General features: G+C 47.6%; 48 protein-coding genes, 1 tRNA gene and 1 rRNA gene (1 of these 50 running past the window's edge). 33 read left to right on the forward strand and 17 right to left on the reverse strand.

Annotation, left to right across the window (positions count from 1 at the left end; translation table 11 throughout):
- From rrf to leuB, 8 genes are all read left to right on the forward strand, one after another.
- A 5S ribosomal RNA gene (gene rrf, locus H6A28_RS11465) occupies positions 1-108 on the forward strand; the annotation flags it as partial.
- A 246-nt stretch (positions 109-354) separates the two neighbouring features.
- A complete protein-coding gene (locus H6A28_RS11470; RefSeq protein WP_239465347.1) occupies positions 355-1623 on the forward strand; it encodes an alpha-L-fucosidase in 1269 nt (422 codons plus the stop codon).
- 32 nt (positions 1624-1655) lie between these two features.
- Positions 1656-2828 (forward strand): nicotinate phosphoribosyltransferase, encoded by a 1173-nt coding sequence (gene pncB, locus H6A28_RS11475; protein WP_204476429.1) that lies wholly within the window; start codon positions 1656-1658, stop codon positions 2826-2828.
- Positions 2829-3140: 312 nt separating this feature from the next.
- The gene (locus tag H6A28_RS11480) at positions 3141-4637 is read left to right on the forward strand and encodes a 2-isopropylmalate synthase (RefSeq protein ID WP_204480405.1); all 1497 of its coding nucleotides are present in this window, start codon (positions 3141-3143) and stop codon (positions 4635-4637) included.
- 15 nt (positions 4638-4652) lie between these two features.
- The gene (leuC, locus tag H6A28_RS11485; RefSeq protein WP_204480407.1) at positions 4653-6050 is read left to right on the forward strand and encodes a 3-isopropylmalate dehydratase large subunit; all 1398 of its coding nucleotides are present in this window, start codon (positions 4653-4655) and stop codon (positions 6048-6050) included.
- A 12-nt stretch (positions 6051-6062) separates the two neighbouring features.
- The gene (gene leuD / locus H6A28_RS11490) at positions 6063-6659 is read left to right on the forward strand and encodes a 3-isopropylmalate dehydratase small subunit (RefSeq protein ID WP_204476426.1); all 597 of its coding nucleotides are present in this window, start codon (positions 6063-6065) and stop codon (positions 6657-6659) included.
- Positions 6660-6677: 18 nt separating this feature from the next.
- Positions 6678-8210, forward strand: a complete 1533-nt coding sequence (locus H6A28_RS11495) for an alpha-isopropylmalate synthase regulatory domain-containing protein (protein WP_204476425.1) — start codon at positions 6678-6680, stop codon at positions 8208-8210.
- Positions 8211-8222: 12 nt separating this feature from the next.
- A complete protein-coding gene (gene leuB / locus H6A28_RS11500; RefSeq protein ID WP_204476424.1) occupies positions 8223-9284 on the forward strand; it encodes a 3-isopropylmalate dehydrogenase in 1062 nt (353 codons plus the stop codon).
- A 62-nt stretch (positions 9285-9346) separates the two neighbouring features.
- Here the strand turns inward: leuB and msrA are convergent, their stop codons facing one another.
- The gene (gene msrA / locus H6A28_RS11505; protein WP_204480409.1) at positions 9347-9832 is read right to left on the reverse strand and encodes a peptide-methionine (S)-S-oxide reductase MsrA; all 486 of its coding nucleotides are present in this window, start codon (positions 9830-9832) and stop codon (positions 9347-9349) included.
- Between the two features lie 110 nt (positions 9833-9942).
- On the opposite strand from msrA, the gene H6A28_RS11510 reads away from it, so the two are divergent.
- Both H6A28_RS11510 and H6A28_RS11515 read left to right on the forward strand, forming a co-directional pair.
- The gene (locus tag H6A28_RS11510) at positions 9943-10767 is read left to right on the forward strand and encodes a tetratricopeptide repeat protein (protein ID WP_204480411.1); all 825 of its coding nucleotides are present in this window, start codon (positions 9943-9945) and stop codon (positions 10765-10767) included.
- Between the two features lie 75 nt (positions 10768-10842).
- Positions 10843-11979 carry a hypothetical protein gene (locus H6A28_RS11515; RefSeq protein WP_204476421.1) on the forward strand — a complete coding sequence of 379 codons (1137 nt, stop codon included), beginning with the start codon at positions 10843-10845 and terminating at the stop codon, positions 11977-11979.
- Between the two features lie 8 nt (positions 11980-11987).
- Here H6A28_RS11515 and H6A28_RS11520 read toward each other — a convergent pair whose 3' ends face one another.
- Entirely contained in the window at positions 11988-13187 is a 1200-nt protein-coding gene (locus H6A28_RS11520) for an MFS transporter (RefSeq protein ID WP_204480413.1), read from the reverse strand.
- 123 nt (positions 13188-13310) lie between these two features.
- Positions 13311-14330: a phenylalanine--tRNA ligase subunit alpha gene (gene pheS / locus H6A28_RS11525; protein WP_204476419.1), complete on the reverse strand. Its 1020-nt coding sequence runs from the start codon at positions 14328-14330 to the stop codon at positions 13311-13313.
- Positions 14331-14476: 146 nt separating this feature from the next.
- Between pheS and H6A28_RS11530 the strand changes: the two genes are divergently transcribed.
- From H6A28_RS11530 to H6A28_RS11550, 5 genes are all read left to right on the forward strand, one after another.
- On the forward strand, positions 14477-15334 hold the full coding sequence (locus H6A28_RS11530; RefSeq protein ID WP_204480414.1) for a DUF4348 domain-containing protein: 858 nt from the start codon (positions 14477-14479) through the stop codon (positions 15332-15334).
- 5 nt (positions 15335-15339) lie between these two features.
- Entirely contained in the window at positions 15340-16365 is a 1026-nt protein-coding gene (gene murB, locus H6A28_RS11535) for a UDP-N-acetylmuramate dehydrogenase (RefSeq protein WP_204480420.1), read from the forward strand.
- Positions 16362-17159: an MBL fold metallo-hydrolase gene (locus tag H6A28_RS11540; RefSeq protein ID WP_204476416.1), complete on the forward strand. Its 798-nt coding sequence runs from the start codon at positions 16362-16364 to the stop codon at positions 17157-17159. Before murB ends, H6A28_RS11540 begins: the two co-directional genes overlap by 4 nt.
- Positions 17160-17267: 108 nt before the next feature.
- Positions 17268-18806, forward strand: a complete 1539-nt coding sequence (locus tag H6A28_RS11545) for a glycine--tRNA ligase (protein ID WP_204480422.1) — start codon at positions 17268-17270, stop codon at positions 18804-18806.
- A gap of 18 nt (positions 18807-18824) precedes the next feature.
- Positions 18825-19502: an FKBP-type peptidyl-prolyl cis-trans isomerase gene (locus tag H6A28_RS11550; RefSeq protein WP_204480424.1), complete on the forward strand. Its 678-nt coding sequence runs from the start codon at positions 18825-18827 to the stop codon at positions 19500-19502.
- Positions 19503-19574: 72 nt separating this feature from the next.
- Here H6A28_RS11550 and H6A28_RS11555 read toward each other — a convergent pair whose 3' ends face one another.
- Positions 19575-20348, reverse strand: a complete 774-nt coding sequence (locus tag H6A28_RS11555) for a lytic transglycosylase domain-containing protein (protein WP_204480426.1) — start codon at positions 20346-20348, stop codon at positions 19575-19577.
- A gap of 177 nt (positions 20349-20525) precedes the next feature.
- Here H6A28_RS11555 and H6A28_RS11560 point away from each other — a divergent pair, with 177 nt between their 5' ends.
- From H6A28_RS11560 to H6A28_RS11575, 4 genes are all read left to right on the forward strand, one after another.
- Positions 20526-20939 (forward strand): DUF6769 family protein, encoded by a 414-nt coding sequence (locus H6A28_RS11560; protein WP_204476412.1) that lies wholly within the window; start codon positions 20526-20528, stop codon positions 20937-20939.
- Positions 20940-21042: 103 nt separating this feature from the next.
- Entirely contained in the window at positions 21043-22197 is a 1155-nt protein-coding gene (locus tag H6A28_RS11565) for an efflux RND transporter periplasmic adaptor subunit (RefSeq protein WP_204480428.1), read from the forward strand.
- A 12-nt stretch (positions 22198-22209) separates the two neighbouring features.
- A complete protein-coding gene (locus H6A28_RS11570; protein ID WP_204480429.1) occupies positions 22210-25320 on the forward strand; it encodes an efflux RND transporter permease subunit in 3111 nt (1036 codons plus the stop codon).
- On the forward strand, positions 25317-26492 hold the full coding sequence (locus H6A28_RS11575; protein WP_204480431.1) for a TolC family protein: 1176 nt from the start codon (positions 25317-25319) through the stop codon (positions 26490-26492). Before H6A28_RS11570 ends, H6A28_RS11575 begins: the two co-directional genes overlap by 4 nt.
- A 214-nt stretch (positions 26493-26706) precedes the next feature.
- On the opposite strand, the gene H6A28_RS11580 is transcribed toward H6A28_RS11575, so the two are convergent.
- Both H6A28_RS11580 and H6A28_RS11585 read right to left on the reverse strand, forming a co-directional pair.
- Positions 26707-28161: a catalase gene (locus H6A28_RS11580; protein ID WP_204480433.1), complete on the reverse strand. Its 1455-nt coding sequence runs from the start codon at positions 28159-28161 to the stop codon at positions 26707-26709.
- A gap of 150 nt (positions 28162-28311) precedes the next feature.
- A complete protein-coding gene (locus H6A28_RS11585; protein ID WP_204480434.1) occupies positions 28312-29505 on the reverse strand; it encodes a Vgb family protein in 1194 nt (397 codons plus the stop codon).
- A 103-nt stretch (positions 29506-29608) separates the two neighbouring features.
- On the opposite strand from H6A28_RS11585, the gene H6A28_RS11590 reads away from it, so the two are divergent.
- The 8 genes from H6A28_RS11590 (at position 29609) to H6A28_RS11625 (ending at position 38252) form a co-directional block, all read left to right on the forward strand.
- Positions 29609-30499: a LysR substrate-binding domain-containing protein gene (locus H6A28_RS11590; RefSeq protein ID WP_204480436.1), complete on the forward strand. Its 891-nt coding sequence runs from the start codon at positions 29609-29611 to the stop codon at positions 30497-30499.
- Positions 30500-30625: 126 nt separating this feature from the next.
- Complete coding sequence (metA, locus tag H6A28_RS11595) at positions 30626-31549, forward strand: homoserine O-acetyltransferase MetA (protein WP_204476405.1); 924 nt, start codon at positions 30626-30628, stop codon at positions 31547-31549.
- A 2-nt stretch (positions 31550-31551) separates the two neighbouring features.
- Positions 31552-33393, forward strand: coding sequence for a peptidase U32 family protein (locus H6A28_RS11600; RefSeq protein WP_204480438.1), 1842 nt, complete (start codon positions 31552-31554; stop codon positions 33391-33393).
- Positions 33390-34346 (forward strand): hypothetical protein, encoded by a 957-nt coding sequence (locus tag H6A28_RS11605; RefSeq protein WP_204480440.1) that lies wholly within the window; start codon positions 33390-33392, stop codon positions 34344-34346. The genes H6A28_RS11600 and H6A28_RS11605 overlap by 4 nt, the downstream gene beginning before the upstream one ends.
- A 56-nt stretch (positions 34347-34402) precedes the next feature.
- Positions 34403-36046: an ABC-F family ATP-binding cassette domain-containing protein gene (locus H6A28_RS11610; protein ID WP_204480442.1), complete on the forward strand. Its 1644-nt coding sequence runs from the start codon at positions 34403-34405 to the stop codon at positions 36044-36046.
- Between the two features lie 123 nt (positions 36047-36169).
- Positions 36170-36242: transfer RNA gene (locus H6A28_RS11615), tRNA-Lys, on the forward strand.
- 243 nt (positions 36243-36485) lie between these two features.
- Complete coding sequence (locus H6A28_RS11620) at positions 36486-37700, forward strand: site-specific integrase (RefSeq protein WP_204480444.1); 1215 nt, start codon at positions 36486-36488, stop codon at positions 37698-37700.
- Positions 37701-37925: 225 nt separating this feature from the next.
- The gene (locus H6A28_RS11625; RefSeq protein ID WP_239465342.1) at positions 37926-38252 is read left to right on the forward strand and encodes a hypothetical protein; all 327 of its coding nucleotides are present in this window, start codon (positions 37926-37928) and stop codon (positions 38250-38252) included.
- Positions 38253-38325: 73 nt separating this feature from the next.
- Here the strand turns inward: H6A28_RS11625 and H6A28_RS11630 are convergent, their stop codons facing one another.
- The 6 genes from H6A28_RS11630 to H6A28_RS11655 all read right to left on the reverse strand — a co-directional run bounded on the left by H6A28_RS11630 (position 38326) and on the right by H6A28_RS11655 (position 47252).
- Positions 38326-39003, reverse strand: coding sequence for a lipocalin family protein (locus H6A28_RS11630; protein WP_204476555.1), 678 nt, complete (start codon positions 39001-39003; stop codon positions 38326-38328).
- A 978-nt stretch (positions 39004-39981) separates the two neighbouring features.
- The gene (locus H6A28_RS11635; protein ID WP_204476559.1) at positions 39982-40191 is read right to left on the reverse strand and encodes a hypothetical protein; all 210 of its coding nucleotides are present in this window, start codon (positions 40189-40191) and stop codon (positions 39982-39984) included.
- Complete coding sequence (locus H6A28_RS11640) at positions 40188-40856, reverse strand: copper resistance protein NlpE N-terminal domain-containing protein (RefSeq protein WP_204480452.1); 669 nt, start codon at positions 40854-40856, stop codon at positions 40188-40190. Before H6A28_RS11640 ends, H6A28_RS11635 begins: the two co-directional genes overlap by 4 nt.
- A gap of 375 nt (positions 40857-41231) precedes the next feature.
- On the reverse strand, positions 41232-41855 hold the full coding sequence (locus tag H6A28_RS11645; RefSeq protein ID WP_204476562.1) for a TetR/AcrR family transcriptional regulator: 624 nt from the start codon (positions 41853-41855) through the stop codon (positions 41232-41234).
- A 5-nt stretch (positions 41856-41860) separates the two neighbouring features.
- Positions 41861-46057: an acyl-CoA dehydratase activase gene (locus tag H6A28_RS11650; protein WP_204480459.1), complete on the reverse strand. Its 4197-nt coding sequence runs from the start codon at positions 46055-46057 to the stop codon at positions 41861-41863.
- A 331-nt stretch (positions 46058-46388) separates the two neighbouring features.
- Positions 46389-47252, reverse strand: coding sequence for an AraC family transcriptional regulator (locus H6A28_RS11655; RefSeq protein WP_204480462.1), 864 nt, complete (start codon positions 47250-47252; stop codon positions 46389-46391).
- Between the two features lie 117 nt (positions 47253-47369).
- On the opposite strand from H6A28_RS11655, the gene H6A28_RS11660 reads away from it, so the two are divergent.
- Positions 47370-48185: an SDR family oxidoreductase gene (locus H6A28_RS11660; protein ID WP_204476566.1), complete on the forward strand. Its 816-nt coding sequence runs from the start codon at positions 47370-47372 to the stop codon at positions 48183-48185.
- Positions 48186-48206: 21 nt separating this feature from the next.
- Positions 48207-49388: a mannonate dehydratase gene (gene uxuA / locus H6A28_RS11665; RefSeq protein WP_204480468.1), complete on the forward strand. Its 1182-nt coding sequence runs from the start codon at positions 48207-48209 to the stop codon at positions 49386-49388.
- A gap of 2 nt (positions 49389-49390) precedes the next feature.
- Here uxuA and H6A28_RS11670 read toward each other — a convergent pair whose 3' ends face one another.
- Positions 49391-50227 (reverse strand): helix-turn-helix domain-containing protein, encoded by an 837-nt coding sequence (locus tag H6A28_RS11670; protein WP_204476568.1) that lies wholly within the window; start codon positions 50225-50227, stop codon positions 49391-49393.
- A gap of 143 nt (positions 50228-50370) precedes the next feature.
- Here H6A28_RS11670 and H6A28_RS11675 point away from each other — a divergent pair, with 143 nt between their 5' ends.
- The gene (locus tag H6A28_RS11675; RefSeq protein ID WP_204480481.1) at positions 50371-51564 is read left to right on the forward strand and encodes a multidrug effflux MFS transporter; all 1194 of its coding nucleotides are present in this window, start codon (positions 50371-50373) and stop codon (positions 51562-51564) included.
- Between the two features lie 23 nt (positions 51565-51587).
- On the opposite strand, the gene H6A28_RS11680 is transcribed toward H6A28_RS11675, so the two are convergent.
- Both H6A28_RS11680 and H6A28_RS15190 read right to left on the reverse strand, forming a co-directional pair.
- A complete protein-coding gene (locus tag H6A28_RS11680; protein ID WP_204480470.1) occupies positions 51588-52457 on the reverse strand; it encodes a Fic family protein in 870 nt (289 codons plus the stop codon).
- An 8-nt stretch (positions 52458-52465) separates the two neighbouring features.
- On the reverse strand, positions 52466-52723 hold the full coding sequence (locus H6A28_RS15190) for a hypothetical protein (protein WP_239465344.1): 258 nt from the start codon (positions 52721-52723) through the stop codon (positions 52466-52468).
- Positions 52724-52860: 137 nt separating this feature from the next.
- On the opposite strand from H6A28_RS15190, the gene H6A28_RS15195 reads away from it, so the two are divergent.
- Complete coding sequence (locus tag H6A28_RS15195) at positions 52861-53142, forward strand: hypothetical protein (RefSeq protein WP_239465345.1); 282 nt, start codon at positions 52861-52863, stop codon at positions 53140-53142.
- A 16-nt stretch (positions 53143-53158) separates the two neighbouring features.
- Here the strand turns inward: H6A28_RS15195 and H6A28_RS11690 are convergent, their stop codons facing one another.
- Both H6A28_RS11690 and H6A28_RS11695 read right to left on the reverse strand, forming a co-directional pair.
- The gene (locus tag H6A28_RS11690) at positions 53159-54061 is read right to left on the reverse strand and encodes an NAD-dependent protein deacetylase (protein WP_204480472.1); all 903 of its coding nucleotides are present in this window, start codon (positions 54059-54061) and stop codon (positions 53159-53161) included.
- 104 nt (positions 54062-54165) lie between these two features.
- On the reverse strand, positions 54166-55077 hold the full coding sequence (locus H6A28_RS11695) for a helix-turn-helix domain-containing protein (RefSeq protein WP_204476571.1): 912 nt from the start codon (positions 55075-55077) through the stop codon (positions 54166-54168).
- 144 nt (positions 55078-55221) lie between these two features.
- On the opposite strand from H6A28_RS11695, the gene H6A28_RS11700 reads away from it, so the two are divergent.
- On the forward strand, positions 55222-55791 hold the full coding sequence (locus H6A28_RS11700; RefSeq protein ID WP_239465346.1) for a helix-turn-helix domain-containing protein: 570 nt from the start codon (positions 55222-55224) through the stop codon (positions 55789-55791).
- Between the two features lie 80 nt (positions 55792-55871).
- A protein-coding gene (locus tag H6A28_RS11705; protein WP_204480479.1) for a TonB-dependent receptor crosses the window boundary here: on the forward strand, positions 55872-57671 show its 5' portion. Its footprint extends 420 nt past the window's final position; the window shows 1800 of its 2220 coding nt (coding positions 1-1800); the start codon lies at positions 55872-55874; its stop codon lies beyond the right edge, outside the window.

Below are 57671 nucleotides of genomic sequence, written 5' to 3' on the forward strand. Positions count from 1 at the left end.
GGTGACTATGGCGCGAAGGTTCCACCTCTTCCCATTCCGAACAGAGAAGTTAAGCTTCGCCACGCCGATGGTACTGCGTACAAGTGGGAGAGTAGGTAGTCGCCGTTTTAGATAGAGCCTCGAGGCATAACTGCTTCGGGGCTTTTTTTGCCCTGACGAGGACCGGAAATCAACCAATTGTCGCTGTGAATAGGGCGAAATGTGGAAAACTTTACATTCCATTTGCCGTTGCGCTTGCCTTTCTATATCTTTGGGAGGTTGAATCTTAATTATGTATTCTTTTAATTGAGCGCAGATATGGAAACACACATCTTTCATTATTTTAAAACAATCTGCCTTGGGGGATTATTGGGCATGTCCGCCTTGTCTGTTCAGGCTGAAAATAAGTATGTTCCTTCGCCGGAGAATTTGCAGGCGCGGAAGGAGTTTCAAGATAATCGGTTTGGTATCTTCTTGCATTGGGGTATTTACAGTATGTTCGGGCAAGGAGAATGGTATATGAATAATGATAATATTGATTGCCATGAATACGCCAAGGTGGCATCAGGATTTTATCCTTCCCGTTTTAATGCGCACGAGTGGGTATCGGTTATCAAGGCTTCCGGAGCTAAATATATTTGCATTACCTCCCGTCATCATGACGGATTTTCCATGTTTGATACTCAATATTCGGATTACGACATCGTAGATGCCACTCCATTCAAGCGAGACATCATCAAGGAGCTGGCAGAGGAATGTCGGAAACAGGGAATCAAGTTGCATTTGTATTATTCACATCTGGACTGGACGCGTGAAGACTATTATCCTTTAGGAAAGACCGGACATGGTACCGGCCGTACTTCGCATGGGGAATGGGCTACCTACTATGAGTTCATGAATCATCAGCTGACGGAGTTGCTGACCAATTATGGCCCGATTGGAGCAATCTGGTTTGACGGTATGTGGGACCAGCCGGACGGGTTCGACTGGAAATTGGAGGAACAGTATGCGTTGATTCATAAGTTGCAGCCAGCTTGCCTGATTGGGAACAATCATCATAAGGCTCCTTATCCGGGAGAAGATTTCCAGATGTTTGAACGGGATCTTCCAGGTGAGAATAAAGCGGGATTTTCGGGAGAGTCTGTGGTAGGAAAATTGCCGTTGGAAACCTGTGAAACCATGAACGGTATGTGGGGATATCGGATAAAAGACCAGAATTATAAATCGGTGACTGAATTGGTTCGTCTGCTGGTGCGTGCAGCCGGGAAAGGAGCCAATCTGCTGATGAACATCGGTCCTCAACCCAATGGGGAACTTCCGGCAGTGGCAGTCGAACGTCTGAAAGGAATCGGCAAGTGGATGTCGGAAAACGGAGAAACCATTTATGGTACTACAGCTGGAAATGTGATGACTGCTTCATGGGGTACAACAACCCGGAAGGGAAACATGCTTTACGTGCATTTGCTGGCTGATCAGATGCCTCAGTTTGTGACGTTACCTCTGACGGAGAAAATCGTTTCTTCTACGGTCTTTCACACGGGCGAGAAAGTGAAATGGGAAAAAATCCAGGGAGGTATCGTGTTGCATACCCAAAATTTGCAGCCTTCTGTAGATTGTATTATCGCGTTGAAATTAAAGGAATAATTATATTTGCATTAAGAAATAAATAGAACAATATGGTGATAAAAACAATTTTAGATACTGATTTATATAAGTTTACTACTTCATACGCTTATATTAAGTTGTTTCCCTACGCAATGGGAACTTTTACGTTTAAGGATAGAGACGATACGGAATATACAGAAGGTTTTCTGGAGGCACTGAAGAATGAGATCCATAACTTGGAAATGGTTCGACTGTCTCCGGATGAACAGGAATACATGACTACTCATTGTCGTTTTTTGCCAGGAGTGTATTGGGAGTGGCTTTCTTCTTTCCGGTTCGATTCGAAGAAGATAGAGGTGTGGCTGGATGAGCATCATCATCTTCAAATGTCCGTTACGGACTATTTATATAAGGTAACATTGTATGAGGTTCCTTTATTGGCCATTGTTTCTGAAATCAAGAATCAGTTTCAGAATCATATTCCGGATAAGAAAGTCATTCTGGACCGACTAGCAGGAAAGGTGGAATTATCGAATATGCATCGGATGCCTTTCTCTGAATTCGGTACACGCCGTCGTTTTTCGTTCGATGTGCATCAGATGGTGGTGGAATATCTGAAAGACCATGCCCAATATTGTACGGGAACTTCCAATTGTTACCTGGCTATGAAGTATAATATGCGTCCGATGGGTACCCATCCGCATGAGTGGTTTATGTTTCATGGGGCACAGTTCGGATATAAACATGCCAATTATATGGCCTTGGAAAACTGGGTGAATGTATATGACGGGGATTTGGGCACCGCCTTGTCGGATACCTATACTTCGGATGCATTCCTGAGCAACTTCAGCCGGAAGCAGGCGAAATTGTTTGACGGCGTACGTTGCGACTCGGGTAATGAGTATGAATTTATTGACCGTCTGATAGCCCGATACAAGGAGCTGGGGATTGACCCGACTACCAAAACTATTATTTTCAGTAATGCACTCGACTTTGAAAAAGCTCTGAAGATATTCCAGTATTGCCAGGGAAAGATACGGTGTTCCTTCGGAATCGGTACGAACCTGACCAATGATACAGGTTATCAGCCTTCTAACATTGTCATGAAGCTGTCACGCTGTAAAATGAGCCCGAACCAGGAGTGGCGTGAATGTGTGAAATTGTCGGACGATATGGGCAAACACATGGGAAGCATGACTGAAGTAGAAGCGTGTCTGCATGAGCTTCGTTTGCTTTCAGAATGATAGATTTATATTCAGTTGCATGTGTTTGTGTAAAATTGTTGTTTAATGTTTGAAAAAACTTTCTTTTTATTTTCTTGTTTCAAAATATTGTATACCTTTGCAGCTACAAAAAAGAAACGAGTAAAAAGAATCAATAAATGAATATTCTGTTTTTACATATTTTGCTATGTGGTTTGATTAATCTGCTGGAAAGCCCGGTGGGAAGTGAGTCGCGTGCATATTGATGTAAAAACAATATCATATAAAGCCTTTCTCACTTCCCAGTGCGAAAGGCTTTTTTTTAGGATTATAAGGAAATAAAACAAGAATATTATGAGTGACAGATTATTTATTTTTGATACTACGCTCCGTGACGGGGAGCAGGTACCGGGATGTCAGTTAAATACCGTAGAAAAAATTCAGGTGGCTAAACAGCTTGAAACGTTGGGGGTGGATGTGATTGAAGCCGGATTCCCAATCTCAAGTCCGGGCGATTTCAATTCAGTCATTGAAATTTCAAAAGCAGTGACTTGGCCAACCATTTGCGCACTGACACGTGCCGTACAGAAAGACATCGACGTGGCTGCCGAGGCGTTGCAGTATGCCAAACACAAACGTATTCATACGGGTATAGGTACATCTGATTCGCATATCAAATATAAATTCAATTCTACTCGTGAGGAAATCATCGAACGGGCTGTCAATGCGGTGAAATATGCCAAACGTTACGTGGAAGATGTAGAGTTTTATGCCGAAGATGCCGGACGTACGGAGAATGAATACCTTGCGCGTGTGGTAGAAGCCGTTATCAAAGCGGGAGCCACAGTGGTAAACATTCCGGATACGACCGGTTATTGCTTGCCGGATGAATATGGCGCAAAAATCAAATACCTGATGGAACATGTGGATGGAATTGACAAAGCCATCATTTCTACTCACTGCCACAATGACCTGGGTATGGCGACTGCCAATACCGTCAGTGGCGTATTGAATGGAGCCCGTCAGGTGGAAGTGACCATCAACGGTATCGGAGAACGTGCCGGTAACACCTCTTTGGAAGAGGTTGCCATGATTCTTCGCTGTCATCATGACATTCATATCGATACAAATATCAACACACAGAAAATCTATCCTACCAGCCGCATGGTTTCCAGCTTAATGAACATGCCGGTACAGCCCAATAAAGCTATCGTAGGACGTAATGCATTTGCTCATTCTTCCGGTATTCATCAGGATGGAGTCTTGAAGAATGCACAGACTTATGAAATCATCGACCCGAAAGATGTAGGTATCGATGACAATGCCATCGTATTGACGGCACGTAGCGGACGTGCGGCTTTGAAACATCGTCTGCATGTGTTGGGCGTAGAAATGACGCAGGAAAAATTGGACAAGGTATACGAAGACTTCCTGAAACTGGCTGATAAGAAGAAAGACATTACGGATGATGATATTCTGGTATTGGCTGGTGCCGACCGCAATGTGAACCATCATATCAAACTGGAATACTTGCAGGTAACCAGTGGAGTTGGAGTACGTTCTGTAGCCAGTCTGGGATTGAACATCAGTGGAGAGCATTTTGAAGCAGCCGCTACAGGTAATGGTCCGGTGGATGCTGCCATCAAGGCCGTAAAACAGATTATCAAGCGTCAGATGACCTTGAAGGAATTTACTATTCAGGCTATCAGCAAAGGTAGTGATGATGTAGGTAAAGTACACATGCAGGTGGAATACGACGGACAGATGTACTATGGTTTCGGAGCCAACACCGACATCATTGCAGCTTCAGTAGAAGCATATATCGATTGTATCAACAAATTCAGAAAATAAATTAAACGAGATTTTATGGCTAATACATTATTCGATAAGATATGGGATGCACATGTGGTGCAGAAGGTAGAAGATGGACCTACCCAATTGTATATAGACCGTCTGTACTGTCATGAGGTGACGAGTCCACAGGCTTTTGCCGGGATGCGTGCCCGTGGATTGAAATGTTTCCGTCCAGAACGCATCTATTGTATGCCGGACCACAATACGCCGACGCACGACCAGGACAAACCGATTGAAGATCCGGTATCCAAAGCACAGGTAGATGCTTTGGCCAAGAATGCAGCCGATTTCGGTTTGACATATTTTGGAATGATGAACAAGAAAAACGGTATCATTCATGTGGTAGGTCCGGAACGCGGATTGACTCTTCCGGGTATGACCATTGTATGTGGTGACTCACATACTTCTACTCACGGAGCGATGGGAGCGGTTGCTTTCGGAATCGGTACCAGTGAGGTGGAAATGGTGATGGCTTCACAGTGTATCCTTCAGGCTCGTCCGAAAACTATGCGTATCACGATTGACGGTAAGCTGGGAAAAGGTGTGACAGCCAAGGACGTGGCTTTGTATATGATGTCGAAGATGACCACCAGCGGTGCGACCGGTTATTTTGTGGAATATGCCGGTGAAGCGATCCGCAGCTTGACAATGGAAGGTCGTCTCACCCTGTGTAATTTGTCTATTGAAATGGGTGCCCGTGGAGGAATGATTGCGCCGGATGAAGTGACTTTTGAATACATTAAAGGTCGCGAATATGCTCCGAAAGGAAAGGATTGGGATAAGGCATTGGCTTACTGGAAGACGCTGAAGAGCGATGAGGATGCCGTGTTCGACAAGGAAGTACGTTTTGATGCCGCAGATATTCAGCCGATGATTACTTACGGTACCAATCCGGGTATGGGTATGGCCATTACCGCACACATCCCGACCACGGAAGGTATGAGTGAGGTGGAAAAAGGTTCCTTTGAGAAATCCTTGCATTATATGGGCTTCCAGCCGGGCGAAAGTCTGCTGGGTAAGAAAGTAGACTATGTGTTCTTGGGAGCTTGTACCAACGGACGTATTGAGGACTTCCGAGCCTTCGCTTCTATCGTGAAAGGACGCAAGAAAGCTGACCATATCACCGCATGGTTGGTGCCGGGTTCTTGGAGGGTGGATGAACAGATTCGTCAGGAAGGACTGGATAAAATTCTGGAAGAAGCAGGTTTTGAAATCCGTCAGCCGGGCTGTAGTGCTTGTCTGGCCATGAATGACGATAAGATTCCGGCAGGCAAGTATTCCGTATCTACCAGCAACCGTAATTTTGAAGGTCGTCAAGGACCAGGTTCCCGTACGTTGCTGGCCAGCCCGTTGACTGCGGCAGCCGCTGCCGTAACTGGTGTAATTACAGATCCGAGAACATTAATGTAAAAAATGAGTGTCATGAAACAGAAATTCAATATCATAACAAGTACTTGTATTCCTTTGCCTTTGGAAAATGTGGATACAGACCAGATTATCCCGGCACGTTTTCTGAAAGCTACAACCCGTGATGAAAAGTTTTTTGGAGACAATTTGTTCCGCGACTGGCGTTACAATCCGGATGGTTCGTTGAACAAGGATTTTGTGTTGAACGATCCGAAGTACAGCGGACAGATTCTGGTGGCTGGAAAAAACTTCGGAAGTGGTTCCAGCCGTGAACATGCGGCGTGGGCGATTGCCGGTTATGGTTTCAGAGTAGTGGTGTCCAGCTTTTTTGCCGATATTCATAAGAACAATGAATTGAACAACTTCGTACTTCCGGTAGTGGTAAGTGAAGGATTTCTGAAGGAACTGTTTGATTCAATCTATGCCGACCCTAAAACAGAAGTCGAAGTAAATCTGCCGGAACAGACCATTACCAATAAAGCTACAGGAAAGTCTGAGAAGTTTGAAATCAATGCCTATAAGAAACATTGTCTGATGAACGGATTGGACGACATTGATTTCTTAGTAGAAAACAAAGATAAAATTGAAGCCTTCGAGAAGGCACGTAGCTAACCGATAGAATAATTGATTATGGATAATCATCCGAGAATAGAAATAATGGACACTACGTTGCGCGACGGGGAGCAGACCAGTGGCGTATCGTTCGTGCCTCATGAGAAATTGATGATAGCCCGTCTGCTGCTGGAAGATTTGAAAGTAGACCGGATAGAGGTGGCTTCTGCCCGTGTGTCGGATGGTGAATTCAACGCAGTGAAAATGATTTGCGACTGGGCGGCACGCCGTGGTCTGTTGCAGCGAGTGGAAGTGCTGGGTTTTGTCGATGGAACGGTGTCGGTAGACTGGATTCACCAGGCAGGATGTCGGGTCATTAATCTGTTGGCAAAAGGTTCGGAGAAGCATTGCCGCTATCAGTTGAAGAAGACGCTTCCGGAGCATCTGGAGGATATCCGTAAGGTAGTGGATTATGCCTTGACGAAGGATATGGATGTCAATCTGTATCTGGAGGACTGGAGCAACGGAATCAAAGATACTCCAGAGTATGTATTTGGCTTGGTCGACGGGTTGAAAGACAGTGGCATCAAGCGCTTCATGCTGCCGGATACATTGGGTATTCTCAATCCGTTGCAGGTAATTGAATACATGCGTAAGATGAAGAAGCGTTATCCAGACCTGCATTTCGATTTTCATGCCCATAATGATTACGATTTGGCTGTGAGCAATGTATTGGCAGCTGTGCTGAGTGGGGTGAAAGGATTGCATACCACCATCAACGGATTGGGAGAACGGGCTGGAAACGCCCCTTTAGCCAGTGTGCAGGCTATTCTGAAGGATCATTTCCACGCCATAACGCGTATTGATGAGAGTCGGTTGAACGATGTAAGCCGTGTGGTAGAGTCCTATTCCGGTGTCACGATTCCGGCTAACAAACCGATTGTAGGAGAGAGCGTGTTTACGCAAGTGGCAGGGGTTCACGCCGATGGAGACAACAAAAACAAGTTGTACTTCAATGACCTGCTTCCAGAGCGTTTCGGCCGTGTGCGGGAATATGCCTTGGGGAAGAATTCCGGTAAAGCCAATATCCGCAAGAACTTGGAAAGTCTGGGCCTGGAACTGGATGAGGAGTCCATGAAGAAGGTTACCCAGCGTATCATTGAATTGGGAGACCGAAAAGAACAAGTCACTCCGGAAGATTTGCCATATATCATCAGTGATGTGCTCAAGCACGACGGGATACAGAACAAGGTGAAATTGCTCAGCTATTTTGTGACCTTGGCTCAAGGACTGAAACCGATGGCTACGCTGAGCATTGAAATCGACGGTAAGACCTACCAGGAGAGCTCCTCCGGTGACGGACAGTATGATGCCTTCGTGCGTGCCTTGCGTAAGATTTACAAAGGTACCCTGGGCCGTAAGTTCCCGATGTTGGTGAATTATGCAGTCACCATTCCGCCAGGCGGGCGCACCGATGCCTTCGTGCAGACCGTGATTACGTGGAATTATGAGGATAAGGAATTCCGTACCCGCGGATTTGATGCCGACCAGACAGAAGCAGCCATCAAAGCGACCATCAAAATGTTGAATATGATAGAAGATTTAAATTAAACGTATCTAATTATGGACTTTAAAATAGCAGTATTAGCCGGTGACGGGATCGGACCGGAAATCTCCGTACAGGGAGTAGATGTAATGACAGCCGTTTGTGAAAAATTCGGTCATAAAGTAACTTATAAATATGCGCTTTGCGGAGCTCACGCCATTGATGAAGTGGGTGATCCGTTTCCGGAAGAAACGTATCAGATTTGCAAGAATGCTGATGCGGTGTTATTCTCGGCTGTAGGTGATCCGAAATTTGACAATGACCCGACGGCTAAGGTACGTCCGGAACAAGGATTGCTGGCCATGCGTAAGAAATTGGGACTTTTTGCCAACATTCGTCCGGTACAAACTTTCAAGTGCTTGGTTCACAAATCTCCGTTGAAAGCAGAATTGGTAGATGGAGCGGATTTCCTCTGCATCCGTGAATTGACAGGTGGTATGTATTTTGGTGAAAAATACCAGGACAACGACAAGGCATACGATACGAACATGTACACTCGTCCGGAAATTGAACGTATTTTGAAGGTCGGTTTTGAATATGCCATGAAGCGTCGGAAACACCTGACGGTAGTAGATAAGGCTAATGTGTTGGCTTCTTCCCGTTTGTGGCGTCAGATTGCCCAGGAAATGGCTCCTAAGTATCCGGAAGTAACGACCGACTATATGTTTGTAGACAATGCAGCCATGAAGATGATTCAGGAACCGAAGTTCTTTGATGTCATGGTGACGGAAAATACATTTGGGGATATCCTGACCGATGAGGGTTCTGTCATCAGTGGTTCTATGGGATTGCTCCCTTCTGCTTCTACCGGTGAAAGCACTCCGGTATTCGAGCCGATTCATGGTTCATGGCCACAGGCTAAGGGCTTGAACATCGCCAACCCGTTGGCACAGATTCTGTCAGTAGCCATGTTGTTTGAATATTTCGACTGCAAGGAAGAAGGTGCACTGATTCGTCGGGCAGTAGATGCTTCACTGGATGCCAACGTGCGCACTCCGGAAATACAGGTAGAAGGAGGTGCTAAATACGGTACGAAAGAAGTCGGTGCCTGGATTGTAGATTACATCAAGAAAGCTTGATTCGAGATTGAGTCTGAAAAATAGGAAGAGGGATTTCTTTTGCGAGAAGTCCCTCTTTTTTGTCAAAATTTCTTGACCCGGATGTGGCAATAAGGCTCACCGCCTGTCTTGTCATAATAATGCTGGTGATATTCTTCTGCGGGCCAAAAGGTAGTGGCCGGTGTCAGTTTGGTGTTCACCTCATATCCTTTGTCTCTCAGAATCTGAATGACCTTTTCTGCCTCCTGTTTCTGTTCATCGTTCAGGTAGAAAATTTCACTGCGGTATTGCGGGCCGATATCCGGACCTTGTCCGTCGGTTTGTGCCGGGTCGTGTATTTCAAAAAAGAGTTTGCACAAATCTGTATAGGTGGTCTGTTCGGCATCATATTCCACAAGCACGGCTTCTGCATGTCCGGTGGTGTGGGCTTTTACTTCCGGGTAAGTGGGATTCTCTTTGTGTCCTCCTATATATCCTGCGGTAGTACGTATTACTCCTGTTGCACGTTCCATCTGGTGTTGTACGCCCCAGAAGCAACCGCAGGCAAAAATCGCTTTTTCTGTTTTCATGATTTTCGGGTTTTATATAAATGATTGTTCAAACTTACAAAAAAATATTGTAATACCTCTTTGTTCGGTTTAGAAATGCTACCTTCGCTGTAGAATCAAAGAAAAAGAAAATGAAATATTTACTGTTGGTTTTGTGTGGTTTGTTCTCAACCGCATTTTCGGTGCAGGCTCAGTCGTATAATGAAATAGTTGAGCAGGCGATGGATTGTGTGAAGAAAGACAGTCTGGTTCAGGCGGAACAACTTTTCCAGAAGGCATTGAAACTTGAACCGAACAATGCGCGGAATGCCTTGTTGTTTTCCAATCTGGGAACTGTTCAGAAACGATTGGGTAAGACCGAGGAGGCGATAGAGTCGTATACATTAGCTTTGAACATCATTCCTTATTCTACCACAATGTTGCTGAATCGGGCTGCACTCTACCTGGAGAAGAATCTGACCCAGAAAGCCTACTTGGATTATTGCAATGTGATTGACCTTTTGCCGAAAAACAAGGAGGCCCGTTTGTTCAGGGCTTATATTTATATGCAACGTCGTGAATATAAGGAAGCCCGTGTAGATTATAACGTCGTGTTGGAGCAGGATGTGAAGAATAAGACGGCTCGCATCGGTATCGTTATGCTGGATGAAAAGGAAGGACGTTTTCAGTCGGCAATGGATGCCATGAACCGTTTGGTAACCGATTTCCCCAAAGATGCGGCAATATTGAAGATGCGGGCCAATATGGAATGGGAACACGGACAATTGGACGCAGCTTTGTATGATTTAGACGAAGTACTGAAACTGGATGACCAGGATGCAATGTCTTATCTGATGAAAGGAGACATTTATTTGGAACAAAAAAAGAAGGACGATGCACGTGAGGCATACGAGAAAGCAATTGATTTGGGAATCTCACGTGCCGAATTGATGGAAAAATTAAAACAATGTAAATGACTTTCTAAAAATATATTCGTTTTTGTTTGTACTTTTTAAAAAGTTTTTGCTATCTTTGCGTGAAATCGTATAGTAATGCAAATTCGTTCGGTCATAAAATTGGGTGTGGTGCTTTCCGTGGTACTGTTTTGTATCGGGATTGCCTTTTATGGTTTTGCCCGTCTGAGTATGGCCGATAAGGAAAATCAGGTAGATGTGTTCGAATTTGTCCCTCAAGATTGTGCAGGTGTGCTTGAAACAGACAATATTGATAAGTTTATGCATGCCTTCTCTCAGATGGCCTATTCTTCCCAGTTGGATACACTTCATCGGTCGGGTTTGATTAATGATATATTGTCTGACCTAAATGAGTTTTCATCTATTTCCGCCCATGGCTTGTCGTATCAAATGCATTATGTGGTGATAAGTTTTCATCAGCCACATACCCCAATGGATGTCGTTGCTTATTTCCGGATGGGAAAAGAGGGAAAACGTCAATTGATTGAAGCTATCCAGAATCGCTTTGGAGTAGATTTTTCTCCGAAGAAAGAATTTTATCGTGGGAAAAAAATTGAAATATATCCTTTAACCCCTAAAAAGTATTTGTCAGTCTGTACGACCGAGGGGTTGGTGGTGGTAAGTTATCAGAAGAAGCTGATAGAACAGGTCATTGATGCCGTAAAGGACAATAAATCGCTTCGTGAAGATACTGTTTTTGCGTCTATACATCATCCTCAAGCTACAGATTTCATTACCATTTACGGACGTACAGCATCGGTCCCTTTGTTAGGAAAAGAAACTTGTCATAGTTGGAGCGAATATGATATTCATCTCAATAGTGAGGTATTTTATTTGAGCGGTCAGATGTATGGAGCGGAAGGTTGCCAGCAGCGTACGATAGAAGGCCTACGGGCGATACCAATGGTTGCTGAACCTGATAGTTTGCTGGTCGTGTCGGGACGTGAAAAGGTTGATTCATGTGTGGCGGCGATTGCATCTTCTCCATCCCATTCTTTATTTGACGAATGCGTCTCTAATTTGTCGCGCGATGCTTCTTACATTATGGTGACTGATATGGAGAAAGTAATGGAATCGCCAGAAAAGTATTCTTCTTATCTTCCGCCATTTATGATTCGGCATGCCGATTTGTTCCGTCCCTTTATTTTGTCTTTGCAATTGACAAAAGTCGATAATCGTTTGTCACATATCTTTGTATTCACCTATAAGGAGTAAGGATTCTTTCAGCGGAGTTTGTTTTGTTCGAAATGGGGACCTGCCTTCACATGGAAATAAAGCAGGGATACAACCGTGAGGGAAGCTCCGAAAAGATAGGCCATCTTGAACGTAGCAATTTCTGCAATATAACCTCCTGTCAGCATACCGATTCCCAAACCGACATCCCATGAAGTTAAATAGGTACTTGTGGCCGTTCCTCGCTGGTTGTTGGGAGCCAGGTTAACAAACAAAGTGTTATAAGCTGGGAACATGGTACCGAATCCGATGCCCAGCAGTAATGAGATAAGAAAGAAAATGGTTGTCGTGATTTTCAAGTTCCATTCTACCAGCCATCCGCAGGCTGTCAAGGCGAAATAACAGGTACTGACCAGATACAAGCCTGCCGCAATGACCTTAGTCACCAAGCCTCGGTCTACCAGTCGGCCACTGAATAACCGGCTGACGGCCATTCCTACGGCCATGAGGGTGAAAAAGAAACCAGTTTCAGCGGTAATACCTATTTCTTGCGCATACATGGCTACATAGTTGGTGGTCATTCCATACGGGATGGAGAGTAACAGCAGGCTTAACCCGGCTGGAAGCCCTTTGATTAAGATGAACCGGTCAAGAGAAATGGGAGCTCGTTTTACGGGAGCTTTGTAGGGGGTACGTACGGTGCAGGCAGCAATGAAACCGATGACACATGAACCCAACGCATACGAGAAGATGGTGGTGTAGGAAGCCCCTCCACTGTGCAGGAACAAGCCGAACATCGGGCCTATGGACATGGCAATGTTGTTGGTCAGTCCGTAGTATCCTAATCCTTCACCTCGTCGGGAAGAAGGCATAATGTCGATGACAAGTGTATTCCCTCCTACGGTGACCATCCCGAAGGAGAATCCATGCACCACACGGAAAATGATAAACAAAGTCAGTACAGTGGCAGTCATGTATCCGGCAAATATCAAGGTAAAGATGAAGTAGGCCAGCAGGTACAAAGGTTTGCGGGCGAATGTATCCAATATATAACCGGAAAACGGACGGATGCACAAGGAAGAAACCGTATAGCAGGAAAGAATGATTCCGATGGTGGTATGTGACGTGTGGAATACCTCCGACAAATAAAAGGGAAGAATCGGAGTGAGTAACCAGAAACCGAAATAAAGCAGAAAATTGGCTGCCAGAATGGCACAAAAACTCGGAGTGACCAGCTTGTCTTTTGGCATATTCGGGGAAGGAAAAGTGTGATATATATAAGATAAACACGGATTACACGAGATGTTAGCAGGAAATCCTCCTTTTTACTCCCGGTGTAATCCGTGTTCTTATGAAAAAGCGTTTATTCGGAATCAGTTGGCTGATTCAAATTCTTCCAAGAAACGAGTATCATTCTCGGAGAACATACGCAAGTCTTTTACTTTGTATTTCAGGTTCGTGATACGTTCTACTCCCATACCGAAAGCATAACCCGTATATACTTTGCTGTCAATGCCGTTGGCTTCCAGCACAGCCGGGTCTACCATTCCGCATCCCAGAATTTCTACCCATCCGGTATATTTACAGAACGGACAGCCCTCACCGCCGCAGATGTCGCAGCTGATATCCATTTCGGCACTGGGTTCAGTGAACGGGAAGTATGACGGACGCAAACGGATTTTTGTATCCGGTCCAAACATTTCCTGTGCAAACTGCAGCAGCACTTGTTTCAGGTCGGTAAAAGACACGTTCTTGTCGACATACAGACCTTCTACCTGATGGAAGAAGCAGTGTGCACGGTAGCTGATAGCCTCGTTACGGTATACACGTCCCGGGCAGATAACACGGATAGGAGGTTGAGAAACTTCCATCACGCGGCTCTGTACAGAAGAAGTGTGTGTACGGAGAATGATGTCAGGGTGAGTCTCAATGAAGAACGTATCCTGCATGTCGCGTGCCGGATGGTCTGCGGGGAAATTCATAGAAGAGAACACATGCCAGTCGTCTTCTACTTCCGGTCCGTCGGCAATGGTAAAGCCCATGCGGCCGAAGATATCGATGATTTCGTTGCGCACAATTGTCAGCGGATGGCGTGTACCCAGTTTAATCGGATAAGCCGTACGAGTCAAGTCCAGTTCAGCCGCACTGTTGTCTTGATTTTCGAATGTTTCTTTCAAGGCGGCAATGCGTTCTTGTGCCAGGTTCTTCAACTCGTTCAATTTCATACCTACTTCTTTTTTCTGTTCAGCAGGTACGTTACGGAAGTCAGCCATCAGTGCGTTGATGGCACCTTTCTTGCTCAGGTATTTGATGCGTAAAGCCTCCAGTTCTTCTGGATTCTGCGCTGTGAGTCCTTTTACTTCCTGAAGCAACTGTTCTATTTTTGCTAACATATCTCTTCGTTAATTATTTTTGTTTGCAAAGGTAAGGATTTAAACTGAAAAATTCGGTTTTTCCTCCAACAAAAAAGAAAACTCTTGTTTCTTGGATAATGATAAGAAAAAAAAGGTAATTTTGCGGCAATATTTGAGGAAACCAAATGAAAAGACTAATCATTGGATGCTGTTTGCTGATGCTGATGGTATCGTGTGGCGGTGGAAAGAAAAAAACAGATCCGTTCGCTGCCTTGACTGAACAAATTGATTCTATAAAAGTACATCCGGATTCCCTTCAGGATTCCACTGTGGTAGTAGAGGAAGAAATCCCTGCTGCGGCAGACGAAAGTTTTGCAGATTTCTTTTATAATTTTGCTTCCGATGCGAAGTTCCAGCTGTCGCGGGTGGTATTCCCATTTTCCGAATATAAAGGGAAACAAGTGACCCGTATTCAAAAAGCGGATTGGAAGTTTGATCCTTTGTTCAGTCGTGAACCGGCTTACACCGTTCTTTTCGACAAGGAAGAAGACATGGAGATAGAAAAGGATACCAGCTTGCATAGTGTGCAGGTGGATTGGATTTTCCTGACAGACCGCAGGGTCAAGCGTTATTATTTTCAGCGGAAAAAGGATTCCTGGTTCCTGGAAGCCATTAATGTGGAAAAGTTGCCCGACGAAGAAGACGGGAAGGAAGATTTCTATACATTCTACGAACGTTTCTCACGTGATTCTGTGTTCCAGCAGGAGCGTTTGCGCAATCCGCTGAAGTTTGTGACGGCTGATCCGGAAGATGAATTCCAGATTCTGGAAACAACACTGGAGCAGGGACAATGGTTTGCTTTCCGTCCTCCAATGATGAAGGGGCGTATGACCAATGTGCATTATGGTCAGCCGGAAAATATACGTTCCGATTATAAAGTAGTGGAATTTAAAGGATTTGGTAACGGTTTCAGTAATACGCTGTATTTTGAACGCTATGGAGGCGTATGGAAACTGATGCGATTTGAAGATTTGAGCGATTGACGGATATGAAAGATTTTACAAATTATTCCTTGCTTCCTTATAATACGTTCGGAATGGATGTAAAGGCAGCTCGTTTCGTGGAATATGAGTCAGTGGATGAACTGCAGGGCTTCTTGATCGGACGACAGGAGAAGGATGCCCCTCTTTTGCATGTGGGAAGAGGAAGCAACCTATTATTTGTGTCTGATTATCCGGGAACGGTCTTGCATTCTGGTATTAAAGGCATACAGGTAGTGCAGGACACAGAAGAGTTTGTCGACCTGCGTGTCGGAGCTGGAGAAGTTTGGGACAACTTGGTAGACTATACCGTGCGTAAAGGCTGGTATGGGGCGGAGAATTTGTCGTTGATTCCCGGTGAAGTGGGGGCTTCTGCGGTCCAAAACATCGGAGCTTACGGCGTGGAAGCAAAAGATTTGATTGTCGCTGTGGAAACGGTGGCAGTAGAGACCGGTGCATTACGGGTCTTTACGAACGAGGAATGCCATTATGCGTATCGCGAAAGCATTTTCAAGAAAGAACTAAAAGGGAAATACATTGTGACGTATGTCACGTATCGTTTGCAGAAAAAACCGGTTTATCATCTGGATTATGGCAATATCCGTTCGGAATTGCAGAAAGAGGGGGGAGAGCTCTCGTTAACCGGTCTTCGTCAAATCATTATACATATTCGGGAAGCCAAGCTTCCCGATCCGGAAAAGATAGGAAATGCCGGCAGTTTCTTTATGAATCCCATTGTACCGGTACAGCAGTTTGAAGAGTTGCTGAAGATGTATCCGGAAATGCCCCACTATAAAGTGGATGAGGCGAGGGTGAAAATTCCGGCCGGATGGATGATAGACCGTTGCGGTTGGAAAGGCAAGCATCTGGGAAGAGCTGGAGTGCACGACAAGCAGGCCTTGGTATTGGTGAATTTAGGAGGTGCCACTGGGGCAGAGGTCGTGCGGCTGGCTGAGGCCATTGTCCGTTCGGTGAAAGAGAAATTTGGCATCACAATATGTCCGGAGGTTAATTTTATTGGAGAAAAACAATGAAGGTCACGATATTAGGCAGTGGTACATCGACAGGCGTGCCGCAGGTGGGATGTACGTGTGAAGTGTGTACGAGTAAGGACCCGCATGACAAACGTTTGCGTTGTTCGGGACTGGTAGAAGTGAATGGCGTACGTATCTTGATAGACTGTGGTCCGGATTTTCGGGAGCAGATGCTCCGGCTGGATGATTTCCGTCCGATTGACGGAGTGTTGATTACGCACGAGCATTATGACCATGTGGGTGGCTTGGACGATTTGCGGCCTTTCTGTCGTTTCCGGGATGTGCCAGTGTATGCCGAAGAATATACGGCCACTCGTTTGAAGAATCGTATGCCTTATTGTTTTACTGAACATTTGTATCCTGGAGTGCCGCATATTCCTTTGCATTACATTGAAGATAAAGTACCGTTCACCGTATCGAACACGGAAGGAAATAAGGTGGAAATTATTCCTTTCCGGGTGATGCACGGACCGCTTCCCATCATGGGATTCCGTATCGGTCCGATGGCGTGGATAACCGACATGTTGCATATTCCGGAAGAAAGCTATGGCTGTCTGAAGAACTTGAAGTTGCTGGTGATGAATGCCTTGCGTATAGAATCTCATTGGACGCACCAGTCTTTGTCCGAAGCGTTGGACCAAACCCAGCGTATTCAAGCCGAAAAAACGTACTTCATTCATATGAGTCATCAGATTGGTTTACATGCAAAAGTACAGGAACAGTTGCCTGAAAATGTCTTTTTGGCATACGACGGCCTTCAGCTTACAGTGGATGAGAACGGTAAGATGAAGTGACTCATAAGATAAATTAATATACCTATAATGCTTTTTTATTGATAAATCTGTATCTTTGTGCCCTATTAAGTAGATATTTAAGTAGAAAAAATCAAAATAATAGGAAAAATGGCACAAGAAGACGTTTTCAAGAAACTTGTTTCACACTGTAAAGAATATGGTTTTGTATTTCCGTCAAGTGAAATTTATGATGGACTGGGTGCCGTATACGATTACGGTCAGAATGGTGTGGAACTGAAAAACAATATCAAACAATACTGGTGGCAGAGCATGGTGCTGCTTCATGAAAACATTGTAGGTATCGATTCTGCAATCTTCATGCACCCTACTATTTGGAAGGCTTCTGGTCACGTAGACGCATTTAATGACCCGTTGATTGACAACCGTGATTCCAAGAAGCGCTATCGTGCCGATGTATTGATTGAAGATCAGATTGCCAAATACGACGAAAAGATAAACAAGGAAGTAGCCAAGGCTGCCAAGAAATACGGGGATGCTTTCAATGAAGCTGAATTCCGCAGCACCAATCCGCGTGTATTGGAACATCAGGCCAAACGCGATGCCTTGCACGAACGTTATTCCAAGGCAATGAATGCCAACGACCTGGCTGAATTGCGTCAGATTATTTTGGATGAAGACATTGTATGTCCGATTTCTGGTACAAAGAACTGGACAGAAGTTCGTCAGTTCAACCTGATGTTTACTACTGAAATGGGTTCTACTGCCGATGGTGCCATGAAGGTATATCTTCGTCCGGAAACCGCTCAGGGTATTTTCGTCAACTACCTGAACGTACAGAAGACAGGACGTATGAAGATTCCGTTCGGTATTGCACAGATTGGTAAGGCTTTCCGTAACGAAATCGTAGCCCGTCAGTTCATTTTCCGTATGCGTGAATTTGAACAGATGGAAATGCAGTTCTTCGTAAAACCGGGTACTGAACTCGAATGGTTCAAGAAATGGAAAGAAATCCGTTTGAAATGGCACAAGGCACTGGGCTTCGGCGATGACCACTATCGTTTCCATGACCACGAAAAACTGGCTCACTATGCCAATGCAGCTACTGATATTGAATTCCTGATGCCGTTCGGTTTCAAGGAAGTGGAAGGTATCCACTCTCGTACCAACTTCGACTTGAGCCAGCATGAAAAATTCTCTGGCAAGAGCATCAAGTATTTCGATCCGGAAATCAACGAAAGCTATACTCCGTATGTCATCGAAACTTCTATCGGTGTAGACCGTATGTTCCTGAGTGTGATGAGTGCCGCTTATCACGAAGAAAAGCTGGAAAACGGCGAAACTCGTGTCGTATTGAAATTGCCTGCAGCGTTGGCACCGGTGAAACTGGCTGTCATGCCGTTGGTCAAGAAAGACGGTCTGCCTGAAAAAGCTCGTGAAATTATCGATGACCTGAAATTCCATTTCAACTGCCAGTACGATGAAAAAGATTCTATCGGAAAGCGTTACCGCCGTCAGGATGCCATCGGTACCCCGTATTGTGTGACGGTCGACCATCAGACCTTGGAAGACAACTGCGTGACACTGCGTAACCGTGACACCATGGAACAGGTACGTGTGGCCATTGCAGATTTGAATAATATCATTGCAGACAAAGTCAGCATCACCAGCTTGCTGAAAACCCTGTAATCACAAATTAAACTTTACATGAACAAGAACCTGTTTTGGCTGATAGCCTTGTCGTTTGCCCTTTCTTTCGGATTTACATCGTGTGCGGAAGATACCACTGTGGAAGATCCTTATGCGAATTGGGAAGTTCGTAATGACCGTTATTTGGATTCCATTGCGGACGTAGCTCGTACGCATCCAGGTGAATGGGAAATCTATCGTAATTATAAGATTGCGGATGGAAGTACAACTCCAGGACTGGGAGGAGGAAGTTCTGTAGTGACCAACCCCTTTGAAACTCCGGCCAATGCCAATGATTCGGTATATATGAAGATTCTGGAGCCGGGCACAGGAATTACTCCTTTGTTTACGGATAGTGTCAGTGTGTATTATCGTGGCAAGCTGATTAACGGAACCGTATTCGACCAAAATTATACGGGAGATTTGGATGAAGAAATCCATGTACCTAGCCATCTGGCGATGCAGACCAAACGGACAGATGGACAATTGGTTGATGGGTTAATTGTGGGTTGGATGACTGCTTTGCAGCACATGAAAGAAGGTCAGCGGGTGGAATTGTATATTCCGGCAGATTTGGCTTATGGAGAATCCTCTCAGTCTTCCATTCCAGCTAACTCCATGCTGATTTTCGATTTGAAGTTGGAAAAGGTGATTCATCCGAAAGGAATTGAAAACTACAGCCTGAAAGTGAAGTAATTTCAGTCAGTGAAATAAAAAAATGCCATGAAGAAGGCTCCTGTGGGAGCGGGCTTCATGGCGTTTTTGTTTCTATCTTCTTCGTATTTTCTTGTAGTAGTCGGGTACGGCGGTGATACCGAAATTCTCCGGATGGGTAAATAAAATTTTGATGGCCAGTAAGCGGTAGATATAGCGGTTGGTTTCTTCCACCAGTTGCAGGTCGATGGCTTCTTCCACTTTCTGTTCTTTCAGTTCCGTTCTTATGCGGGCTTGTCCGATGTTGTACGATTGTGCCACGGCCACCCAGTCGTGAAACTTGTCGTAGGCGGTACGCAGGTAGCGGCAGGCGGCATGGGTTGATTTTTCCACATCCAGTCGTTCGTCTATTTTCCTTTCTACCCGTAACCCATATTCTTTGGCCGTTTCTTTCATGAATTGCCATAAGCCGAGGGCACCGACAGGAGAACGGGCTTCCGGGTTCATACCACTTTCAATCACCATCAGGTACTTGAAATCGTCAGGTATTTGATGTTCCTCCAGAATGGGTTCTACCAGGGGGAAAAAATAAGCAGCTTTTTGTTGTAGGGATTGTGAATAGCGAGACAGAGAAGCCAGTTCCCTTCTCAGTTTCCGTTTGCGGTCGGAAGGGTCCAAGTTTACCTGTTGTCCGCAAAAAATCAACACATTGGGTTCCAGCAAACTGTCGGCCACCTCGATGTGGCTGAGGGCTATATAGGCAGGTGTTCCTTCTATTTCTTCTTCTGGAAGAGAAGGGATGGGTCTCTGGTCGGGCCCTTGTGCATAAATTGTCATTGGAAGGGCTGGCAACAGACAAACGAACAGGAATATACGCCCCAATTTCATATTCACCTTTCTTTTTGCTCGCAAAGGTAATCTATTTTATAGTAAGGATGTACGGTCGCTCCTTTAAAAAAGTTTTTCCGATACGTTGGTGCGAAAACGATGTAAATGTCAGTCTGCATACAAAATGTTGTTTTTTTCTGGATTTCTTTTTACCTTTGCGCCCGTTAGAGAAAGGGAATGAAACATCGTGTAAATGCATATTGCTTGTTGCTTGTCAGTCTGTGGGTGCTGGTAGTAGGCGTTTTTCCCCATCACCATCACAACGAAGCGTTCTGTATCCATCCGGACATGGAAACCTGTGCGTCTGTGCATCCCCATGCGGAAGGCGAGGAACGGCATGCCCCCGGTGATGCCGACAAGCATACCTGCGATATTAGTTGTGTCACTCATTTTTCTTTTTCCACTCCGCACCATTCTCCGGATTTTACACCCGATTATGCGTATTATACCCTGATTTATCTGTCATCCGTGGGGTTGGAGGCGCCTGTCTCTATGGAATCCACGGAGTTGACTTCCTATTATATAGAAAAACTGCATGCCCGGAGTTTCTCGGCCGTGCGGAATTTTCGTGCCCCTCCCTTTGCTGCATAAAACAACCCTATTGTAGGGAATAGAGAGTGAGAAGTGTACTTTGCAACCAGCTTGCAGGGTACAGACGTTATTTTTGCAGCAAAATTAAAAACACCGTAATTCAATGAAAAACTATATTCTGACAGGGACATTGTGTATGTTCCTATTAGGCGCATGTGGAGAACATGCCCATGAACATGGTGAAGAGGGACACCACCATGAAGAAGAAATGCATGCCGGAGAAAAAGCCGGCCATTCCGATGAGATTATCTTGACTCCTGAAAAGGCAAAGGCGGCAGGTGTGGAGGCTGAAGCTGTACATGCGGGAACTTTTCGCAATGTGATTCATACCAGTGGACAGATTCTGGCGGCTCAGGGAGAAGAAGCTACCGTAGTAGCCGCTTCTTCGGGAGTGGTTTCTTTTTCCCGGAAAGTAGCCGAGGGAATGCAAGTCGGCAAGGGAACAGAATTGCTGAGTGTGTCGGCCGCCCATATCCAGGATGGCGACCCTGTGCAGAAGGCCAAGGTGGCTTATGAGAAGGCCAAAGAAGAATACGAGCGGGCCCAGAAACTGGTGAGCAGTCAGATTGTGTCGCAAAAGGATTTTGCCGCTTTGCGTGAAGCCTATGAGAATGCCCGTCTCACTTACGAAGCGTTGAAGCCGAGCCAATCGGGCAAGGGAGTGTCTGTCAAGTCGCCTATCGGTGGTTTTATCAAGACTTGTCTGGTAAAGGAAGGCGATTATGTGACGGTGGGCCAGCCGTTGATGACGGTGACACAAACCCGTCGGTTGGTGCTGAAGGCGGAAGTGTCCGAACGCTATTATGCACAGCTTTCCCAAGTGACTTCTGCCAATTTCCAGACTCCTTATAATAATAAGGTCTATAGCCTTGAGAATTTGGGAGGCAAATTGCTTTCTTTCGGTAAATCCTCAGGAGATACTTCTTATTACGTACCAGTGACTTTTGAGTTCGACAATCGGGGCGACATGGTTCCCGGTTCTTTCGTGGAGGTGTATCTCTTGTCGGGCGAACGGAACGGCGTATTGAGCCTTCCGGTATCGGCCTTGACCGAGGAACAGGGCGTGTATTTCGTCTACTTGAAGTTGGACGAGGAGTGCTATAAAAAGCAGGAAGTCAAATTAGGCGCTTCCGATGGCAGCCGGGTAGAGATTCTTTCCGGCATAAAAGACGGGGATACGGTAGTGACTCGGGGAGCAATTCATGTCAAACTGGCCTCGGCTTCCAATGCCATCCCGGCGCATACACATAACCATTAAAGCGGAGGGGCTATGCTGAACAAGATTATACGATTTTCCTTACAGAATCGTCTGTTGATATTGGTGGCGGCGGTGCTGTTGCTGATAGGAGGTACTTATACGGCCTTCCATACAGAGGTGGATGTGTTTCCCGACCTGAATGCCCCGACGGTGGTAGTGATGACCGAAGCCAACGGTATGGCGGCCGAGGAAGTGGAGCAATTAGTGACTTTCCCTATCGAGACGGCCGTGAACGGAGCGACCAATGTACGACGGGTACGTTCTTCGTCCACCACGGGCTTTTCAGTGGTTTGGGTCGAGTTTGAATGGAATACCGATATCTATCTGGCCCGTCAGATTGTGTCTGAAAAGCTGGCCGCAGTGGGCGAGTCGTTGCCAGACAACGTGGGGAAGCCCACGCTGGGACCGCAGTCGTCCATCTTGGGCGAATTGCTGATTGTGGGCTTGACGGCCGATTCTACTTCCATGCAGGATTTGCGTACGCTGGCCGACTGGACCATCCGTCCGCGTCTGTTGTCCACCGGAGGCGTGGCACAGGTCGCCGTATTGGGTGGAGACATCAAGGAATACCAGATTCTGATTCATCCCGACCGGATGCGTCATTATGGGGTGACTCTGGGAGAGGTGATGGCCGTATCGCGCAACATGAACCAGAATACCAACGGAGGTGTCATCTATGAATATGGCAACGAGTACATCGTGCGGGGAGTGCTTTCCACGGACGATGTGCATAAGCTGGGACGAGCGGTCATCAAGACTACGGCAGAGGGAACGCCGGTGACCTTGGAAGACGTGGCCGATGTGCGTATCGGTTCACAGCAGCCCAAATTGGGAGTGGCTTCCGAAAAAGGAAAACCAGCCGTACTGCTTACGGTAACCAAGCAGCCCAACACGGGTACGATTGCCTTGACGGAACAATTGGAGAAGGCATTGGCCGATTTGCAGAAGAACCTGCCGAAGGATGTGAAAATCTCTACCGATGTGTTCCGCCAGTCGCGCTTCATTGAAAGCTCCATCAGCAACGTACAGGAATCGCTGTATGAAGGCGCCATCTTTGTGGTCATCGTGCTTTTCCTGTTCCTGGCCAATACGCGTACGACGATTATTTCGTTGATTACCCTTCCTCTTTCCCTGGTAGTAGCCATTCTGGTATTGCACTACATGGGACTGAGCATCAATACCATGAGTTTGGGAGGTATGGCCATTGCCATCGGTTCGCTGGTGGACGATGCCATTGTCGACGTGGAAAACGTGTGGAAGCACCTGCGGGAAAACAAGATGCTCCCTCCGGAAGAACGCAAGCCGGTACGTGAGGTGGTGTTCAATGCTTCGCGTGAGGTACGTATGCCGATTCTGAACTCCACGCTGATTATCATTGTGAGCTTTATTCCGCTTTTCTTCCTGACCGGGATGGAAGGTCGTATGCTGGTGCCGCTGGGCATTGCCTTCATCGTGTCTTTGTTTGCTTCCACCGTGGTGGCACTGACCTTGACCCCGGTGTTGTGCAGTTACCTGCTGGGCGGAAAAACAAAAGGAGACGGCCTGCCGAAAGAAGCCTTCTTGGCGGTATGGCTGAAGAAATATTATGAACGGGCCTTGCTTTGGTCGCTGGAGCACAAAAAAACGGTGTTGGGAACCACCATTGCCGTGTTCGTGGTAGCTTTGGGTACCTTCTTTACGTTGGGCCACAGCTTCCTGCCGTCGTTCAACGAAGGCTCGTTTACCATCAACGTCAGCTCCCTGCCGGGTATTTCCTTGGAAGAGTCCGACAAGATTGGGCGTCAGGCCGAGGAAATTCTGCTCTCCATTCCGGAGATACAGACCGTGGCCCGCAAGACGGGACGTGCGGAACTGGATGAGCATGCGCTGGGCGTGAACGTGTCGGAAATAGAAGCGCCTTTTGAATTGAAAGACCGTTCGCATGCCGAACTGTTGGCGGATGTCCGTCAGAAACTGTCGGTCATCACGGGGGCCAACATTGAAATCGGACAGCCCATCAGCCACCGTATCGATGCCATGTTGAGTGGTACGCAGGCCAGCATTGCTATCAAGCTGTTCGGGGATGACTTGAACCGGATGTTTGCCTTGGGCAATCAGATAAAGGCGGCCATCAGTGATGTGGAAGGCGTGGCCGACCTGAACGTGGAGCAGCAGATTGAACGTCCGGAACTGAAGATTGTACCCAAGCGGGAGATGCTGGCCAAGTATGGCATCTCGTTGCCGCAGTTCAGTGAGTTCGTGCAGGTGAATATGGCCGGCGAGGTTGTGTCGCAGGTGTATGAAAAGGGAAAGACCTTCAACCTGGTGGTGCGTGCGGATGAGGCCGACCGGGGCGAGATGGACCGTGTGAAAGACCTGATGATTGACGATGCGCAGGGGCGGAAGATTCCGTTGTCGTACGTGGCCGATGTGGTGTCTTCCATGGGACCGAACACCATCAACCGGGAAAACGTGAAACGGAAAATCGTGATTTCAGCCAATACCAGCGGACGTGACCTGCGTAGCGTGGTGAATGATATCCAGCGTCGGGTGGACGAGAAGATTACGTTGCCAGAAGGTTATCACATTGAATACGGCGGACAGTTTGAAAGCGAACAAGCCGCCAGCCGTACTTTGCTGCTGACTTCTCTGATGAGTATTGTGGTTATCTTCCTGTTGCTGTACATGCAGTTCCACGATGCCGCCGAGAGCGGAGTGATCTTGTTGAACCTGCCGCTGGCCTTGATTGGCGGTGTGTTTGCCTTGCTGTTCACTACGGGTGAAGTCAGTATTCCGGCCATCATCGGATTTATCTCCTTGTTCGGTATTGCCACCCGAAACGGTATGTTGCTGGTCACCCACTACAACCTGTTGCGTGAAGAGCAGCATCTGGATGTGCGCGAAAGTATCGTACACGGTTCGCTCGACCGTCTGAACCCGATTCTGATGACCGCCCTTTCGTCTGCCCTGGCCCTGATTCCGCTGGCCTTGCGCGGCGATTTGCCAGGCAATGAAATTCAGAGTCCGATGGCCAAGGTCATTTTGGGAGGATTGCTGACCTCCACTTTCCTGAATGCCTTTGTCATTCCTATTGTGTATGAGTTAATGAACCGGAAGAAAACGACTAAAAGAACAGAAGCATGAAAAAATTTGGATGGATATTGCTGGCAGGCCTGGCTTTTTCCGGCGGGCTGCAGGCGCAGAAAATAGAAGAGGTGCTGCAATCCGTGGAGCAGCACAACAAGGCACTTCAGGCCAGTGCGCACAGCATGGAGGCGGCTAAGATGGAAGTGCAGACACGGAATAACCTGGAAGACCCCAGTGTGGAATACAGTCCGTTTTATGCAAGCAACGTGGACGGCATGGCCAGTTCGGAACTGGTGGTGACGCAGGGATTTGATTTCCCCACGCTGTATGCGGCACGCAACCGTTCCGGAAAATCGCAGAAAAACGTGTTGGACCGTCAGCAGCAGGTGCTCCGTCGCGACATTCTGCTGCAAGCCAAGAACCTGTGTCTGGACTTGATTCGGCTGAATCAGGAACAGCAGTTGCTGGCCGAGCGGATGAAGAACGCCGATGCCTTGTTGCAGTTGTTCGAGAAACGCCTGAAAGAGGGGGATGCCAATGCCCTGGAAGTGAATAAAATCAAGATGGAACGCATGAAGGTGCAGACCGAAGTGGCTCAGAACAATGCCGCACACCGTACGGCATTGCAGCAGTTGCTGGCCATGAATGGTAATATGCCTTTGGATTTTGCGGAAACGGATTATCCCAAGGTAGAGGCTATCCGGGATTATCAGACGTTGTATAACGAAGTGATGCAGTCGGATGCCGATCTGCAGGTGGCTGAGGCAACAGTTCAGGCCGCTTCGGAAGAAGTGAAGGTAAACAAGCAGAACTGGTTGCCGAAACTGGAAGTGGGCTACCGACGGAATACCTCGGTGGGAGAGAAGAGCAACGGTTTTTTGGTAGGAGGCAGTTTTCCTTTGTTTTCCAACCGTAAGAAACTGAAAATTGCCAAGGCCAAGGCGTTGAGTGCGAACTTGCAGCGCGACAATGCCCGCCTGCAGGTGGAAGCCAAGGTGCAGAGCCAGTTCAACGAGATGCAGCAGTTGCGTGAGGCGATGCAGGCCTACGATGTACCTTTGATGCATCAGTCCCTCCGTTTGCTTTACGATGCCGTGACGGCTGGCCAGTTGTCCATCATCGACTTTTATGTGGAGGCCGACAACGTATATGGCAACCTGCAAAGCTACATGACGTTGGAGAACCAGTACCAGAAGCTCATGGCCGATATCTATAAGAACCGTCTGTAAATCAGCTGTAATAAAAAGTAAAACCGCCCCTGCGAAGAGGCGGTTTTTTTTCGATGTTTTCTACGTTTCCCGTGGCCGAAACGTAGGTTTTCCACCCGAGAAACATACGTTTCCGCGGTGGGAAACGTACGTTTTTCCCGAGGGAAACGTAAAAAAGACTCCAGTGTTTCAGGGAAAAGCGGCTGGCCTTTCTCTGAAACAGCCGGGAAATCCCTTAAATTCTGTCCAGCGGAATGTGAAGGGCCTGAGCCACTCCCTTACCGTAGTTTTCATCTGCCTGCATGCAGTTCCGGATGTGGCGGAGCTTGATTTCTTCCGGAATGTCTCCCATGGCTCTGGCCGTATTCTCAAAGAGCACCTGCTGCTGGGCAGGCGTCATCAGGCGGAACAGGGCACGAGGCTGAGAATAGTAGTCCGCGTCATCTTCCCGGTAATCCCACTGATAAGCCGCACCATCCAGTTCCAGAGGCGGTTCCTTGTATTCGCCCTGCTGTTGCCATTCTCCGTAGCTGTTGGGTTCATAGCCCAAGGTTGAACCGTGGTTGCCGTCCACGCGCATCTGTCCGTCGCGGTGATACATGTTCAGGAAAGGACAACGGCTCCGGTTCACCGGAATCTGGTGGTGGTTAACCCCCAGACGGTAACGCTGCGTATCGCCGTAAGAGAAGAGACGGCCCTGCAGCATGCGGTCGGGCGAGAAGCTGATACCCGGCACCACGTTGGCCGGATTGAAAGCCGCCTGTTCCACGTCGGCAAAATAATTCTCCGGGTTTCGGTTCAGTTCGAGCACGCCCACCTCTATCAGCGGATATTCCTTTTGCGACCAGACTTTGGTCAGGTCGAACGGGTTGAACGGACACGCTTTGGCCTGTTCTTCCGTCATCAGCTGGATGTACATCGTCCATTTCGGGAAGTCGCCTTTTTCAATGCTTTCGTAGAGGTCGCGCTGGTGACTTTCCCGGTCTTTTGCGATAATCGCTTCCGCTTCCGCATCGGTCAGGTTACGGATGCCCTGCTGGGTGTGCAGGTGGAATTTGACCCACGTACGTTTTCCTTCCGCATTGATCAGGGAGAACGTATGGCTGCCATAGCCGTACATGTGGCGGTACGAAGCCGGAATGCCGCGGTCGCTCATGGTGATGGTCACCTGGTGCAGGGCTTCGGGCAGTGAAGTCCAAAAGTCCCAGTTGTTGCGCGGGCTGCGCATGTTCGTACGCGGGTCCCGTTTCACCGCGTGGTTCAAGTCGGGGAATTTCAGCGGGTCGCGCAGGAAGAACACTGGCGTGTTGTTGCCCACCAAGTCCCAGTTTCCTTCTTCGGTATAGAATTTGATGGCGAAGCCACGGATGTCACGTTCCGCATCCGCCGCCCCACGTTCACCGGCCACCGTAGAAAAGCGGACAAACAGTTCCGTTTCTTTTCCCACCTGTGAGAAGATGGCTGCCTTGGTGTAGGCCGTGATATCGTGCGTGACCGTAAATTTTCCAAACGCTCCCGAGCCTTTGGCGTGCATGCGCCGTTCGGGAATCACTTCGCGGTCAAAATGTGCCAGTTTTTCGAGAAACCACACATCTTGTAAAAGCATCGGACCTCTTCGTCCTGCGGTAGCCACATTCTGGTTGTCGGCTACGGGTGCGCCTGAGCCAGTGGTAAGTTTCTTTTTTTTCATAAGCATTACATTTGTGATTTGAGAATAGATTAAGAAGAAGTTACAAGGTGATAAATTGGTCTAGTATTAGTTTGTCCGTGTCGCTCAGCAAGCCGTTCTTGGATTGTAGGAAAGGTACGGAGGCTTTCCGGAAAATACGTAAAGTTTTCTTCATGTTCCGGAGCATGCTTCCCGTCCTGAATTTATAGGTGGTAAAAAGCAGCGTGCGATGAGGAGGCACTTCTCCTGCCATTCGTCGGCTGCAGGCTTTCCATTGCCGGTGCGGGTGCTGTCCGACGACGAAATAACCGCAGGTCCAGCATCCCGACAGCAGGAAATCCGTTTCTGCCAGTTTCTGAGGGTCGAAATCGGAAATCGCGCACAGGCTGACATCCAGCCCTTTCGACCAGAGATACATTGCAATCTCTCTGGCGAAAAAGGCTGTCTTTCCTTTGTGGCTATAATACCACAGTTGCCTTCATGGGATTTGCAGCAACAAGATTCCTTAACCACCACCACCCGGCTGTTGGGCAGGTCGGGAATGTAGATGAAACCGTCTTTTACGGTAATGTCGGCCGGGCCAATCAGCGGCTGTTCCAGTTTCAAGGGCAGAGGAGACATCTTTCCGCTGGCCAGGTCGATACGGCTCAGCTGGGCCGGTGTCCAGTTGGTGACAATCAGCGATTTCCCGTCGGAAGAGAAAGCGATGCCGTCGTATTGTCCGGTCACTTCCGTCAGTTTGCGGGCTACGGGCTGCTTCAGGTTGTCGATGCGGTAAATCACATTGGCTTCCTTGGTCACTCCGTCGGCCGGATAAGAAGCCACATACATCATTCCGTCACGTACGAGCAGTCCGTTCGGTCCGCTGATTTGCAGCCACTCTTCGGGCTGTCCCGGCTGGGCCGGATTGCTGATATCCAGGCGGAAAATACGGTCGGTGTTGGTCACTGACGCATACAGGTAGTTTCCGTCGGCTGCCAGGTCGTTGACAAACAGGTTGCCTTCGGGCAGGGAAATGACTTTCGGCTTTTCCGCCTTGTCGGTCAGGTGATATACTACGATTTTATTCACATCGCATACATACAGGTAGTCCTGACGGATGAACATTCCTTTGGGAGCCGATAAATTGCCGTCGGCCGGAACCATTACCTGGGTCTTTCCGTTTTTATAGAATGCGATGTATCCTTTTCCTTCCGTGTTCAGCGGATTCAGTTCGGCGGTACCGAAGTTGGCCACCAGGATACCTTCCTGATACGGATAGGTACTTTCACAATAACGAAGTCCTTCGTTTACTACTCCTTTTACGGTTTGTGCCGACAAGCTTATCGACAAGCAAACAAACATTGCACTGAGAATCTTTTTCATCTTTTTACGTTTATTTTTTGACAAAGTTAAATGCGAGCCAAATATTGTCTATATTTGTAGCACTCATTTTTCCGATAACATTCATAGGCAGAAACGATAAGAAATGGAACTCCGTCAGTTGAAATATTTTAAAGCGGCTTGCGAATTGCAGAATTTTTCGGAGGCGGCACGTGTGTTGTTTATCTCTCAAAGTACGCTTTCCCAACAAATCAAGCAGTTGGAGGAAGAACTGGATGTGTTGCTTTTCGACCGCATCGGGAAGCGGGTGGTTCCTACGGAGGCCGGATTGGCTTTTTTGCCTTATGCCACCAAGGCCCTTTACGATGCGGAAGACGGGAAACAGATTATCCGTGATTTGAAAGGGATAGAGACCGGAGTACTTCACATCGGAGTGACTTATAGCATGAGTCCCCTGCTGATTGCGGCGCTGGGTCGGTTCACGAAAACCTATCCGAAGGTGAAGGTCGATATCAGTTTTGCCACCTCGGAAGAATTGTTGGAGCGGCTGGAAGCCAATCACCTGGATTTTGTGTTGTCTTTCAAGCCCGAAGGCACCTCGGAAGGGTTTGAAACCTTACCTTTGTTCTCTTCCCGCCTGAATTTCATTGTGCACCGTTCGCATCCGTTGTCCGGACTTTCTTCCATTACACTGAAACGGCTGTGCGAGACTCCGCTGGTGTTGCCGGGACAGGGCTTTGCCACCCGGAAGAAGGTGGATGAATTGTGCCGTACCCAGCACTTGGAACTGACGGTGGGGGTAGAAATGAACGATGTGCATACCATTATCCATACCTTGCGGGAAGGCTATTGGGCTACGATTCTGACTCAAGCGGCTGTGCGCGGAGAAGAAGATTTGGTGCAGATTCCCATCTTGTGTGCAGATGCGTTGGCCTCCGAAGGATGCCTGTTCTGGGCACAGGGAAACTACCGGAAAAAGTCGGCGCTGGCGTTTGCGGATTTTTTGCAGAAGGCCGTCGGAAACGGGGGAGAATGAGCGGACGGAGTATGTCGGCGTGTTTAAAAAATGATAAGGACAAAAAAGATGGACAGCCGTTCCCCGTAATCCGTGCTGAATTATTAACTTTGCCCTTTGATAGAAAATAAATAGAAACACAGCCATATGCCATTAAATTTACCCGATAAACTGCCTGCAATCGAGTTGTTGAAGCAAGAGAATATTTTCGTGATTGACAATTCGCGGGCCAGCTCGCAGGACATCCGTCCGTTGAAGATTGTCGTCCTCAACCTTATGCCACTTAAGATAACGACAGAAACCGACTTGATTCGTTTGCTGTCCAACTCTCCTCTTCAGATTGAGGTGAGCCTGATGAAGCTGAAAAGCCATACTTCAAAGAATACGCCGGTGGAGCACATGAAAGCATTCTACCGTGATTTTGAACTGATGAGAAACGAAAAGTTCGACGGAATGATCATTACCGGCGCTCCGGTGGAACATTTGGATTTTGAGGATGTCAACTACTGGGATGAGGTGACAGAGATCTTTGACTGGACCCGTACCCATGTCACTTCCACGTTCTATATCTGCTGGGCGGCACAGGCCGGTTTGTATTACCATTACGGCATTCCGAAGTATCCGTTGGACAAGAAAATGTTCGGCATCTTTGAACACCATATCTGTAAAGGCTTTGAGCACCTGCCCATTTTCCGTGGCTTTGACGACGTGTTCTATGTGCCTCATAGCCGTCACACCGAAGTCCGTCGGGAAGACATTGAAAAATGCAAGGATTTGCAGATTATTTCCGAGTCACCCGAGTCGGGCGTACACATCGTGATGGCCCGTGGCGGACGTGAATTTTTCGTGACCGGCCATTCGGAATATTCTCCTTATACGTTGGATACGGAATACCGCCGTGACCTGGGCAAAGGCCTGCCCATTGAAATGCCGCGCAATTACTACCGCGACAACGATCCGGAAAAAGGACCGCTGGTGCGCTGGAGAAGTACGGCCAACCTGTTGTTCTCCAATTGGATGAACTATTATGTATACCAAGAAACTCCTTACGATATCAATCAGATAAAATAAGAATGATCAGACAACGTCCTATCGAACTGCTTGCTCCGGCCAAGAACCTGGAGTGTGGCATAGAAGCCATCAACCATGGGGCCGATGCGGTGTACATCGGTGCCCCGCGTTTCGGCGCACGTGCCGCTGCAGGCAACTCATTGGAAGACATTGAGGCCCTGGTGCGTTATGCCCATTTGTATCGCGTACGCATCTACGTGACTGTCAATACCATCCTGAAGGAAGAGGAACTGGCAGATACCGAGAAAATGATTTGGGATTTGTACCGGGTGGGGGTGGATGCCCTCATCGTACAGGACATGGGAATCACCCGCCTGAATCTGCCCCCGATTCCGCTGCATGCCAGTACGCAGATGGACAACCGTACGCCGCAGAAAGTGAAATTTCTGGCCGAGGCCGGTTTCCGTCAAGTGGTATTGGCCCGTGAGCTGACGCTGGACGAGATTGCGAAGATTCATGCTGCCTGTCCGGATACGCCGCTGGAGGTATTCGTGCACGGCGCTTTGTGCGTGAGCTACAGCGGACAGTGCTACGTGAGTCAGGCATGTTTCGGACGCAGTGCCAACCGCGGAGAGTGTGCGCAGTTCTGCCGCCTGAGTTTCGACATGGTGGATGCGGACGGGAAAACGATTGCCCGCGGCAAGCACCTGCTGTCACTGAAAGACATGAACCAGAGCGATAACCTGGAAGCCTTGCTGGATGCGGGCGCTTCTTCGTTGAAGATTGAGGGACGCTTGAAGGACGTGGCCTACGTGAAGAATGTGACCGCCTATTACCGCCAGAAACTGGATGCCATTCTGAAGCGCCGGAAAGAATACGTGCGGGCTTCGTCCGGTACGGTCCGTCTGGCTTTCCGTCCGCAGCTGGACAAGAGTTTCAGCCGGGGATTTACCGATTACTTCCTGCACGGGCGTACGCCGGATATTTTCTCTTTCCATACCCCGAAGTCGTTGGGCGAGGAGATGGGCGTGGTGAAAGAAGTGCGCGGCAACTATTTCACGGTGGCCGGAGTGAAACCTTTCAGCAATGGTGACGGACTCTGCTATTTGGATGAGCAAGGCAAGCTGCACGGTTTCCGGGTAAACCGGGTGGAGAACAACAAACTCTATCCGCAGGAGATGCCCCGTCTGCGTCCGAAGACCAAAATCTACCGCAACTTCGACCAGGAGTTTGAGCGGGTGATGCAGAAAAAGTCGGCCGAACGGAAGATGGCCGTATCCATGCTGTTCGAAGAGAACAACTTCGGGTTTACCCTGACCTTGACCGACGAAGACGATAACTGCGTCAGCGTGACGCTGCCGGCAGAAAAGACGCTGGCACGTACCCCTCAGGCCGAAAACCTGAAGAACCAGTTGGGCAAGCTGGGCAACACCCCGTTTGAGCTGGAGAAACTGGACATCTCCTTGTCGGCAGACTGGTTCGTACCCTCTTCTGCCTTGGCCGATTTGCGCCGGAATGCGGTGGAAAAGCTGCTGGAAGCCCGCCGCATCAACTATCCGCAGGAAAGGGTACGTTTCCCGAAAACCACACATGCGTTTATCGTGGGCGACTTGACCTACCTGGGCAATGTGATGAATACGAAGGCACAGGCCTTTTATCACGACCACGGAGTGAAGCGCATCGAGCCAGCTTTTGAGAAAGCACCACGGACCGATGCCGTGCTGATGTTCTGCAAGCATTGCCTGCGCTACAGCATGGGCTGGTGTCCGGTACATCATAAGGTGAAATCGCCCTACAAGGAACCTTACTATCTGGTAAGCACGGACGGACGGCGATTCCGCCTGGATTTCGACTGTAAAGTCTGTCAGATGAAAGTGTCATTGGATAATCGGAAATCAGAATGAAACACGTGGGATATATTCTAGGGGTGATTTGCTTGCTGTTGTGCGTGACGGCCTGCCATTACCGTACCTCCTTGTCTTCCAGGGGAGACGGAAATACGACCGATTCGGTGGCGGCGGTAGTCAGTGAACGTCCGTATGCCTTGAACAGTAATTTCCGGGTCACGGCCGACACGCTCTGGCTTCATCAGCTCCCGTTGCTCGATTCCATTCCGGTAAGGGAAGGAGATGAACTGGTAGTAGCCGAAATTACCGCCCGTAAAGAAATGGAAGGCGACTCGGTGTGGGTGAAAGTGGCCCGTGACCAGGAAACCATCGGATGGGTTCCGGAACACCAGTTGCTGTCGCACATCGTCCCCGTCGACCCTATCTCCCGTTGTATTCATCTGTTCAGTAACTCTCATGCCCTGCCGTTCTTTTTAGTATTGGCGGTGTTTTTTCTTTGCTTCGTGTACCGTGCCTTGCGACGCAAGCAGATTAAGCTCATCTGGCTGAACGACATCGACAGTGTGTTTCCCATTACCCTGTCGTGGTTGATGGCCGCGGCGGCCACATTGTATAACAGTGTGCAGCATTTCGTGCCGGAAACCTGGGAGCGGTATTATTATGACCCTTCGCTGAATCCCTTCGACCTGCCTTTCGTTTTGGGGCTGTTCGTGCTTTGTGTATTCTTTATTTTGTTGGTAGGAGTGGCCTTGCTGGACGACTTGTTTCACCAGACCACGATGGAAGTGGCCTTTTTCTATCTGCTGGGGCTGGCTTCCTGCTGTATTTTTCTGTATATATTCTTTACGTATCTGTGGATTTATCTGGCCTATCTGGCCTTCATCGCCTATTCCGTGTGGTGCGTCCGGCGCTTGCGTAAGGCCAACAGCTATCCCTACGCCTGTGGAGCCTGTGGTGCCAAGATGAGGTCGAAAGGCATTTGTCCGCACTGTGGCGCCTTGAATGAGTAATAATCCGCATAATTTTGTAATTTTGCACCTTTCAAAAATTTAAAACCCTACATAATATGATTAGTATAGATGGACTGACCGTGGAATTCGGAGGGACCACCTTGTTTAGTGACCTGAACTTTCAGATTAACGAAAAAGACCGTATTGCCCTGATGGGAAAAAATGGCGCCGGCAAATCCACGCTGCTGAAAATACTGGCTGGTGTGCGCCAGCCTACGCGGGGAAAAGTGACCGCCCCCAAGGACTGTGTGATTGCCTATCTGCCGCAGCACCTGATGACGGAAGACGGGCGGACGGTGTTTGAAGAAGCCTCTCAGGCTTTTGCCCATCTGAAGGAGATGGAGGAAGAGATTGAGCGGATGAACAACGAACTGGCCACACGGACGGACTATGAAAGTGATTCTTATATGGCCCTGATAGAGAAAGTGGCCTCGATGAGCGAGAAGTTTTATGCCATCGACATGACACATTTCGAGGAAGATGTGGAGAAGGCTTTGTTGGGACTGGGCTTCCTGCGGGAAGACTTCAACCGTCCGACCAGCGATTTCAGTGGAGGGTGGCGGATGCGTATTGAGCTGGCCAAGCTGTTGCTCCAGAATCCGGATGTGTTGCTGCTGGACGAGCCGACCAATCATCTGGACATCGAATCCATCCAATGGCTGGAAGATTTCCTGATCAACAGTGCCAAGGCGGTGGTGGTCATCAGCCACGACCGGAAGTTTGTGGACAACATCACGACCCGTACCATCGAAGTGACCATGGGACGGATTTACGACTATAAGGTGAATTACTCCCAGTACCTGGTGCTGCGGAAGGAACGCCGTGAGCAGCAGATGAAGCAATACGAGGAACAGCAGAAGATGATTCAGGAGACCAAGGACTTCATCGAACGTTTCAAGGGCACTTACAGCAAGACCTTGCAGGTGCAGAGCCGGGTGAAGATGCTGGAGAAGCTGGAACTGATCGAGGTGGACGAAGAAGATACCTCGGCTTTGCGCTTGAAATTTCCTCCTTCTCCACGCAGCGGAAACTATCCGGTCATCATGGAAGGAGTGGGAAAGACCTATGGCAACCATGTGGTGTTCAAGAATGCCAACCTCACCATTGAACGGGGCGACAAGGTGGCTTTTGTGGGAAAGAACGGAGAAGGTAAGTCTACCTTCGTGAAGTGCATCATGAATGAAATAGACTATGAAGGTACGCTGACGCTGGGCCATAACGTGCAGATTGGGTATTTTGCACAGAACCAGGCTTCGTTGCTGGACGAGAACCTGACGGTGTTTCAGACCATTGACGATGTGGCCAAGGGAGAAATCCGCAATAAAATCCGGGACTTGCTTGGAGCCTTCATGTTCGGCAGTTCGGAAGCCTCGATGAAGAAGGTTAAGGTTTTGTCGGGAGGTGAACGTACCCGTCTGGCCATGATTAAACTGTTGCTGGAGCCGGTCAACCTCTTGATTCTGGACGAGCCGACCAACCACTTGGACATGAAGACGAAGGATATCCTGAAACAGGCGTTGATGGATTTCGACGGCACCCTGATTGTGGTATCGCACGACCGTGATTTCTTGGACGGGCTGGTTACGAAGGTGTATGAGTTCGGTCACCAGCGTGTGAAGGAACACTTGTGTGGTATCTATGAGTTTTTGGAGACCAAGAAACTGGAAAGTCTGCAAGAATTGGAGCGTAAAAACGCCTGAAAAGGCCTTTTGGAAAGAAAAATCGGCTTTTTTGAGAAAAAAGTTTCCAAATGTTTTGCAGGTTTAAAATAAGTTACTACCTTTGCACTCGCAATCGGGAAATGACCGATGCGACAAAGGATTGATTCGCTAGCTCAGCAGGTAGAGCACAACACTTTTAATGTTGGGGTCTTGGGTTCGAGCCCCAAGCGGATCACTCAAACAAAAAGCAAAACAATGAAAACCGCTGATAATCAATCATTATCAGCGGTTTTTCTTTTTATCCATACTGCAAATTGAAGCAGAATACCGCATCTTACTGGAGGTGAAATAGGTGGACTTAATTTCCACATAAAAACAAGTCCACCTAATTGGATTATATTTCACTGATTCTCTGCGTTTTGCATAAAACAAACTCTTTTCAAAACATGTATTTTTACACCATCAAAAAAAGAAGAGTATGGCAATGCAAAGAAACTATTTTACGGTATTGTTTTTCCTGAAGAAATCAAAGCTGCTTAAAAATGGAGAAGCACCAATCTGTATGCGTATCACAATAAACGGAAAACGTGCAGAGGTACAAATCAAGCGAAGTATAGATGTTACAAAATGGAATACGCAAAAAGAATGCGCGATTGGCAGGGAAAAGAAGTATCAAGAAATAAACCACTATCTTGATACGATAAGAACTAAAATCCTTCAAATTCACCGTGAACTTGAGCAGGACGGTAAACCTATTACAGCAGATATTATAAAATATTATGGAGAACACTCTACTCCCAAAATGCTGCTTGAAGTATTCCAGGAACACAATTCGGAATATCGGGAATTAATGAACAAGGAATATGCCGAAGGTACTGTACTTCGATACGAACGTACAGCAAGATATTTGAAGGAGTTTATCAGTGAACAGTATAAACTGGCTGATATTCCATTAAAATCAATCAACTATGAATTTATAACCAAATTCGAACATTTCATTAAAATACAGAAAAACTGTGCGCAAAATGCGACAGTGAAATATCTGAAGAATTTAAAGAAAATCATCAAAACTGCATTGATAAAGAAGTGGATAACTGATGATCCGTTTGCAGAAATACACTTCAAACAGACCAAGTGTAACCGTGAATTCTTAAACGAAATGGAACTTCGCAAAATCATCAATAAAGATTTTGATATTCAACGATTACAAACCGTAAGGGACATATTCATCTTCTGTTGCTTCACCGGTTTGGCTTTCACAGACGTAAAGAATCTGAAAAAGGAACACCTTGTACAGGCTGATAATGGTGAATGGTGGATAAGAAAAGCAAGGGAAAAGACCGATAATATGTGCGACATTCCATTGTTGGATATACCAAGACTTATTTTAGAGAAATATCAATCAAATCCAATCTGCAATGAAAAAGGATTATTACTTCCTGTTCCCAGCAACCAACGAATGAACAGTTATTTGAAAGAAATAGCTGATGTATGTGGTATTCAGAAGAATCTTTCCACACATATTGCAAGACATACATTTGCATCACTGGCTATTGCAAATAAGGTTTCCTTGGAATCCATTGCCAAAATGTTAGGACATACGGACATTCGTACAACTCGTATTTATGCCAAAATAATGAATTCTACCATTGCCAATGAAATGAAAGTACTGCAAAACAAGTTCGCAATATAATTTTCAACCATTATTTCATTTCTTACAGCAAATATCGCCCTTTGCCACTGACTGTGCAAGGCGGCCCTGTCGTGCTGGTTGGCTGGAAAAAAATCATCCTCGCTTCGCTCCGGTATTTTTTTCCGCCAAGCCTTGCACCGGTCATTGGCAAAGAACAGCCGGGCCAGTAAGAAATTGAAATACTGGCTCCACGGAGCCGGTCATGTCTAATTTAAATAAAAGAATATGACTGAAGAAGTTGGAAAGAAGGTATGTGAAGGTACAGTAGCAGACCTCATGAAGGACAAGACCGGAAAACAGACGGTTATCACGTTGACAAGAAAGAATGCTTACCGAGTGAAGAAAATCAGAGAACAAGGGACGGATGACGAAGCCGTCCTTTTTCATTTCCGTAAACGCTGTACGGGAATGGGCTCCTATGTACACACCATCGAAACGGCAGACGGGGAAACAGAACGCCATGAAATCGGATTTACCCAATCCCCCGAACCGGGAACTGAAACAGGGTTAATGGAAGATGAAATAATTTCGCCAAGATACGGAATGGTCTGAAAAAGAAAACCGGCTGTCCCCATACAGCATCTATCTGCTATAGGAGGACAGCCGGTAAAAACGTATCAGCTGGCTATTTTTCTATTTTAATCACTTTATGTACCTTGAATACACTCGGGTAATCCGCAGCAAAACCTTCCTTGGATTTGCCCATGTCTTCCACCTGCAATTCTGCATATACAACGGTTCCGTTTTTCACGCCTCCGGTTGTCTTGTCATATTTCTGATAAAGCTCTCCGGTTGCATCCACAATCCAATAGGCTTCATCGGACCCTTCCGGAATAAACGAGCGTACCTCCGGACCGATGCGCAGTCTGCCTTTCATTACCTTCATTTGCTTGGCCGGGACTATTTTGCTGGCCGGAATGCTTTCTGAGGCCTTTGCGGTATTCCCGCTCTGTTCCCTTGCGTATCGCAGAGTGAGACGTCCCTTGGTTAGAATCAGACTGTCCGGAGTGAGTCTTTCGATGTTCAATGTATCAGAAAAAGGAATGGTCTGGCGGTTTCCGATACTTTTCCCGGTAAGAATGAGGCGATTTCCCGTCTGCTGCCAGGTTTCGTACCGGAGTGTTGCCATGTTGACAGAAGAAGCCTTTCCGCCTTCTTCCAGTTCAAAGCCCTGCTGAAGACCGGGTAATCCCGGAACCGGTTGAACCCATTTCCCGACGGGTGAATCCGCATTTCCGCATGCTGTGATTGATACAGTCAGAAGACCGAGAAGCAAGCCCTTGTGGTAATTCTTTCTTTTCATTTTTTTCTATTGTAAAGATTTGTACTACAGGCATCCGTCAGACACCTTGTATGCTCACTGGTATATTTAATATTGTATGGTTGCAAAAATACGAAAAAAACAAATGAACATTCTGTCTTATTTTACTCAAATTTACCCAAAGCGGGAAATAGCTGCCCGAACGGGGTATATTTGATGATGGATGTCCGGTTATGCTGACTGAACGGTTCCCCAAAAAGCTTCAGACGGACAAAGTGATTTTGTTTTCTGAAATCAATGAGCTAATTTTGAGAGTATTTGATGCACAGCCCTGCTTGCTTTAGAGGCAGAAGCAAACCTGAACTTAAACGATTTTATAGAATGATGGTCCGTATTTATTTAATTCTAATGGCAGTTTGCCTGATTCTGGCGCTTTGCAGCCAGCAGTGTGAAAACAAGCCCGAAAAGATCTGCATGTTGTCTGTCGAGCATAGGTCAGATACGGTTTACATGACCTTCAGCCCGGATTCGATGGAAATCCGTCTGTCCCAGTTTCATGATTCGGATTCTTTGGTACTAACAAGGCATACGCTGCCTTCAGGAGACTATGTATGGAACAGGGAGGATGATGACACCCCGAATGTGCGTCGCGTCAACGGACGCGGTGAGCATTTTTTGTCGTTTAGATAGCCTCATAAATATTCATTTTTTACAAATAAAATGTTTTTTTTGCATATCTCGTGTAATATATATGACATAGTTGAAAAAAAACAAAAAAGTCGTCTCTTCAATTTTGAGACGACTTCTGATTTTGGGAATTGCATGCTGATAATGCGTATTCGCTTTAAAATTATATAATAGTCAATCGGTTTCATTTCCCCAAAGCTCAATATCGGTTCGAGCCTTACGGATAGAAATGAAAGTGAAAGTCCAACTGATAATAGCTATTATCAGGTATCCCAATAGAATAGATGCCATAGTGATTTTTTTCTTTAAGTATTTTGATGGTCGTTTCCCGTCTTATTCTTGTTCCAGATATTGGTATTTTTTATGATGCATAACAAGTGTGGCACGCTGGTCATTGTGAAGTTGCCATTCCGTTTCTCCGTCTGTATAAGTGGCGGTTTTAGCGGATGCTTCTGTCTGAGTAAGCGTGTAACAATGAGGAAGTGTAGGATGCAATAGTTTCACAAAAGCCTGTTGGTCGTCATTGTAATAGATGACGTTCAAGAAAGTTGGTGCTTCTTTCTCATTTTTTCTCCTGCCAAATGGTAGATACAGTTCGTGGGGCTGAGCTGTGTAAATGTATAGACTGCCGTATCATTTCTGAAGATAAACTCTTGAAAGGATGAAAGTTGCGGAACAGGTTGTGAAAGTTTGATGTGCTGTTCCGGGTCGACATACTCGTCTACTGAATCATTATGCAGATTCAATTTCAGTTGGTATGTGTTGTTCCTAAAATGGAATTCTGCATATTTCTTGTCTTTCTGACTGTATAGTTTGATGAGGGCGTCTTCTCCACTTTGGTCTTCTTTTAATGACTGCGAGACATAGATTTCCGGCAGTTCGGTTCGGTCCGAGATTTTTTTTAATGTCGTATGTTGGCCTTGCAACTCATGGGAGAGAGGTGTGAATTGCATCTGATTGTCCAGATGGAGCTGTTTTTCTTTCTGTTCGATGTTTCCACGGGTGACGAATGTCTCTGGTTCTGCAATGTATTTTTCGAGCAGTTCATACTGGTCGCCGTTGATGGCCAGCATGACATAGATTCCCGGACAGTCTGCAGCTGGAAGTATGCCCTCATAGATTCCATCGCTTGTATGAGGAGCTTGGCATGACCATAGCAGAAAGGATAGGCTCCCTATGGCTAAGGGAAAAAGGTGATTTTTTTTCATAAGGTGATTTAAATGTATAGTTATTGTATTAATGTACGTATCAGAAAAGCTTATTGATAGAGGTGGGATGGATGCCTTTAGGAGTGAGGATATCAGATAAATCCTATAGAAAGTGGTCTCTTGAGAAAAGTGGATAGGTGTGATTCTTTTCGTATGTTCTTATCGTTTATTAGTCGTTTAGTTGTTTGTTTAATGCAATAGGAACAAATAAAAACGGGAAAGGTTCACGAAAGTAGATTAAGAGATTACTTTTTTATCCACGAATGTGACAGTAGAGTATCTGACGGGGAGCACTGACTTCCGGTTCTGGGGATTGTATGAAGAAAAATTCCTCTCCCTCAGGTGGATGAGCAGCCTTGGAAGGAGAGGAATTTTTTATTCAGTAGGACAGAGCAGGCTGACCATTTGGTGGACGATGTAAGGTTTCCATTCCGTCAGCAGGTCCTCAAAGTCTTCATGGTCTTGCATCATGGTCTGCGTGAGCAGATTTTTGGAGAGGAAAGGAAATACCAAGGCACTGTAAAAAGTACAGAATACTACGCGCAGGGGTACCTGGCGCAGTCTGCCACTGTCCATTTCTGCTTGCAGTTCTTTTTTCAGTTCTTCAAAAAAATGCAACACCCGCTGATTGTGGAAAGCCGCAAGCATAAAATTCATGTCCCGGTGTATTTCCCGGAGTACAAACAGAGGAAGGTAGGGATTCTGCAGCAGCATCTGGTAGTAAACATCTATTACCTTCCCGATGCGTTCGGCAAAGGGAAGGTTCTTCTGACACAAGATATCCTGAAACTGCGGAACGAGCGACTGGACAATCGCTCCGAAGACTGCATGAAACAGTTTATCTTTGGTCCGGAAGTAATAATGCAGTCCCGGTCGGTTAATGCCTACCCGTTCGGCAATCTCACTCATGCTTGTGTCGGAGTACCCTTTTTCCATGAACACGGATTTGGCCGTTTCCAATATCCTGTTTTCTAGGCTGAGGCTCTTATCGTCAGACATGGCATTCACTGTTTTAAATGGTCAATAAACAACAGCAGACGGTTGGTGACATTCACGTCGCTGACCCCGCTGTCAAAGTCCAAGGAAAGGATGTTAAGCTCGGGATAGAATTGCTTGATACGTTTTTCGATTCCTTTCGATACGATGTGGTTGGCAATGCAGCCGAAAGGTTGCAGGCTCACTACATTGTTGATTCCCTGACGGGCATACGACATGATTTCGGCCGGAAGCAGCCAGCCTTCGCCGAACTGCGCATTCAGAGAAATGACCTTCTGAGCTTCTTCTGCCTCTTCAAAGATGTCTTTGAAGGGTACGAAGTAGCGGAATTCTTTTCCAATCCGGTTGGCTTTTTCAATCTGTTTCTTGATCAGCAAATAGGCCGACTTATAGATGAATGCAGGAAGCGTTTCTTTCTGGATGTGCGATTCCACCCGGACTTTCCGGTTGACGAAGTTCTGCATGAAGAAATCGGCCAGTACGGAAGGTACTACCTCAATGCCCTGTTCGGTTAGCCATTCGATGATGTTTTTCTGGGCGAAAGGATTGAACTTCAGGAAGATTTCTCCTACCACGCCTACTTTGGGACACTCCATGTCGCGGGAGATGGCATTGAATTCTTCGGCAGCCTGAGACATCAGTCGCCACAATTCCTTGCTCCGGCTGGCCAGTATCAGACTTTCAGCCTGTTTCAGGTATTTCTCCCGAAGCTGTTTGGCCTGTCCGGGTTCTTTCTCACGTACGGCAGACGCATAATAGAATTTGGCGATGCAGTCGCTGAAGAGAATGCTGCGGAGAGCTACCGGCAAGATCTTCATCCAGTTCATCTTGAAACCGGGCTGTCCGTTTTCCATCGAACGGCCGAAGGTCAATGAAATGACCGGAGTAGACGGATAGCCTGCTTCTTCGAGTGCTTTTTGGATAAGCGGCAGGTAGTTGCTGGCACGGCACTGTCCACCGGTCTGGGTCATGGCGACGATGGTCTGCTCCGGATCGTATTTTCCACTCTTGAAGGCTTTGATGACATCTCCCACAATCAGGGTAGCCGGATAGCAGACTTCGTTGTTGGCGTATTTCAGTCCCCATTCGCACGATTCCGTGTTGCTGAGTGCCAGGTTCTCCGTGTCGTATCCGGCCAGGTGCATGATGGCAGGAATCAACGGCGAAATGAACGGCGTGAAGAACGGCAACAGGATTTTCTTATGACGCAGGTCGTCTTCACAGACTTGGGGAGTCGTAGGTGCAGGCAGTTCCTTTTTGGCTACCTCGGCTTCGTGAAAGAGTTTCATGCTTTCCGTCAGCGAACGGATGCGGAGCTTCATGGAACCCACGTTGCTGATGTCGTCTAGTTTGAGGAGGGTAAATGTCTTTCCTCTTCGGAACAGGATGTCACGCACTTCGTCGGTGAGGAAGGCATCAGGCCCGCAGCCGAATGAGGTCATCTCGATGAACTGCACTTCCGAATCTTGTTCGGCGCACCATTGTGCGGCTTTCAGAATCCGGTTGGGGTATGACCATTGGGCCAGGAAATGCACGTGCGGCGTGGTTCCCGGCAGGTTGCGTACGATGTCGTCGGTAATGACATCGATGCCCATGTCGGCCAGCACATCGGAAATCTTGTGCTGGATCAGCATGTCGGTATGATAGGGGCGTCCGGCCAGCAGTACGACCATGTGGTGCTGTTCCCGGGCTTTCTGCCACAGTTGCAGGTTGTAGTCGGCCACTGACTGTCGGAAATCTTCCTCTTCTTTTTCCGCCTGTTCAAAGGCTTTCCGGATGCATGATTCTTCCACGCCCAATCCTTTCAGGTATTGTACACACTGTTTGTAGAGCAGGTCTCTGTCCTTGAAAGAGATGGATGGAGAATCGATGGGGATTCCCTGGCTCTGCACACTCTTGATGACTTCGGCATAACCGGTGACTACCGGACAGTTGTAGCTGTTCTGCTCGTGGCCTTTCTTCTCGAAAATGACGAACGGCATGAAGATGCGGTCCACCTTCTCCTCAATGAGATGCTGGATGTGGGCATGTACCAGTTTGGCCGGGAAACAGATGTTGTCGGACATCACCATCCGGGCATTCTGTTCATAATCTTTGAAGTCCGATTTCCCGGAGAGCAGTACCCGTATACCGCATTGGGTGAACAAAGTGTGCCAGAAAGGAAAATCCTCGTACATGTTCAGGCTGCGGGGGATACCGAGGGTCATTCGGGGATTCTCCACCTCCTGTTGGGCGCGTTGGAACAGTCGGTCGTTCTTGAAATGATAGGCGTTTTCGCCGGGAATTTCGCGGGAACCGTTGGTGAATACTTTTTCGCATCGGTTGCCGGAATAATAGTCTTTTCCGTTGTCGAAGCGGTAGCGGAATACCTGACACTGATTGTCGCATCCCTTACAGTGCAGGGTGTGGGTGGTATAGTGAGCTTTCGCGAGAATATCCTCCAGCGAAAGCGTGGTGTGGCAATGTTTGCGGGCGTACAAGGCACATCCGAAAGCTCCCATCAGTTCAGGCTCGTCGCATCGGATGACTTCCGTACCGGTCAGCAGTTCCAGGGCACGTACGACGGCATCGTTGCGCATGGTACCTCCCTGTACGACGATGTGACGTCCCAGTTCAGAAGCATCTTTCAATTTCAGAACCTTGTAGAGGCAGTTCTTCATCACGGAGTAGGCCAGACCGGCCGCGATGTCGTCCACGGTGGCACCTTCCCGGAGTACCTGCTTCACTTTCGAGTTCATAAAGACCGTACAGCGGGAACCCAAATCACAAGGGTGGGTAGCCCGGCAGGCCGTTTGGGCAAATTCCTGTGCCGAATAGCCTAAGGTGCGGGCAAAGGTCTCGATGAAAGAACCGCATCCGGAAGAGCAGGCTTCGTTGATTTCAATCCGGTCGATGATGCCTTGGTGTACGAAGATGGCCTTCATGTCTTGTCCGCCGATGTCGAGAATGAACGACACTTGCGGGTCGAGGTAATGGGCTGCCACATAGTGGGCAATGGTTTCCACGATGCCGGCATCCAGCTGGAAGGCTGCTTTGATCAGGTCTTCTCCGTAGCCTGTAGAACAGCTTCCTTTGATGCAGAGTGTCGTATGGTGCGTTTCGCACAAGGCTTTCAGTTGGTTCAGTCCTTCGGCTACAGTCTCGATGGCATGTCCGCCGTTGGGTTGATAATAGGTAAACAGTATCTCGTCGTCCGAATTCGTCACCACAATTTTGGTCGTGGTAGAGCCGGAGTCGATGCCGATGTATACATCCTGTGTGCCCGGTTTCCAGGTCGCTTTCTTCATTTGATGCGTGGAGATGCGCTTTTCCCATTGTTGGTATTCTTCCGGGCTGGTGAAAATAGAGGCCAGTCCTTGTGATTGTCGGTTGGACAGTCCGGGAGCCTGCAATTTTTCAATCAGTTTGGAAAGTGGTTCCGACGGATCTTTCTCCGTGCGCGACAAGGCGGCACCTAAAGCAGGGAGTAAGGTACCGTTTTCGGGCAGAATGACTTCTTCATCTTTCAGGTGCAAGTATTCCATGAAGGCTTTCCGCAAGGCCGGAATGAAAGTCAGCGGACCTCCGCAGAAGAGTACCGGTGCCTTGATGTCATATCCGTGTGCCAAGGTAACCACCGTCTGCACGGTCACGGCATGGAAGATGGAAGCAGCAATGTCTTCGCGGCTTACGTTCTTGGCCACTAAGTTCTGGATGTCTGTCTTGCAGAATACCCCGCAACGGGAAGCGATGGGATACACATGGGTGGCTTTCAAGGCCAGTCGGTTGAGTTCATCCACGTCTGTACCCAAAATGACCGCCATTTGGTCAATGAAGGCTCCGGTGCCTCCGGCGCAGTTTCCGTTCATGCGCAGGTCGGCCGGTTCTCCGTGGGTGAAGAACACGATTTTGGCATCCTCTCCTCCGATGTCAATCATGGAAGTGACTTCCGGATAATGTTGCTGGATGGCTTTTGTGGCGGCCACTACTTCCTGTATAAAGGGAATTGCATACTGTTCGGACATACCCATTCCCACCGAACCGGTGATGCAGAGGCATACATCGATGTCTCCTTTTTCTTGCAGCAGTTCCTGGAGAATGCCTGTCACAATTTCTTTTGCTTTCGCGTGATGTCGCTTGTATCTGGAAAAGATGAGGTCTCCTTTTTCGTTGAGGACGGTTACCTTGACCGTAGTCGACCCCATGTCAATACCTATTTTAAACATATATGGAATTTTACACTATTGTCAAACGCAAAAGTAAACAAGCTCTTTTAATTCGGCGTGCAATGATGAAATAAATTAACATAAATTATTTCATGTGTGAAAGGAGCATTGGGACGTGATGGAGGGTACGCCGAGGGGAAGGTAAAAAAACGCCTTTGCGTTTGAGAGAAAACGCAAGTACATTTTAACCCAAACGCACTTGCGTTTGAAGTCAAACGTACTTACGTTTTAGATGAAACGCACTTGCGTTTTACTTGAAACGTCAGGGCGTTTTGGGGATGAATTTCCTCTTTGTGAGTGAAATGATTGTATGTGTCTGATACATAGATGTTTATGGAATTCTCTTCCGGTAGGCGGTCGGACTCATTCCCATGTGATTCTTGAAGCAACGATTGAAGTGAGTAATTGATTCAAATCCACATTCCAGGCTGATTTCCGCGATGTTCCACCGTTCGTTCAGCAGCAGTTTGCAGGCGTAGCCTATCCGCATGTCTGTGATATGTTGCGTGAAAGTCTTTCCTGTATTTTCTTTAAAGAACCGACAGAAGGCTGTCGTATTCATGGCCGCATAAGAAGCTACGTCTTCTAATTTGAGAGGCTGGGTGTAATGCGTATTGAGGAAAGCGATGACCTTTTCTATTTTTCGACCGTGGAGGTGAGAAGAAATCGGGTTGTAGGCTGGCGATGAAATCAGTTTGCCAGTGGGCAGCCGGGTCAGTGCATCCAGCAGTTGCAGGAAGGCAATGATTTGTCCGGCTCCTTGTTTCTCCGGGATACATTTAAGCATTTGTGCAATCTCTGGAAAATCGGTGAGGGTAAACAGCCATCCCCTTTGCGACTCTTCCAACAGGCGGTTGATAGCCTGAAACTGGCTGTAGTGGGAGAATGCGTATTGCATGAAGTCTTTTTCGAACTGGATAATCACTCCGTTCACTCTCAGCTCCTCCTGTTGGCTATATTCCGGCGGGTTTTCTACGTAGTGGGGGAGGTTGGAACCCAGCAGAAAAAGTGACTGGTCTGTAAAATTCGTCATTCCGTCTCCAATTGCTCCTTGTCCATACCCTTTTTCTACATAGATGATTTCAAATTCCACGTGGAAGTGCCAGGGATACGTGAAACATTTGTAGTCGTAGAACCGTGCTTTCAGCGGCAGGGTGTCTGAAATATCCAGTTGTTCGTTGAGTATCTTTTTCATGTAAGTGAAGAATGAACAGAAATAATGGCAAATCTACGTAAATAATCTGCAAAAATCGGTCAACTTTCGTATGTATTTCTCTTCTAACTTTGGAGCATACAAAAAAATAGAAAAGTAATGGAAAATTTGTTTGATGTATCCGGACGCGTGGCAGTGGTGACAGGCGGGTCTGGAGTCTTGGGAAGTAATATATCCGAAGGTTTGCTGAAAGCCGGAGCGAAAGTGGCTGTTATCGGAGCCCATCCGGATCACGTGGAAAAAGTGGTGGAACGATTACGGCAGACTGGCGGTGAAGTGGAAGGCTTTACTTGCAATGTACTCGATATGGACAGCTTACGGAAAGTGAAGGATGAGGTGCTGGCCCGATGGGGAAGAGTGGATATTCTGGTCAATGCGGCAGGAGGAAACATTCCCGGAGGTACACTGACTGAAAGCCAGCATGTGTTCGACATGAAAGTGGAGGATTTGAATAAAGTGCTTGATTTGAACCTGAACGGCACAGTATATCCTTGTCTGGTGTTTGGGGAAGTGATGGCGGCGCAGAAAAGCGGAAGCATTGTCAATGTATCTTCCATGGCAGCCTGTGAAGCTATTACCCGGGTGCCGGGCTATTCCATGGCCAAAAGTGCGGTAGAGAACTTCACCCGTTGGATGGCCCAGGAGATGGCCCTTAAATTTAGCGAGAAGATTCGGGTCAATGCCATTGCTCCCGGTTTCTTTATCGGCAACCAGAACCGGGCCGTGCTGATTAATCCGGATGGTTCACTCACGGAACGCAGCCGGAAGGTCATTGCCAAAACTCCGATGCGACGCTTTGGGGATATTTCGGAACTTAACGGAGCCGTACAGTTCTTATGCAGCGAAGCGGCCAGTTTCATTACGGGCGTGACATTACCTGTAGATGGCGGATTCAGTTCATTCAGTGGAGTTTAAAATCAGTCGGAGGGAAAAAAGATGGAAAAGACTTGGAGATGGTTTGGAAAGAAGGACCGCATTACGCTTTCCATGCTCCGTCAGATAGGAGTGGAAGGGATTGTCACGGCCCTGCATGAGGTACCTAACGGGGAAATCTGGACGGTGGAAGCCATCCAGGACCTGAAAACTTACATTGAGTCGTACGGATTGCGATGGTCGGTAGTGGAAAGTCTGCCGGTATGTGAGGCCATCAAATACGGCGGTCCGCAACGGGAAGCCTTGATTGAGAATTATAAGGTCAGCCTGGCCAACTTGGGAAAATGTGGGGTGAAGACGGTGTGTTATAATTTCATGCCGGTGATCGACTGGATACGTACGGACCTTCATTATGCATTGCCCGACGGAAGCACTTCTCTTTATTTCAGCCGGCTACGGTTTGCTTATTTCGATTTGAAGATTCTGCAGCGGGAAGAGGCGGAGAAAGACTATTCGCCGGAAGAGTTACAGCAGGTAGACGAACTGGACCAGCATATCACGGCGGCAGAAAAAGCCGAGCTGATTGATACGATTATCGTCAAGACCCAGGGATTCATTGACGGGAACATTCAGGAAGGAGAGCAATATCCGGTCCGTAAGTTCCGAGAGTTGTTGGCTTTATATAAAGGTATAGACCGGCAGCAACTGAGAGAAAACTTGCGTACGTTCTTGGAGGCGGTGATGCCTGTATGCGACGAATATGGAGTGAACTTGTGCATTCATCCAGACGATCCTCCTTTCCAGGTGTTGGGCCTGCCTCGCATTGTAACGGACGAAGCCGACATTGAGTGGCTGTTGCAGGCAGTAGACAATCCGCATAACGGGTTGACCTTCTGTGCCGGTTCCTTGAGTTCGGGCAGTCAGAACGACACGCGTGAACTGGCCTGCCGTTTTGCCCGAAGAACGCACTTTGTGCATTTGCGCAGTACGGAAATTTTGCCGGGAGGTGATTTCAGGGAGACTTCTCATCTGACGGGAAGAGGTCATCTGCTCGATTTGATTCGTATTTTTGAAAAGGAAAATCCCGGATTACCCATGCGGGTGGACCATGGTCGCACGATGTTGGGAGATGAAAAGGAAGGATATAACCCCGGCTATTCTTTTCATGGCCGTATGCTGGCGCTGGCACAGGTGGAAGGCATGATGGCTGTCGTCCGAGAGGAACTGGCAAGAGGGCTCTGTTGATTTTATCTTTGTTTTTGGGCACGGAATTCTTTCGGCGAAAGTCCGGTGTTCTTTTTAAAGAAACGGCTCAGGTAGGAGGAGTCGGGAAAATGGCAGAGCGAAGCGATTTCGGCAATGGACAGCGCCGGGTTGTTGAGTAAGACCTTCAGCTCGGCGGTCAGCTGTTCGTCAATGAGTTCCTTGGGTGTTTTTCCGTCGGAATGTAACCAGGTAATTTCGTTCAGGTAGCGAGGGGAGATGCACAGTTGTTCGGCGTAGAACGATACCTGGTGCATTTGGGCTGCATGTTCGTGAATCAGGTGCATGAATTTATGAAATAACAGTTGCTTTCGGGTGTATGATTCGGTAGCCGATACATACGTGTCGGGAATGGCACTGAAAATCCACATCAGCATGCTTTGCAGGAAATTCAGTTCCAGTCGTTCACTGAATGCGGAAGCCGGACGTGTGAAAAGCAGTTGGGCCATGTCAATCCACAGGCTGACATTTTTCCAGCTTTCCGCTCCGTGGTCGTATTGGGGAAATTCACGCATATAATTAAAATAGGTAGTGTCGAGCGAGACAGCGGCCTGAAGAAATACTTTCTTGGGGTAAAGCAGCAGGCGGACATGGAAATTGTCCGAGGCTTCCATCAGTTGCATGATGCTTCCTCCCCAGAAAATAAGTTCCGACCTTTCCTGAAGATGAAACTGCTGGGCTCCTGTAGAAAGAATGCACGTTCCGCAAGTACATAATATCTGTACTCCACAGTTGAAGTGGAGGGGAGAAGGCCGGAGAAAATCCAGATTCCCTTCGTCGTAGTGGATTCCGTTGAGGGATGATAACAGAGAAATATCCATGTGCAGGTGCTTTTATGAAACAAAAATAGACTTTTTTCTCGGAATAAAATTCATTTTGTGCGGTTTTTGAAAAGTTTTGTGCGGCAAAAGGTATGATATGGCCTTTGGATAATTACTAATTTTGCAGCGTTTTAAAGACACGTATTATGACAAGAAAAAATTCGCAATTGTTTATTCTCGTATTTTTAGGGGTCCTGACGGCTTTCGGGCCTTTTGTGACCGACATGTATTTGCCTACTTTGCCTGCCATGACAGGCTTTTTTCATACCACTTCCTCCCAAGTGCAGTTGGGACTGACGGCCAGTATGATTGGATTGGCTGTGGGGCAGCTTTTCTTCGGACCGCTCAGCGATAAGTACGGTCGTCGTCGTCCGCTGATTATCGCCATGGGTTTGTTTCTGTTAGCTACCTTGGGATGTCTGTATTCCCGTACCATCATGCAGTTTGTAGGCTGGCGGTTGATTCAGGGAATGGCGGGTGCCGGAGGTATTGTCATTTCCCGTTCTATCGCAGCCGATAAATATTCCGGTCGGGAACTTGCCAAGATGCTGGCCATTATCGGAGCCATCAACGGAGTAGCTCCGGTAGCCGCTCCGATTGCCGGAGGCAGTATGGCCGACAGTGTGGGTTGGCATGGTATTTTCTGGGTATTGTTTGGACTGGGTATTTTACTACTGGCTGGAAGCTTGCATTTCACGGATTCTTTGCCGGCTGTCCGTCGTCAGAATGCCCGCTGGGGCGATGTTTATCGGAGCTTCCTGGCTGTGATTCAGAACCGTCGGTATGTGTGCTACATTTTTCAGTTCGGTTTTGCGCAGGGAGTGATGTTTGCCAACATCTCTTCCGCTCCGTTCATCATGCAGCAGCATTATGGATTTTCTCCTTTGATGTTCAGTATCTGCTTTGGCATCAATGCCATTGCTATTATGATATCGGCGGCCGCTTCTGTCAAGTTTGCCCATTCGGAGCAAGCGTTGTACCGGGGGAGTGTGGGAATGGTCATTGCTTCTTTCTTCCTGTGTATCGCATTGTGTATGAATTGTTCTTTTTGGGTTTACGAAATCTTGCTGATTTGTCTGCTTTCTATGATCGGGCTGACCTTCACGGCTTCCAATACGCTGGCGATGGATAGTGAACGGGAAAATGCCGGTGTGGCTTCGGCCTTGTTAGGAGCGCTGGGTTTTGCTTTCGGTGGCATCGTTTCTCCGCTGGTAGGTTTGGGTAACATCATGGTTTCTACTGGCATTCTGTTCTTTGTGGGTTCGCTCTGTTCCTTGGCTTGCACCCGTCTGGCCCTTCACCGTGCGTTTTCAATGGCACAGTATTACCGTAGATAATCTTCGGTACTTCTTTCCCTCCCTCAAGCGAACGAGGGAGGAGGAGTGGACAGAAAACGGACGGTCTGCTGGGCAGCCTCTTTCAAGGTTTGGAGGAAGAATATCACCCAAGATTCATACGTACCGCTTTCGTGTACTTTCTGTAACTCGGTGTAGTATCGGGTGCCGTATTTCCCCAAGGTATAAGAAAATATGAGGGCCGGTTTTTGGATGGCTTTGTGGTCGAACAGAAAGAGAAGGTTGAGCAACCGGCCTGTCCGTCCGTTGGCATCGATGAAAGGATGGATGGCCTCAAATTGGTAATGAATGAGGGACGCTCGTATGAGAAGGTGCAGATTCGATTCTTCGTGAATGAATTTCTCAAGTTCGGAAAAGGCTTCCGTCATGTCTTCTTCGGTGGGGGGAACGAAAAGGGCGTTTTTCAGGTTGCATCCTTCCGGTCCTATCCATACGGGTGAGTTACGGAATTCTCCCGGATATTTCTTTTCATACAAGGCACTTTGGCACATCAGGTAATGGGCATTCTTGAGCAGACGTCCGCAGAGAGGCAGTGTTTCCAGATTGTTTAAAGCATAGAGAGAGGCTTCTGTCAGATGCCGGATTTCTTCCTGTTCCTCCTCATTCCAGTGGGAAGAGAAGGATGGAATGCCAAAAGGGAAAAAGTATTTCCCGGCAGAGAGCATCCACGAAGCTTCAGCTTCTTTTCGGAGAACTCTTTGTATCTCTTCCTCTTCCAGTTTACCGATAGCTTGATTTAAAAGGTCGATGGCTTCCTGAGCCTCAGTGATGAAAGGGGCGAGCAATTCCTCTTCCACGTGGACGGTGGAAAGAGGAGCGGGAATGAAAGAGGTATATTGGGCGGTTCCCTGTAGTTTTTTGCGATAAGTTCCCATGGTATAAGTTATTTAGTTTGATTTGACAGCATGTGGTTCATTTCCCTGAGCGTTGTAGCAATGTCTCCTTCCAATGCGATGGAGCGGGTAGTCAGGATGGGAGGAACATAGAGTTCCTGAGCAAGGTTCAGGGTGATGTAGGTTGCATTCGGTTCACTGGCCGCCAGTTGCATGAGCGGTTGCTTGATGAGGCGGTTGTGCCGGCCGATGCCCAGTTCCAGTATGACCAGCCGTTTCCCGTGGTAACGAGAGAGGAAGGATTGCACCTGACGACTTTTGTCTGCGATGGGAGCTCCCTGAAGAGCTTGTACAAAGGGCCTTCCATTTCAAAAATCCGGTTGGGGTCCATTCCGGATAGTTCGAGGTGAGTGTCTGCATTGGTGGTGAGAATGAAATAATCCTTGTGCTGAATGAGTGCAAGGAGGTCTTTCATCACTTGGGACGGTTGATAGGTTTCTACCCAATGGTGTATCAGCCGCTGAAGAAACTCTCGGCGGATTTGAGGGTCGGGAAAGAAACATCCTTCAATGACATTTCTTATGCCGTACTGTTGCAAAAAGTCCCCGAACTGATGCTGATACATGTCGTTGCAGGCAAAGAGGTGGTATCCTTCCGCAATGGAAAGTCCGTTGCTGGCTCCGATGAGTACGGCATCGGCTTGTGTGAGGGCCTGGCAGGCTTTTAGGATAAGTTTGTTCATGTCAATAGACTCTGGAAGGGTTGAATATTTTTTTTGAACTGGACGCGATTGTATCTGATATCGGTTTCCCAAGAAGTTGTTTTAATGTCTGTGCGATGTCTGCATGGATGGCAAGACTTTTGCGGGCAATTTCCTTGGGTACGATGGCATGCTGCGGATTGATGGTGACGTAGAAAGCGTTCGGCCATTGGTACACCATGTTCATGAACGGTTCCTTGATGAACATCGGGGTCATCATGCCGACTCCAAGTTCCAGAAACAAGGTCTTGGCGTTTGAATGTTGTTGCAGAAAATTCAGGTAACGCTCCATCTCTTGCTGGTAGTGTGCTCCCTGCAGAAAGTGGTATCCACGCACCCACGGTTCCATTTCCGCTCCACAGTGCGGGTAGCGTGGAATCAGGTCTTCCGGCAACGCATCGTGTTCAATTTTTCCACAAAGTTCGGCCACTTTCTCCTGGTTGTAGTAAATGTGGTCATGGCAAGGACGGCTGCATTGCCAGTAGCGGGAATCTCCTTGTATGCAAGTGATTTTATCGGAAGGGAAGGTGCGATAGAACTGTGCATCCTGGTTGGTGGTGGCAATGTAGTAGTCTTTGCCTTGAAGCAGTTCTGCCAGGTCGGAATACGTTTCTCCGGTCGGGCACTCGTACAAGTACTGAGTTTCTCTGAGTATCATGGCCCAATGCTCTCCCCGGGTATGTCCTTGGTGGTAGAACGCATCGAAGACGTTATGAAATCCATATTTGTCTTCCAATGAACCGGCTATTTGTCGGAATACCTCGTCACACTGATAATAGAATATGAATCCGGAAGCTGCCGACATGCCGGAAGCTCCTCCCACGACGATGGCATCTGCTTCGTTGATTTTCTTTCTTAACAATTCAATTGTTTCTTTTGCTACCATATAGTTCTTGTTTATCCGGTGGCAAAAGTAGTCTATCCGGAGGAGGATGGGACTACCTGAACAGGTTTCAAGACTACCATTTTGATAATTGACGAGATTAGTTCTTAGCTCTTCGTTTCTTTCAGGAATTCGGAAATGGTTTGTCCCGTCTGCTGTTTGAAGAAGCGCATCAGGTGATTCGGTTCCGAAAAATGCAGCCGGAAGGCAATTTCTTTTACAGAAAGGTTGGTGAACAGCAAGTCGTTTTTCACTTCCTGCAGCAGCCTTTGTTTGAGGAGATGGGCAGCCGATACGCCAAATTCCCGCATCACCGCCTTATTCAGTGAAACACGGCTGACTCCCATCATTTCCGCATAATCGTTGACCCGTATCTTCTGGCAGATATTCTTTTCCAGCAGTTGCTTGTACTGGTAGGCATGGTTGTTTAACGGCAAGGCCGAGGGCAGGTGGAACAGATGGGTGTAGAAGCGGTTGAGCAACAGCAGGAACTGATACAAGTAGGCCACAATCAGGTGGTAGCTGTCGGCAATAGGATTACGAAGTTCCTGCTGGATTTGCCGGAGTAAGGCCACGAAGGACTCCATCTGCTCTTCTTCCATGGAAAAACAGGTGGGCAAATCATTCTGGAAACAGTATTGAAGCCTGTACATGAAATATTTGTCCGACAGAAACTGGTTGATGAACTCTTCCTGAAAGACGAGGAACCGATAGGTCAGCTGGTCCATTTCCACATGCCATTCCTGTTGCTGGTAAGGAGAGATGATGAGTACCATTTGATCGTGTAATTCTATCTTTTTCCCTCCCAGCAATAAGTATCCAGCCGCTTTCCGGAAAAAATAGAATTCAAAAAAGTCGGTTTTGTAGCGGGTATCAATGTCAAACCATCCGCGTTTTTCTGTGCTGTCGGCAATATTCAGCAGAAAGTCTACTCCGCAGGAAGTTTTGGAGTATTTCAGCAGCGAAATCTGTTCTGCAGTCTTGTCTGGAAATATTCCTAATAAGTCTTTCGATTTCATGGTCTATGCTTCTTTTCAACAAAGATACTGTTCCTTTTGCATAACCCTCATGAAATGCAGGTTAAATGACTGAAAAAGAAGATGACAACATGGTTGTAAAGTTTTATGCTTATCTTTGCCGCTCACTTAACAGGAGGTTGTGTCATGGAAAAGATTCACGTTTACATTAAAAATATGGTTTGCCGACGTTGCATCTATACGGTGACGGAAGTGTTTCAGGAAAACGGTATTTCTCCCTTGAAAGTAGAATTGGGTGTTGTGACGTTGGCCCAGCCTTTGCTTCCTGACCAGTTTCATAACATACAGGCTCGTCTGGAACATTATGGCTTTGAAGTGATTGACGACAAACGCATGCGTATTGTCGAACAGATCCGGGTGGGAGTCATCGAACTGGTACATCATGCGGAAGAGCAGGAAAAGGTGAATCTTTCTGATTATTTGCAGCAGAAGTGTCATCGGGAGTACAGTTTCCTCAGTAAATTGTTTACTGAAATGCAAGGAATCAGCATTGAAAAATATTATATCCAGCAGAAAATAGAACGGGTCAAGGAATTGCTTTTCTATGATGAATTGAGTGTCGGTGAAATTGCCGATAAGTTGCATTATTCCAGCGTGGCCCATCTGAGCGGGCAGTTCAAGTCGGTGACCGGTTTGTCTCCCACCCAGTTCAAACGGATGAAAGGGCATACGTTGAGGCCATTGGACGAGATATAAATCATATCCATAATTATGTAACGTCCGGTTTGTGTATGTAGCTTACTTTTGTCCTGCTAATTTAAAGAATGAACAGTGATATGCTAAAGAAAATTGTATGGTTGATAGGAGTGTGGATAGGATGTGTGAGTGTGGCAATGGCACTTCCTGAAAGAACCGTCAAAGGATATGTGATGGATAAAGAGGGAGTTCCTTTGCCCGGAGCTTATGTGTATGACGAGAGTAAACATACTTCTGTGACGGATGAAAACGGATATTTTGAGCTGGCAGTACCGGACGATACCAAACTGCTGAAAGCCGATTACGTAGGCTTTATGACGTTGACATACGAGATGGAACGCCCGGACGACATTCAGATTCTGGTGATGTCTCCCAGCACGGAATTGAAAGAAGTGGTGGTGACGGCCGGAGGGCTTGGAGCCATCAAGAATCGGAAAAGTGTGTTGAATACAGAGAGTGTCACTTCACAGGCTCTGACACGTGCAGCGTGTTGCAATCTTTCGGAAAGTTTTGAAACCAATCCTTCGGTGGATGTCGCTTACAGCGATGCGGTGACGGGGGCCAAGCAGATACAGTTGCTCGGACTGGCCGGTACCTACGTACAGATGCTGACCGAAAATTTCCCTAATTTGCGCGGGGTGGCTTCCACGTACGGACTTGACTATATTCCGGGGCCGTGGATGCAAAGCATACAGATTTCCAAAGGGGCTGCTTCCGTAAAGAACGGATACGAGTCGGTGACCGGGCAGATTGATGTGGAATACAAGAAGCCGAAGGTGGCAGACCCCTTGCTGGTGAATCTGTTTGGCAGCAGCACCGGACGTTATGAGGGAAATGTGGTGGGTGCCGTGGAGTTGAACGACCGTTTGTCTACTGCTTTGTTCGTGAACTACTACAATGAGGAGCAGGCGCACGACAAGAACAAGGATACTTTCTTGGATATGCCTCAAATGCAGTCGTTCAGTGCCATGAACCGCTGGCATTATCAGACCTCCCGTTTCGTTTCCCAGTCGGGCATTAAGATTCTGACCGACCGCAGAACCAGTGGGCAGACGGAGCATACTTTACACGCTGTGGACGGGATGTCTCCTTATACCATCTACAACGATGCCAATCGGGTGGAAGGGTTCACGAAAAATGGATTTATCCTGAATCAGGAACGGAATGAAAGTGTGGCCCTCATCGTGTCGGGGTCGTATCATGACCAGCGTACCCATTATGCCGATAAGGTGTACAATGTGTATGAATCGAATGTCTATGCCTCTTTCCTCTATGAAAGTGAGTTTGGCGCGCATCATAAACTGGCCGCCGGACTGAATTATAACTGGGACCAGTATGTGCAGAATGGTAATGTGGTGGAGCGTTACTGTCCGCAGTGGCATCGGGTGTCGGAGAAGGTAGGAGGAGCGTATGCGGAATATACGTGGACTCCTCTCCAGAAGTTTACGCTGATGGCCGGATTGCGTGCCGACTATAGTTCCTTGCATCATTTCTTTGTGACCCCTCGTGTTCATGCGAAGTATGAGGTGGCTCCGTGGTTGAGCCTGCGTGCCTCTGCCGGAAAGGGATATCGCACTACTTTCGTGCTTCCGGAAAACAGCTATTTGCTGGCGAGCAGCCGCACATTTCATCTTGCAGAAGATTTAAAACAGGAGGAAGCATGGAATTATGGAGTGACCGCTTCTTTCCATATTCCCGTGAACCACGAAGAATTGACCCTCAATGCGGAGTGGTTTTATACAGATTTTCAGAATCAGGTGGTGGTCGATTTGGACCAGGATGCACATGGAGTTTATTTTTACAATCTGGCGGGACGTTCTACTTCCAGTGTGTTTCAGATAGAAGCCAGCTATCCGTTGTTTCGGGGATTCACCCTGTTG

Origin of the sequence: Bacteroides mediterraneensis, assembly GCF_016900355.1 — a bacterium.
Classification (GTDB): domain Bacteria; phylum Bacteroidota; class Bacteroidia; order Bacteroidales; family Bacteroidaceae; genus Phocaeicola.

What these genes read in the sequence shown, in the direction of transcription:
- H6A28_RS11690 (WP_204480472.1), bottom strand. Translation starts at nt 54,061, where the DNA reads ATGGTAGCAAAAGAAACAATTGAATTGTTAAGAAAGAAAATCAACGAA.
- H6A28_RS11470 (WP_239465347.1), top strand. Translation starts at nt 355, where the DNA reads ATGTCCGCCTTGTCTGTTCAGGCTGAAAATAAGTATGTTCCTTCGCCG.
- H6A28_RS11580 (WP_204480433.1), bottom strand. Translation starts at nt 28,161, where the DNA reads ATGAAAAAAAAGAAACTTACCACTGGCTCAGGCGCACCCGTAGCCGAC.
- H6A28_RS11575 (WP_204480431.1), top strand. Translation starts at nt 25,317, where the DNA reads ATGAAAAAATTTGGATGGATATTGCTGGCAGGCCTGGCTTTTTCCGGC.
- H6A28_RS11650 (WP_204480459.1), bottom strand. Translation starts at nt 46,057, where the DNA reads ATGTTTAAAATAGGTATTGACATGGGGTCGACTACGGTCAAGGTAACC.
- H6A28_RS11620 (WP_204480444.1), top strand. Translation starts at nt 36,486, where the DNA reads ATGGCAATGCAAAGAAACTATTTTACGGTATTGTTTTTCCTGAAGAAA.
- H6A28_RS11570 (WP_204480429.1), top strand. Translation starts at nt 22,210, where the DNA reads ATGCTGAACAAGATTATACGATTTTCCTTACAGAATCGTCTGTTGATA.
- H6A28_RS11660 (WP_204476566.1), top strand. Translation starts at nt 47,370, where the DNA reads ATGGAAAATTTGTTTGATGTATCCGGACGCGTGGCAGTGGTGACAGGC.
- H6A28_RS11680 (WP_204480470.1), bottom strand. Translation starts at nt 52,457, where the DNA reads ATGGGAACTTATCGCAAAAAACTACAGGGAACCGCCCAATATACCTCT.
- pncB (WP_204476429.1), top strand. Translation starts at nt 1,656, where the DNA reads ATGGTGATAAAAACAATTTTAGATACTGATTTATATAAGTTTACTACT.
- H6A28_RS11540 (WP_204476416.1), top strand. Translation starts at nt 16,362, where the DNA reads ATGAAGGTCACGATATTAGGCAGTGGTACATCGACAGGCGTGCCGCAG.
- H6A28_RS11555 (WP_204480426.1), bottom strand. Translation starts at nt 20,348, where the DNA reads ATGAAATTGGGGCGTATATTCCTGTTCGTTTGTCTGTTGCCAGCCCTT.
- H6A28_RS11600 (WP_204480438.1), top strand. Translation starts at nt 31,552, where the DNA reads ATGATCAGACAACGTCCTATCGAACTGCTTGCTCCGGCCAAGAACCTG.
- H6A28_RS11610 (WP_204480442.1), top strand. Translation starts at nt 34,403, where the DNA reads ATGATTAGTATAGATGGACTGACCGTGGAATTCGGAGGGACCACCTTG.
- leuB (WP_204476424.1), top strand. Translation starts at nt 8,223, where the DNA reads ATGGACTTTAAAATAGCAGTATTAGCCGGTGACGGGATCGGACCGGAA.
- H6A28_RS11515 (WP_204476421.1), top strand. Translation starts at nt 10,843, where the DNA reads ATGCAAATTCGTTCGGTCATAAAATTGGGTGTGGTGCTTTCCGTGGTA.
- H6A28_RS11520 (WP_204480413.1), bottom strand. Translation starts at nt 13,187, where the DNA reads ATGCCAAAAGACAAGCTGGTCACTCCGAGTTTTTGTGCCATTCTGGCA.
- H6A28_RS11640 (WP_204480452.1), bottom strand. Translation starts at nt 40,856, where the DNA reads ATGAAAAAAAATCACCTTTTTCCCTTAGCCATAGGGAGCCTATCCTTT.
- H6A28_RS11590 (WP_204480436.1), top strand. Translation starts at nt 29,609, where the DNA reads ATGGAACTCCGTCAGTTGAAATATTTTAAAGCGGCTTGCGAATTGCAG.
- H6A28_RS11695 (WP_204476571.1), bottom strand. Translation starts at nt 55,077, where the DNA reads ATGAAATCGAAAGACTTATTAGGAATATTTCCAGACAAGACTGCAGAA.
- H6A28_RS11560 (WP_204476412.1), top strand. Translation starts at nt 20,526, where the DNA reads ATGAAACATCGTGTAAATGCATATTGCTTGTTGCTTGTCAGTCTGTGG.
- H6A28_RS11480 (WP_204480405.1), top strand. Translation starts at nt 3,141, where the DNA reads ATGAGTGACAGATTATTTATTTTTGATACTACGCTCCGTGACGGGGAG.
- H6A28_RS11530 (WP_204480414.1), top strand. Translation starts at nt 14,477, where the DNA reads ATGAAAAGACTAATCATTGGATGCTGTTTGCTGATGCTGATGGTATCG.
- uxuA (WP_204480468.1), top strand. Translation starts at nt 48,207, where the DNA reads ATGGAAAAGACTTGGAGATGGTTTGGAAAGAAGGACCGCATTACGCTT.
- H6A28_RS11670 (WP_204476568.1), bottom strand. Translation starts at nt 50,227, where the DNA reads ATGGATATTTCTCTGTTATCATCCCTCAACGGAATCCACTACGACGAA.
- H6A28_RS11585 (WP_204480434.1), bottom strand. Translation starts at nt 29,505, where the DNA reads ATGAAAAAGATTCTCAGTGCAATGTTTGTTTGCTTGTCGATAAGCTTG.
- H6A28_RS11495 (WP_204476425.1), top strand. Translation starts at nt 6,678, where the DNA reads ATGGATAATCATCCGAGAATAGAAATAATGGACACTACGTTGCGCGAC.
- metA (WP_204476405.1), top strand. Translation starts at nt 30,626, where the DNA reads ATGCCATTAAATTTACCCGATAAACTGCCTGCAATCGAGTTGTTGAAG.
- H6A28_RS11645 (WP_204476562.1), bottom strand. Translation starts at nt 41,855, where the DNA reads ATGTCTGACGATAAGAGCCTCAGCCTAGAAAACAGGATATTGGAAACG.
- H6A28_RS11630 (WP_204476555.1), bottom strand. Translation starts at nt 39,003, where the DNA reads ATGAAAAGAAAGAATTACCACAAGGGCTTGCTTCTCGGTCTTCTGACT.
- murB (WP_204480420.1), top strand. Translation starts at nt 15,340, where the DNA reads ATGAAAGATTTTACAAATTATTCCTTGCTTCCTTATAATACGTTCGGA.
- msrA (WP_204480409.1), bottom strand. Translation starts at nt 9,832, where the DNA reads ATGAAAACAGAAAAAGCGATTTTTGCCTGCGGTTGCTTCTGGGGCGTA.
- H6A28_RS11545 (WP_204480422.1), top strand. Translation starts at nt 17,268, where the DNA reads ATGGCACAAGAAGACGTTTTCAAGAAACTTGTTTCACACTGTAAAGAA.
- leuC (WP_204480407.1), top strand. Translation starts at nt 4,653, where the DNA reads ATGGCTAATACATTATTCGATAAGATATGGGATGCACATGTGGTGCAG.
- H6A28_RS11605 (WP_204480440.1), top strand. Translation starts at nt 33,390, where the DNA reads ATGAAACACGTGGGATATATTCTAGGGGTGATTTGCTTGCTGTTGTGC.
- pheS (WP_204476419.1), bottom strand. Translation starts at nt 14,330, where the DNA reads ATGTTAGCAAAAATAGAACAGTTGCTTCAGGAAGTAAAAGGACTCACA.
- H6A28_RS11565 (WP_204480428.1), top strand. Translation starts at nt 21,043, where the DNA reads ATGAAAAACTATATTCTGACAGGGACATTGTGTATGTTCCTATTAGGC.
- H6A28_RS11700 (WP_239465346.1), top strand. Translation starts at nt 55,222, where the DNA reads ATGGAAAAGATTCACGTTTACATTAAAAATATGGTTTGCCGACGTTGC.
- H6A28_RS11655 (WP_204480462.1), bottom strand. Translation starts at nt 47,252, where the DNA reads ATGAAAAAGATACTCAACGAACAACTGGATATTTCAGACACCCTGCCG.
- leuD (WP_204476426.1), top strand. Translation starts at nt 6,063, where the DNA reads ATGAAACAGAAATTCAATATCATAACAAGTACTTGTATTCCTTTGCCT.
- H6A28_RS11550 (WP_204480424.1), top strand. Translation starts at nt 18,825, where the DNA reads ATGAACAAGAACCTGTTTTGGCTGATAGCCTTGTCGTTTGCCCTTTCT.
- H6A28_RS11625 (WP_239465342.1), top strand. Translation starts at nt 37,926, where the DNA reads ATGACTGAAGAAGTTGGAAAGAAGGTATGTGAAGGTACAGTAGCAGAC.
- H6A28_RS11510 (WP_204480411.1), top strand. Translation starts at nt 9,943, where the DNA reads ATGAAATATTTACTGTTGGTTTTGTGTGGTTTGTTCTCAACCGCATTT.